This window comes from Bradyrhizobium sp. Kon10 (genome assembly GCF_055807395.1).
Genome location: NZ_JBVVOZ010000001.1, coordinates 282,917 through 337,713, shown reverse-complemented (window position 1 = coordinate 337,713; position 54,797 = coordinate 282,917). Strand labels below are relative to the sequence as shown.

The window sequence follows — 54,797 nt, the reverse complement described above, 5'->3', positions numbered from 1 at the left end:
TTCGCGCCCGAGATGATCTCGATCGTCAAGCGCAACAATTGCGGCAAGGCGCTCGACATCGCCCGCGTCGCGCGCGACATGCACGGCGGCAACGGCATCTCGATCGAGTACCATGTGATGCGGCACGTCCATAACCTCGAGACCGTCAACACCTACGAGGGCACCCACGACGTCCACGCCCTGATCCTGGGCCGAGCGATTACCGGCATCCAGGCGTTCTTCTGAGCCGGGTATTCCGTGGCCGTTGTTTTGCGCAGCTGTCATCGTCCGCGAAAGCGGACGATCCAGTATCCCAGAGACCTCGCCTTCTCCACCGGCGCCGCGGCGTACTGGATACCCGCCTTCGCGGGGTATGACGGCGAGGGTTGGGGCTGCAGTGCACAGGAAGTCCCATGGCCGACACCGACGACGTCCCGTTCAACCGTAACTTTCCGCTCAAGCCTGGAATCGTCGAGCAAGTCCGCCCCGGCGTGCGGCGTGTGCTCTGTAACAATCCGAGCCCGTTCACCTTTACCGGCACGGTCAGCTACATCGTGGGCGAGGGCAAGGTCGCCCTCATTGATCCCGGCCCGGACGATGCGGCACATGCGGCCGCTCTGCTCGAGGCCGTGCGCGGCGAGACCGTGACGCACATCCTTGTCACCCACACCCACCGTGACCATTCGCCGAACACGGCGCGGATCAAGCAGGCGACCGGTGCGCCGGTCTATGCAGAGGGTCCTCATCGCGCCTCGCGCCCGCGTTTCGAGAGCGAAAAGCACAACCCGGAATCCGGCGCCGATCGCGACTTCGCGCCCGATATCAGGATTGCCCATGGCGACGTGGTCGAGGGGAATGGCTGGCGGCTCGAGGCCGTGGCGACGCCCGGCCACACCGCCAATCACCTTGCGTTTGCCTGGCCCGAGCGGAAGTTCAACTTCGTCGGCGATCACGTGATGGGCTGGTCGACCTCGATCGTGGCGCCGCCCGACGGCTCGATGATCGACTACATGGACTCGCTCGACCGGCTCGCGGCGCGCGACGAGGATCTTTATTTGTCCGGCCACGGCCCGGAGATCCCGGACGGCCCGCGCTTCGTGCGCTTCCTGATCCGCCACCGCAAGGCGCGCGAGGCCTCGATCCTGCATCGCCTCGCCAAGGGCGAGACCGACATCCCGACCATGGTGCGCGCGATCTACATCGGCATCGATCCGAGGCTCACGACGGCTGCCGGCTACTCCGTGCTGGCACATCTGGAAGACCTCGTCGCCCGCGGTGTGGTGGCGACGGATGGTGATCCCGTGATCGGCGGGACGTATCGGATGGCGAGCTAGCTTCTGTCATTCCGGGGCGCGCGTTAGCGCGAGCCCGGAATCCAGTTATCCGCGGATGCTGCGGCCCGATGGATTCCGGGCTCGCCGCTTCGCGTCGCCCCGGAATGACGAGAGGGCTACTTCTTCACCGTCTTCGCCGGCGCCTTCGGTGGCGCGACCGGTGTCTTCTTCACCGGCTTCAACGCGTCGGCATCGGCGGCGGTGTTGAGATCGTCGATGAATTTGGTCACGCGCGCGGCGTTGCTGCCGAGATCGCTCTCGAAATAGCGCGAGGCCGAGCGGATATCGACGCGGGAATCGTCGCCATCCGGCACGACCCGGATCGAGATATCCTCGCGGAAACCCATGATCGGGGTGCGCGCCACCGCTTCGATGCGGCCGATGCGGCGCGGCGGCTGCGGCGCGCGCTCGTCGATAACCAGCCATTTGCGCTTGTTGACGAGCTGGAGCGCGATCGCATAGGCGCGGTCGACGGGAATTTCGAGCTCGATCGGCTCGATATCAGGATAGAACTGGCGCTGCTGCTCGGCCGAATAGAGGCCGGCATAGACGGCCGGATTGGCGCCGTCGCTGCTGCGCAGCCGCGCCAGCGCGTCGAAGCGCGGCGGGTCGATCGGATCGGTGGTGATGTCATGGATCGCCGGCAGCTTGCGATATTGCAGGCCGAGATAGGCCGGATAGGCCAGGATCACTCCGTCGATCAGAAAGGCGAGCAGGATGCGCGCCATGCCGCGCGAACCGTTCTGCCAGATCGCGGCAAAGCCGGCCAGACCGAACAGGATCGACAGCGCAGCGATCGCGAGGCCGCCGAAGAAGGTCGCGAGCGCCGGTTTCATCTCCAGGAAGCCGAAGCGGACGATGATGATCGACACCACCACCGCCACCACCGCGAACACGGCCAGATTGCGCGCCCAGCTCGCGAGGCTGGACACGGGCTCCGACTGATAGGGAGCGGAAAACCTGCGGGCCATCGGGAGAGCTCTGCCGGGGTTTTGGGAACGGTGCCAGCCGATCTGGCGCGACGTTGGGCCGTTGAGACCACGCCCCGGGGGCAAATTCAAGAGTTCCGCAGAAGGCTGCATCGTCATGGCCGGGCTTGACCCGGCCATCCACGCCTTTTTGCCGCGAAGACGTGGATGCCCGGGTCAAGCCCGGGCATGACGGTGGTGGTGGCCTTACGCCGCCGCGTTCGGAAAGCGGTACTCCTTGAACTGGTCGCGCAATGCGGTCTTCAGGATCTTGCCCGTCGCCGTATGCGGAATGCCCTCGACGAAGGCAACGTCGTCGGGCATCCACCATTTGGCGATCTTGCCATCCATGTATTTGAGGATGTCCTCGCGCGTGGCCTGCTGGCCCTGCTTGAGCTGCACGATCAAAAGCGGCCGCTCATCCCATTTGGGGTGGTACACACCGATCACGGCAGCCTCCGCCACGGCCGGATGGCCGACCGCCAGGTTTTCCAGGTCGATCGAGGAGATCCACTCGCCGCCCGATTTGATCACGTCCTTGGAGCGGTCGGTGATCCGCATATAGCCGGCCTCGTCGATGGTCGCGACGTCACCGGTGTCGAAGAAGCCCTCGTCGTCGAGGATGTTGGTATCGATCCGGTAATAGGCCTTGGCCACCGACGGGCCGGAGACCTTCAGGCGGCCGAAGGTCTTGCCGTCCCAGGGCAGCTCCTTTCCGGCATCGTCGGTGATCTTCATCTCGACGGCGAACGGCGCGTAGCCCTGCATCTGGAGCACGTCGAGGCGCGCTTCGCCGGTCGCATTCTGGAACGGCGGCTTCAGCGCCGCGACGCTGCCGATCGGGCTCATCTCGGTCATGCCCCAGGCGTGGCGAACGTTCGAGCCCATGTCGAGGAAGGCCTTGATCATCGAGCGCGGCATCGCCGAGCCGCCGCAGATCACCATCTTGAGGTCGGGCAGCTTCAGATTGTTGGCGGCCATGTGCTGGAGCAGCATCAGCCACACGGTTGGCACGCCGGCGGTGTGCGTCACTTTCTCGCTCGAGAGCAGTTCGTAGACCGAGGCGCCGTCGAGCTTGGCCCCGGGCATCACGAGCTTGGTGCCCTGCGACGGCGCGGAAAAAGCGATGCCCCAGCTATTGGCGTGGAATAGCGGGACCACAGGCAGCATCGTCTCGGAAGCGCTGGTGCCGAGCGCGTCGACGTTGTTGGCCATCAGCGCGTGCAGCACGTTGGAGCGATGCGAGTACAGCACGCCCTTGGGATCGCCCGTGGTGCCGGACGTGTAGCACATCGCGGCCGCCGTGTTCTCGTCAAAGTCCTTCCATTTGAATTGGCCGTCGGCCTCCGCGATCCAGTCCTCATAGGCCACGACATTCTTCAGCGTGGTCTCCGGCATATGGGCCTTATCGGTCAGGACAACGTAACGCTCGACGCTCGACAGCTTGTCGGCGATCTTCTCCAGCACGGGCACGAAGGTGATGTCGGTCATCACGATGCGGTCCTGCGCATGGTTGATGATCCAGGCGATCTGCTCGGGGAAAAGGCGGGGATTGACGGTATGGCAGATGGCGCCGATACCCATGACGCCATACCAGACTTCGAGGTGGCGCCAGGTGTTCCATGCGATCGTGGCGATACGATCACCGAGCTTGATGCCGTCGCGCTCCAGCATCTGCGAGACTTTGAGCGCGCGCTTATGGATTTCGGCATAGTTGGTGCGATGGATCGGCCCTTCGATCGAGCGCGTCACGACCTCCTGCTGGCCATGAATCCTGGCGGCGTGTTCGATGATCCGGTGGCAGAGCAGGGGCCAATCTTGCATCAAACCAAGCATTCAGACGTTCCTCCGAGGTGGGCTGGACTTTGTTATCGTTCTCAGCGCTGGGCCAAAGATTTAGCATGAGTTTTAGCCTGCCGGACTTTCGCCGCAAATGGTCTTGTCGCGGCTATATGTCCATCCGCCCGGCAATGGTTACCGCCGGGCTCGGGCTGTTGCTTGTATTGCCGCAGCCGGTGGACGCGCGAAAATATGCTGCACCGCTCGACATCTTTGGCTTCGGTGCACCACGGACGCGCCGAGCAGTTCATTCAGCCAAGGTCCCCCTGCCCAGGCCGCGGCCGGAGGAGGCCCCCAAAGCCTCGGACCAGGGCTCGCCGGAGGGTCCAACCGCCGAGGGTAAGGCAGCCCCCGACAAAGCCGCCGAACCCGCGCCAGCGCCCGAGAAGCAGGCGTCGGCCTGCCGGCTGGCGCTGACCGAGGACATCGCGATTGCACCCTCGATCCCCGACATTCGCGGCCCGGGCGCCTGCGGCGGTCAGGATCTGGTGCGGCTGGAAGCCATCGTGCTGCCGGACAAGCGCAAGGTCGCGGTCAAGCCAGCGGCGATCCTTCGCTGCACCATGGCATCAGCCGTCGCGGATTGGGTGCGTTCGGACATGGTGCCGGTGGCCGCAAGCCTCGGCACGACCATCAGCGACCTCGACAATTTCGATAGCTTCGAATGCCGCGGCCGCAACCGCGTCGCCGGCGCGATGCTGTCCGAGCACGGCAAGGCCAACGCGCTCGATGTTCGCGCGATCAAGCTTGCCAATGGGCAGTCGCTCGGCCTGACCGACCGCACCCTGTCACGCGACGTCCGCGAGCGGGTGCTGCATTCGGTCTGCTCGCGCTTTTCCACTGTGCTCGGCCCGGGCTCGGACTGGTATCACGAGGACCACATCCACCTCGACCTGGCGCAGCGCCGCAACGACTACCGGATCTGCCAGTGGAATGTCTGGGACCCTTTGCCCCAGGTCGCCCCCCTGCTCCCGGCCGAGCGCCCCGAGGAGGCGCCGCCCCGCGATGTCGCGGCCAGGTCAGAGGGCAGCAAGGATGGGGCCGACGATCAGGCGAACCCCACCGCGCCGGCGGCCAAGCCGGCCGCCGACTCTGGCAAGAGCAAGCCGGCAACAAAAAAGCGCCGGTAAAACCGGCGCTTTTCGAAACCTTCAGATCACAAGGATATCAGTAGTTGCCGGTCTGATAACCGCCGCCGCCCTGGAGCGCCAGGCGCGAATTGTAGGGCGAGTCGCCGTGCTTCGGCTCGAGCACCACGACGATGGTGCCGACCTTGACGCGGCTGTAGAGGTCGATCGCGTCCTCGTTGGTCAGGCGGATGCAGCCCGAGGAGATCGAGGCGCCGATATATTCAGGCTGGTTGGTGCCGTGAATGCGGAACAGCGTGTCCTTGCCGCCCGAATAAAGATACATCGCGCGCGAGCCCATCGGATTGTCCGGACCGGGGGCGACATAGGTCGGCACGCCCAGGCGGGAAATTTCGCCAGGAGTCGGATGCCAAGCCGGCCATTCGGTCATGCTGCCGACCTTGGCGATGCCGGACCAGGCCATGGCCTCTTCGCCGACGGTGATGCCGTAGCGGATCGCCTTGCCGCCATCCATCACGTAATAGAGGTAGTGATTGTCGGAATCGACCACGATCGAGCCCGGCGACTCCTTGCGGTGATAATCGACGATGGCGCGGCGGAACGGCTCTGCCACCGGCGTATTCTCGTACCGGATCTTGGCAAGGAGTTCCTTGTCCTTCGGCTTGAAATTCTGGGTGTTGGTCGCCTCGAAATGCGTTGCCTGCATGCAACCCGAGAGCATGAAGCCAGCAGCCAAAATTCCCAACGTAACTTTCAGCGACGACATGGTTTGGTTCCAATCAAAACAATACCGCGCGAGCCTCGGCATAGGTGCCCAAGGCCCTCGACTCCGTTGATCCCATTATCGTCGAAATCTGCCACAATTCCAGCGCTGAGGGGCTTTTGCCGCGCTGCGAGGCCCGACCTGTGGCTTTTCTGCCGCAAGTTTTACGGCCGTGGGCTTATTTTGCGGCAGAGAAGACCGAACTGTCGATTCTGTGCCACAGTTGCGCCATGCGGCGGCCACAAATGCAAACGCCCCGTTAATGTAGTTGTCATCATGAACTTGTCAGAATCGCGCTAAGGGGCTGCTGGTCGGCCACAGGCCTCCGTTGGAGTTGTTCATGTTTTCGGTGTTTGTTCCCTCTGAATCCTCCCTCAAGAAGGCTGTTGTCGAAGATCTCGCGGCGGTGCCGGAGCACGCGGTGTGGATTGATCTGGTCAACCCGACCGCGGCCGAGGACAAGGCCGTGGAGCGGCTTTCGGGGATCGCGATCCCGACCCGGGAGGATATGCAGGAGATCGAGATCTCCAGCCGCCTCTATATCGAGAACAGCGCGCGCTACATGACCGCGACGCTGATGTGCCACTCCGACACCGACATGCCCCGGACCACGGCGGTCACCTTCATTCTCGGCGACCATCGCCTGGTCACGGTGCGCTACGACCAGCCCAAGCCCTTCGCGCTGGTCGAAGCCAAGCTGGCCCGTTCCTGCACGCCGGGGATCACCGGCGAGATGGTGCTGATGGAGCTGCTGGACGCGGTGATCGATCGCTGCGCCGACATTCTGGAGCGCTGCGGCGCCGAGATCGACCAGGTCTCGCATGACATCTTCGAACCCGAGAGCGAGCGCCACGGCCACGCCAAGCAATATTCGCAGATCCTGATCTCGATCGGCCGCAAGGGCGATTTGACCTCCAAGGTCCGCGAGAGCCTGGTCTCGATCGGCCGCGTCGTCGCCTTCCTTTCGGCGGTGGTGGAGGGCGTGAAATGGTCGAAGGATATGCGCGAGCAGCTCAAGACCATGCAGCGCGACGTCGTCTCACTGACCGACCACGCCTCCTACCTCTCCAGCAAGATCACCTTCGTGCTCGACGCCATGCTTGGCGTCGTCAATCTCGAGCAGAACAACATCATCAAGTTGTTTTCGGTCATGGCTGTTGTCCTGATGCCACCGACCCTGATCGCCTCGATCTACGGCATGAACTTCAAGGCGATGCCGGAGCTCGAATGGGCGCACGGCTATCCGTTTGCGCTGGTCCTGATGCTGATCGCCGCGATCGTCCCGTACTGGATCTTCAAGTGGAAGAAATGGCTGTGATCTCGTCGCGCTCTCGGAAAATAGTGACCGAGACCTTACGCCGTTCGCAGCGAGGCGGCTGATGGTGTCGCAGAATAGAGCGGGATTGAGGCTGCGCGGTGATACCTGATCTCCGCCCCAATTCCTCCGGTAAAATTTGAGTGGTGGGCTGAACGTTTACGCGAAGCTTGTCTGCGATAAGGAGCAGGTAAGCCGCGAGGAACAGCCATGGTTGAAAAACACATAACGACGCCCCCCAACGTCATCGATCTGGCGAGCTATCGTCACATCCTGACGAGCGGCAAGGCGCCGGCGTTGTCGGCACGCATGTGCCGGCACTGTGGTGCTCCGCTGCTCGACGGTGAGAACGACGACGACTGCTCGACTGCCATCAACGCAGCCGCTCCGCGGCTGCGCGACCGGTCGCGTCGGATTCGACTGGATTGAGCAACGGAAGGTAAGGGCGATCCAGGTCTTGCGGCGGCGTCATCTGGATCGCCTTACTTCCGCAGCGTTGTTTCCAATTCCGTCATTGCGAGGAGCTCGCGACAAAATTGCGTAGCAATTTTGGGCTGATGCGACGAAGCAATCCAGACTGTCTCCACCGAGGCGGTCTGGATTGCTTCGCTTCGCTCGCAATGACGAGGTAGCCTACACGTGCTGGCCGCCGTTGATGTGGATTTCGGCGCCGTTGACGTAGGACGACGTCTCCGTGCACAGCACGTAGATGATCTTGGCGACCTCGTCGGGCGTACCGAGCCGGTGCAGCGGGATCTGCTGCTCCACGATCTTCTCGGTGCCGGGTGACAGGATCGAAGTATCGATCTCGCCGGGTGCGATGGCGTTGACGCGCACGCCGATGCGGCCGAAGTCCGACGCCATCTCGCGCGTCAGCGATGCGAGCGCCGCTTTGGAGGTCGCATAGGCGGCGCCCGCGAAGGGATGCACGCGCGATCCCGCGATCGAGGTGACGTTCACCACCGAGCCCTTGGCCGCCTTCAATTCCTCGATCAGCCCGCGCGCGATCATGATCGGCGCGAAGAAGTTGACGTGAAACACATGGGTCCAGGTGTCGAGATCGGTATCGATCGAGCCGAGCCTGGAGCCGCCCGCGCCCTTCGGCGAGATCGCGGCATTGTTGACCAGCGCATGCAACATGCCGCCTTCGAGCCGGTCGCGGATGTCGGAGATGGCGCGCGTCGTATCCGCGGGGCTGGCGAGGTCGACCTGGATGTGGTCTTCGGGACCTGCGTCCCACGGGCAATCCTCCGGAAAGGGATGCCGCGAGCAGGTGATGACGCGCCAGCCGGCCGAGGAGAAACGGATCACGGTGGCATGGCCGATGCCGCGGCTGGCTCCGGTCAGGAGCAGCGTACGGCGCGGCGCATTGGACGACTGCGGCATGGACATCTTTCAGGTCGGCCCAAAGATCGAGGCAAAGAGATAAGGATCGAGACAGTGCTCTAGGGGTACATCCGCGTCTTGGACCATGGCTGGCCGGCCGCGTCACGGCGAAATTCGATGCGGTCGTGCAATCGGAACGGCCGGTCGTGCCAGAATTCGATGCGCGTGGGCGTGATGCGCCAGCCGCTCCAGCCCGGCGGCCGCGGCACCTCGCCGATGACGTGCTTGGCCGCGACCTTGGCGATCGCCTGCTCGAAAGCGAACCGGCTCTCCAGCGGCTGCGACTGCTTGCTCGCCCAGGCGCCGATCTGGGCCTGCTTGGGACGGGTGGCGAAATAGGCGTCGGCCTCAGCCTCGGTCACCGGCGTCACGTTGCCGCGGATGCGGACCTGTCGGCGCAGCGACTTCCAGTGAAAAAGTAAAGCGGCCTTAGGATTTGCAGCGAGTTCGCGGCCCTTCTGGCTCGCGATGTGGCTGTAGAAGACGAAACCCTCGGTATCGAAGCCCTTCATCAGCACCATGCGGACATCCGGCAGGCCGTCCGGGTCGACGGTTGCGAGCGCCATCGCGTTCGGATCGTTCGGCTCGCTCTTGATGGCTTCGTTCAGCCAGGCCTCGAACAGCGCAAAAGGCTCGTCGGCGGCGGTGAAATCACCGGATGTTAAGGGTGTCTGGTGTTTCATCGAGGTCGTGTCGGTCATGTCTGGAGTCCGAGTTGCGTCCCGCGGCCCAAAACGCGCTGTTGTCCGCTACCGCCCTATATAGGGTATGGGGCCGCGTTGGCCTATCGGCGATGCGGCCGTCCGGCTTCGTCGTCACAATGATTCTGATTGGGCTTGGCACTGGCGGCTGCAGCTTCTCGCGCAACGAGACCAGCGCATACGCCAAGGCCGACGACAGCGACTTCACCGGCTCGATCGCGCGGCCGGCGAAGGAGCCCGCACCAACCGAGACCGATCTTGCCTTCGCCCGCAACGCCGCGTCCGACGTGCTGAGCAAGGGCGACAAGGATGCGAGCCAGCACTGGGAGAATCCGGAGACGGGCGCTCGCGGCTCGGTGACGCCGATCGCGCAATCCTACGCGGCCGAGGACGGTCGCAAGTGCCGCGATTTCCTGGCGAGCTACGTCAACGGCGCTACCGAAAGCTGGCTCCAGGGCGCCGGCTGCCAAAGCAGCCGTGGCCGTTGGGAGATTCATACGCTAAAGCCATGGCGAAGTTGAGCATGATCCGGAAAGCCGGGAACCGGTTTTCCGACAGGAATCATGCTTCCAATCGTATGGTTTTGGTCCATTCGAGTAGTTGCAAAAATGCCACGCGCCCCCACATGAAGCGCAGGTGGGGCGGGGAGCCCTTTGAACAACTCGATTTCGGTGAAGGAGACGTGACGGATGCGCGACCCCTATGAGGTCTTGGGGGTGCCGCGGGGCGCCAACGCTGCCGCGATCAAGAGCGCCTATCGCAAGCTTGCCAAGAAGCACCATCCCGACAACAACAAGAACGACCCGAAGGCGGCCGAGCGCTTTGCTGAGCTCAATACGGCCAACGAGATCCTTGGCGACGAGGACAAGCGCAAGCAGTTCGATCGGGGCGAGATCGATGCCGACGGCAAGCCGCGCTTCCAGGGCTTTCCGGGCGGCGGCGCCGGTCCGCGTGGCCGCGCCGGTCCCGGCGGGTTTGAAAGCTATACGTTCCGTAGCGGCGGCGCGGGCGCAAGCCCGGGCGCAGGCGGGTTCGAAGACATCCTCAACAGCATGTTCGGCGGCGGGATGCGCGGCGCGCGGCCCGGGGCCGGCGGCGCCCAGTTCGAGTTCGATACCGGCGGGATCGGACTCGATCTCGACGTCAATGTCGCCATGTCCGTCTCGCTGGAGGAATCGGTCCAGGGTGGCGAGAAGCGCGTCCGGCTGCCGAACGGCAAGGAACTCAACGTCAAGATTCCAGCCGGCGTCATCGAGGGTCAGCAGATCCGGTTGAGGGGGCAGGGCGAGAGCGCCCAGGGCCATCCGCCCGGCGACCTCCTGATCACCATCAACATCGCGCCGCATCCCTTCTTCAAGATCGAAGGTGCCGACCTGCGCATCGAGCTGCCGGTCACGCTCTACGAGGCGGTCCTCGGCGGCAAGGTCCGGGTGCCCACGCTCGGCAACGCGGTCGAATTGTCGGTCCCGAAAAACACCTCCAGCGGCCGGACCTTCCGACTCAAGGGCAAGGGCTTGCCGAAATCTGGTGGAACCGGGGATCTCTTCGTCTCCATCAGGATTATGTTACCGGACGGGAACGACGCCGAGCTTGAGGCATTGATGCAGAAGTGGCGGGACCAACACCCCTACAATCCACGTAGCGGGCTCGGTTAAGCGCGATCGACTGAAGGGGTTCTCCTAAAGGCTGAGAGCATCATCCTCGCAGATGATGCTCATCATACGTCCGAGGCGTGGTAGCGCTTCATGGGCTGAGTGTGCGTGTCGGCTGTCCGGCGGGACAGTCGATAAAAAGGTGCGGCCTCGAGAGGGGGACCAGCGCGGTACCAAAAACCCCAATCGAGGCCGCCCGCGTCGATCGGCGGATCGAACGCTGCTCATTTTCGCGTGATCATCCGGTGCGATAATGAGACGCGTCGATGTCTTGATTCCAAATTTTCAATGTCGGAATCGAGGCACGGGCCGCTTCAAGCACGCCCCAGCCAGGCTTGAGTTATCGCGCCGTTGTTTTAGCCGCCGTTTTTTTCTGTCTGGTCGTAGACCGCCTGGGCCACCTTGGTGAGCCGGTCCCGGTCGGCGCCGCCGCTGACGACATAGCCCACACCGCGATCGGCCCAGAACAGCGCCCCGTCCTTGTCCGTTTTGGCATAGCGCATCTGCGTCGCGCCGTTCTCGGTCTTGGCAGTGTAGATCGTGTAGCGCTCGCCCGAAGTGCCCTCATACATCAGGAAGGACGCAGGTCCGTTCGGCCCCGGCAGCAGCCGGCCGCCGACGAGCTTGAGTCCGCTCGCCTCCAGATTGGGCGCGAACACGGTCCAGCCGCAGCGCCTGCTTAGCCAAGCCTGGAGATGATCGCGCTCGTTGCCGGGGACCTCCACGGGATGGCGGACCTCGACGACGTAGAGCCGGTAGGCCTCGAGCGCGTCTTCCGTGAAGCTCTGGAACGTCGAGGGCGCGTTGGCGGCGCCATGCGCGACCCAGCCGACCGTGCCGCCGGCGACGAAGGCAACCAGCGCGGCCGCGACGGCGCCGTAGAACCATTGCCGCGGGCGGCGCTCCAGCCGTTCGAGCTCCAGCCGCGCCGGTACCGGCTCCTGGGCGACGGAATCATAGCGGGCGTGCAGCATCTCGGCCATGGCGCGCCAGGATAGCACCCGCTCGGCATCCTCGGGGTGGCCGGCGAGCCAGGCCTCGACGTCGGTGCGGCGCTCCGCCGGCAGCTCGCCGTCGACATAGGCGTGCAGCTCGTCTTCGGTAACGGGAATGTTTCGGTCGTTCATATCAGTGGTCTCTGGCTCTGCGGCCCAAAATGTCCTTGGTGAATCAACTTCGCTTGGCTCGTCGATGTGCTGCGAGGGGGCAAAAATCGTTGCATCAACCCTGCCATCATTTCACCCGCCTGAGCGCCGGGCGCTGACCCTCCAGCGAGGCTTTGACGTGGGCGCGGGCGCGCGCCAGGCGCGACATCACCGTGCCGATCGGCACACCCTGGATGTCGGCGACCTCGCGGTAGCTCATGCCCTCCAGCATCACCAGCAGCAGCACCGAGCGCTGCTCCTCGACGAGCGTCGAGAGCGCCCTTTCGATGTCGCGTCCTTCGGCCTCGGTCCCGCTGGCATCCGGGTTGTTCTCCGTCAGCTGCATGAATTGCGGTCGCCTTGCCAGCGAGCGCCGCCGGTTCTTGTTGAGGTTGGTCAGGATCGTGTAGAGCCAGCTCCTGACGTCGCCTCCGAGAAACAATCGCTCCGAACGCAACGCCCGAACCAACGTGTCCTGCACCAGGTCGTCGGCCGCATCCGCTTCGCGCGTCAGTGCGCGGGCGTAGCGGCGCAACGCCGGGATCATGGCTTCAACGCTCTGGCGAAACGCACTCATGCCGTTGACGTCCTTCACGTTCGGCGCGAGCGCCTCAACGATGATAACACCCGATTGGAACGGCTATTCCGGCGCTCGAAACACCCTTAACGCCGCGTATTAGGACTGTACCGCAGGGGAGGGCTGGTGTACCTCCAGACCTTAACCCAGTTCGACGGGACGTTACGAAATGGCGCAAAATTCAGGTCTGACGCAAGGACTGATGCAAGGCAAGCGCGGGGTCGTCCTCGGCGTTGCCAACAACCGCTCGATCGCCTGGGGCATCGCCAAGGCGTGCCATGCCGCCGGTGCCGAGCTCGCCTTCACCTATCAGGGCGACGCGCTGAAGAAGCGCGTCGAACCGCTTGCCGCCGAGATCGGCGGCCTCGTGCTCGGACATTGCGACGTCACCGATGCTGCCACCATCGACGCCGCCTTCGCGGTGCTGAAGGAGAAGTGGGGCAAGATCGACTTCCTGGTGCATGCGATCGCCTATGGCGAGCAGCTCGATGGCCGCTACGTCGACACGACGCAGGAGAACTTCAGCAAATCGATGCTGATCTCCTGCTACTCGTTCACAGCGGTGGCGCAGCGCGCCGAGAAGCTGATGACCGACGGCGGCTCGCTCATCACGCTGAGCTATTACGGCGCCGAGAAGTGGATGCCGCACTACAACGTCATGGGCGTGGCGAAAGCGGCGCTTGAGGCCAGCGTACGCTATCTCGCCGCCGACCTCGGCGAGAAGAACATCCGCGTCAACGCGATCTCGGCAGGCCCGATCAAAACGCTCGCAGCCTCCGGCATCGGCGACTTCCGCTATATCCTGAAGTGGAACGAGCACAACGCGCCGTTGCGGCGTAACGTGTCGACCGAAGATGTCGGCGGCAGCGCGCTCTATTTTCTTTCCGATCTCTCGCGCGGCGTCACCGGCGAGGTGCATCACGTCGATTCCGGCTATCACGTGCTGGGCATGAAGCGGCCGGACGCGCCGGACATTTCGCTGGGTGGCAAGGACTAACCTTCCCGCGATGCCCACGATCTACTTCCTTCGCCACGGCGAGACTGAATGGAATGCGCTCGGACGGCTCCAGGGCGCCAGGGACATTCCGCTGAATGCGCGGGGCCGCGAGCAGGCGGTGCATGCCGCGGCCGTGCTGGCGGACCTCTTCAAGCGCGACGGGAAGGACAAGACGGCGCTGCCTTATGTGTCGAGCCCGCTCGGCCGTGCGCGCATGACCATGGAACTCGTGCGCGGCGGTCTCGGATTGCCGCCTGACGACTATTCGCTCGATGATCGGCTGCGCGAGATCGGCTACGGTGTCTGGGAGGGACTGACGCTGGCCGAAAGCGAGGCAACCGACCCCGGCGTCTATGCAAACCGTCTGGCCGACAAATGGACCGTGGCGCCTGCGGGGGGCGAGACCTATGCGGCCGTGCAGTTGCGCATGCTCGATTGGTACGAGTCGGTTTTGACCGACACGGTCGCGGTCGCCCATGGTGGCACCTGCCGGGCGCTGATGGTTGCGCTCGGCATGGAAACACCGGCCAGCGCGGCTGAGCTCTATATCGAGCAGGGTGCGGTCTACGTCTTCCGCGACGGGCGGCTGGAGAGGTATAGTTAAGGCCTGCCGCGGCTGTCCCGCTCCGGCGCTGCGGGTTTGACCCCCGGCTCCTCGCGCGTTACCACACGCCGCAACCAGGCGAGCAGCGCATGTCCTTCAACACCTTCGGCCACATGTTCCGCGTCACCACTTTTGGCGAGAGCCACGGGGTGGCGATCGGCTGCGTGGTCGACGGCTGTCCGCCGATGATTCCGCTCACCGAGGCCGATATCCAGCAGGACCTCGATCGCCGCCGGCCGGGCCAGTCGCGCTTCACCACCCAGCGCCAGGAGCCGGACCAGGTGAAGATCCTGTCGGGCGTGATGGCGCATCCGCAGACCGGCGTGCAGGTGACCACGGGCACGCCGATCGGGCTCCTGATCGAGAACACCGACCAGCGCTCGAAGGACTATTCCGAGATCAAGGACAAGTTTCGCCCCGGCCACGCCGACTTCACCTATGAGGCCAAATACGGCCTGCGCGACTATCGCGGCGGCGGGCGCTCTTCGGCGCGAGAGACCGCGACGCGCGTAGCGGCCGGTGCGATCGCGCGCAAGGTGCTGCCCGACGTGAAGGTTCGCGGTGCGCTGGTGCAGATGGGCCCGCACAAGATCGATCGCGCGAAGTGGGACTGGGACGAGATCGCCAACAATCCGTTCTTCTGTCCCGACAAGGACAAGGCCGCGTTCTTCGAGACCTATCTCGATGGCATCCGCAAGAGCGGCTCCTCGATCGGCGCGGTGCTCGAGATCGTCGCCGATGGTGTGCCGGCGGGGCTTGGCGCGCCGATCTACGCCAAGCTCGATGCCGAGCTCGCTTCCGCCATGATGAGCATCAACGCGGTGAAGGGCGTCGAGATCGGCGCCGGCTTTGGCGCGGCCGAACTCACCGGCGAAGAGAACGCCGACGAGATGCGCACCGGCAATGACGGCACGCGCTTCCTGTCCAACCATGCCGGCGGCGTCCTGGGCGGCATCTCGACGGGACAGCCGGTGGTGGTGCGCTTCGCGGTGAAGCCGACCTCGTCAATCCTGCAGCCGCGCCTGACGGTCGATCGCAACGGCGCCGACACCGAGATCACGACCAGGGGCCGCCACGACCCTTGCGTCGGCATCCGCGCCGTCCCGGTCGGTGAAGCCATGATGGCTTGCGTGCTGGCCGATCACTTCCTGCGCGATCGCGGACAGGTGGGGCGTTGAGTTTTTCACCTTTCCCGGGAGAGGTGAAAGCATACTACGCCTAAACCTTTTGTCTCGCGGTACCAGCCCACCGCGCAGCTTGACGATCCCACAACTTCATCTGCAAATGCGGCGATGGAAACCTCCGAGCTCCAGCGCATCACCAATTGGCTCATCGACGGCGCCAGATCCTCGGCGAGCCCCGCCGAGATGATCGCCGACATCTGCGAACATCTGGTCGCAGCCGGCCTGCCGCTGTGGCGGTTCGGCATCTTCATCCGCACGCTGCATCCCGAGATCTTCGGCCGCAACTTCATCTGGCGGGAGGGCCAGGAGGTCGAGGTCGGCACGGTCGATTTCGAGATCCTGGACACGCCGGCGTTCGCCAAGAGCCCGCTCCGGATTGTGTTCGAGCAGGGAAGAGAGGTCCGGGGACGGATGGATGATCCCGATAGCCACCGCTTTCCGTTCCTCGACGACATGCGCGCCGAGGGCGTCACCGACTATCTCGCGATGCCGATGCTGTTTCTCGATGGATCGATCCACGCGACGAGCTGGACCACGCGGCATCCCGACGGGTTCAGCGACAGCGATATCGCAGCGATCCGCGCCATCGTGACGCCGCTCGCGCGCGTCAGTGAGATCATCACCCAGCGCCGCGCCGCCGAGATTCTGCTCGACACCTATGTCGGCAACCGCGCCGGCGCGCGCATCCTCGCGGGCCAGATCCGCCGCGGTCACAACGACACCATGCAGGCCGCGATCTGGCTGTCGGACCTGCGCGGCTTCACCGCCCTGTCGGACCGGCTGCCGGCCGAAACCGTGGTCGAAATCCTGAATCGCTATTTCGACTGCCAGGTGACCGCGATCCGGGACCATGGCGGCGAGGTCCTCAAGTTCATGGGCGATGGCCTGCTCGAGGTGTTCCCGATTGACGAATATGTCGGCGACGCCAGCCATGTCTGCGGGCGCGTGCTGTAAGCCGCGCGGAAATCCCGCGCCAGCGTCGAGGCGCTCGCGCACCCGGTCGGCGACATCGTCGAGCGCTTCCGCTTCGGCGTCGCGCTGCATGTCGGCCACATCCTCTACGGCAATATCGGCGGTGGCAACCGGCTCGACTTCACCTGCATCGGCCCCGCCGTCAATCTTGCGGCAAGGTTGGAGAAAGTCGCCGGCCGCCTCGGGCGCACCGTCGTGGCCTCGGAGGGCTTTGCCAATGTCTGCCGCGAAGGCTGGCGCGAGCTCGGCGAATTCCCGATCGCCGGATTTTCCAAGGCGCAGCGCGTGTACGGGCTCGCCGAGGAGACGCCGGTGGTGATGGCCTGACCATATCCTTGCATTAGAGCGAGCATCTTATTTCCGGGACGGGCAGATTTTCGGGCACTTGACAAATTATGAGTTTACACTCATATGCTGCTTATAGATGGAAAAATTGCCTGCCCCAGCGCGCCCGCTCTTTTGGGTCGGGTCAAGCCGGAAGGACTACCGGGATTTTCCGCCGGCCGTGCAAGATGCATTCGGCTTCGAACTGTTTCTGGCACAGCTCGGACAGCATCCCCCATCTGCGAAGCCGTTGAAGGGTCTGGGAAACGGTACGGTTGAACTTGTCGAGGATTTCGACGGGGACGCCTACCGGGCCGTGTACACCGTTCGCTTTGGTACCGCTGTCTACGTCCTGCATGCGTTCAAGAAGAAATCTAAGCGCGGGATCAAGACACCCCAGAGCGACATCGATCTCATCAAGCAACGGCTGAAAGCCGCTGAAGCCGATTATGCTGGGAGAACCAGATCGGAGCCGAAGAAATGAGCACGAAGAATATCGAAATCCATGAAGGCGGACCGAACGTTTTTGCCGATCTGGGGCTGCCCGACGCCGATAACCATTTCCTAAAGGCCCAGATTGTTGCCGAACTGTATCGGCTCACTACGGAGCGCAAACTCACTCAGCAAAAGGCGGGAGGCTTAATGGGCATCTCCCAGCCAGAAGTCTCGCGGCTGTTCAAAGGGCATTTCCGCGAATATTCTGTCGACCGTCTGATTGGTTTTCTGACGGCATTTGACCGTGACGTCGAAATCATCGCCCGGCCGCGTGACAAGCGTGCCAAGAAGGCTCGAAGGGGGCACATCACCTTCAGACCGGTCGCGGCGTAACGAGCGGCGACGACCCGCTTTTCTGATTCAGGCCCACGGAGGCGCTCCCCGGGTCTACGGGATTTATCACGAGATCATCATGGCGTGGCTCAAGGCCTAGTCCGAGACGGCGCGCACTATTCCTCCGGCTCGGTCGTGAACAGCAGGGGATAGCCCTTGGCGCGGCCGGCGTCGGTGGCGCGGGTGGCCTTGGTTTCGGCGACGTCCCTGGTGAACACGGCGACGACGCAAGCGCCCAGCTTGTGCGCGGTGATCATGACCTTGTAGGCCTGATCCTCGGTCATGCGGAATTCCGCCTTGAGGATCATCGTGACGAACTCCCGCGGCGTGAAATCGTCGTTGATCAGGATGACCTTGTGCAGCTTCGGCCGCTCGACCTTGGTCTTGGTCCGGGTTTTCGGCTTGGTAACAGTGTCGTTCATTCCGCCTCCTGAATGGCGGGTGTCTGTTGGTTCCAGCTGCCGCGTCAGCCCGCGGCCCTCTCACCATATTGCAGGACCTGGACCTTCTCCAAGGTGATCAGCCCGCTCGACATCATGCCATCCAGGATGGGCAGGAATGCGTTGATGTTATCTTCGCTGTCGACGATTTCGATCAGCAGCGGCAGATCCTCCGATAGCCGCAGGATCTTGGAGGTGTGCAGCCGGCTCGACTTGCCGAAGCCCATCGGGCCGCGCAGCACGGTGGCGCCGGCGAGGTGCTGCTCGCGCGCCTTCAGCACGATCGCCTCATAAAGCGGCTTGCCGTCGCAATGGTCGTTCTCGCCGATGAAGATCCGGAGCAAGACTGCCTGATTGGGAATTTGCATGGTCAGCTCCTTTTCAAACGGTTGGCGCGGCTCGCCATCATATGGCCGAGCCACACCGATACCAGCCAGCAGAGAACGGACGCCGCGACATAGGCCAACGCAGTGTACTTCATGCCGCCATGGACCAGGCGGAAGGTCTCAAGGCTGAAGGCCGAGAAGGTGGTGTAGCCGCCGCAGAACCCGGTCATGACGAACTGCCGGTGTTCGGGCCGCGCCAGCACCCGGCCCTCGGGGCCGGTCAGGGTCGCATAGAAGCCGATGATCAGCGATCCCGTGGCATTGATGAAGAGGGTCGCAAACGGAAAGCCGGGCCCTGTGTCGAGCGCCAGGGAGACCAGATAGCGCGTCAGCCCCCCGGTGATGCTGCCGGCGGAGACCCAGGCATAGAGCATCGCGCTACGCCAACGGTCGGTAGAGGAGGGGACACTCATGTGTGACTAGCCTCCAATCGTGTCTGCGAGGAGGAAACCGCAGCTGACGGCGAAAAGGCCCAACCCGACCGACGCCACGACATTGCCGAGCGCAGCGGCCTTTTCTCCGTTGCGCGCCAAGGTCAGGGTTTGCAGGCTGAACGAGGACACCGTGGTGTAGCAGCCGAGAAAGCCTGTCACTGCGAACAGCCATGGCGTGGGTGCAGCGAAGATCGAGGCGGGGTGGGTCGCCAGCGCGCCGAAGATGCCGATCAGGAAGGCGCCGCTGACGTTGATGGTCATGGTACCCCAGGGAAACGTCTCGCCCAGCCGCCGCGCGATCGCGCCGGAGACGAAATAGCGCGCGCAGCCGCCCAGGATGCTGCCGACCGCGACCGCGATCACTCCGCTCAGCACGACGAATGGTCCCTTCTCATCACTTCCGCTCCACGCCCAGTCCATTGCCGATCGCGAGCAATCCTACAAGCGCGATCAGCGCGAATCCAAGCCCTGCGAAGAACGTACCAGCCGGGCCGTAGGCGTCCCATAGCGCGCCGGCGATCACACTCGCAGCCAGCAATGCGAGGCCTGTGAACAGGTTGAAATAGCCGAACGCGGTCCCCCGTAAATTGGGCGGCGCGGCGTCGGCGACGAGCGCCGAGAGCAGCCCTTGGGTCAATCCCATATGCAATCCCCACAGCACGACACCGAGCGCGAGGCCCGCAAGGCTCGGCAGCAGCGCGAGCGCGAGATCGGCGCCTGCGAGAAAGACGAGGCCGAGCGCGAGCAGGCCGGTCCGGTTGATCCGGTCCGACAGCACCCCGGCCGGATAGGCGGAGATCGCGTAAGCGATGTTCATCAGCACCAGCACCGCCGGCACCCACATCGCATTGAGCCCGATGTTCTGGGCGCGCAGGATCAGGAAGGCCTCGCTGAAGCGCGCGAGCGTGAAGACGACGCCGACCGCCACGATGCGCCAGTAGACCGCGCCGAGCTGCCGCATCGCGGCGAGATTGAGCGGATTGTTCGCGGGCTCCCGGCTCGGGTCGGGCTCCGGCTCGCTCACCGCGAACGCGATCAGGCCGAAGGACAAAAATGCCGGCAGCACGGCCACCCAGAACACCGCGGCAAAATTGCCCGCGGTCCACCACATCAGGCCGATCGCCGCGAGCGGCCCGACGAAAGCGCCGACGGTATCGAGCGACTGCCGCAGCCCGAAGCTTGCGCCCCGCAGGCCGGCGGGCGCGATGTCGGCGATCAGCGCATCGCGCGGCGCGCCGCGGATACCTTTGCCGACGCGGTCGACGAAGCGCGCGGCAACCAGCCAGCCGACGCTGGGAGCGAGCGGGAATAGCGGCTTGGTGATGGCGGCCAGCCCATAGCCGAGCGCGGCGAGCAGCTTGCGCCGGCCGAGCCAGTCCGACAGCGCGCCGGAGAATATCTTTGTGATCGAGGCCGTCGCCTCCGCGATGCCCTCGATGAAGCCGACGGTGAGCGTAGAGGCGCCGAGCACCGTGACGAGATAGACCGGCAGCAGCGCATGGATCATCTCGGAGGAGACGTCCATCAGCAACGAGACGAAGCCCAGCACCCAGATCGCCCTGGGCAGCGCGGTCCGCGCAGCATTCGGTGTCGGGGTCACGTCCCAGCCTTCACGTCTTGACCTTCTCCTGGCCTTCATCAGGCAACAAAAAACCCGCCACGGGCGGGTTTGTCCATGCTCCCGCCAAAGGCAGAGGCTCATTGATGGCCTCACCTCGAGCAGGAGCCATCAGCCCACTACGATCATCGACCGCCGGGCGGTTGTCGGGGGACTCCATCCCCATCTCTCCGGTTAGGGTATCATGAAATCGCGCGGGATAATAGGGCGGGGCATTGCTCCCACGCTCGCTACCGTCGTTGCGTGTGTTCCGGTGGCACGACCATGGCGATGCTGCGGCATCCTTGCGCCGCAGGCGAAATTCCTGACTTGAATGTGAAGCACAAGCGATCTTCGCACTTTGCGGCAAGGCGTTTGCATGTCACCATCGCGTCATACGACGGGAGGCTGCGATGCGCTTGCTGTTCTCGATCGGGGCTGTGCTGGTGGCCGGCATGCTTGCCGGAGCGGACGTCGCTGGCTTGGCTGCACCAGGACCAAGACATCAACCGCAGCGACAGGCAGCCGACGGAGATGCGCAGTCGGTCGACGTCGAACTGATCCTCGCGGTCGACGTCTCCTATTCCATGGACATGGATGAGCTCGCGATCCAGCGCGAAGGCTACGCGCAGGCAATCCAGTCGAAAGAGTTCCTGCAAGCGTTGAAAGCTGGTCCCAACGGCAGGATCGCGGTGACCTATTTCGAATGGGCCGCCTCGACCGACCAGAAGATCATCATTCCCTGGCGATTGATCGAGGGACCGGAGAGTGCGGATGCGGTCGCCGGCGAGATCATGAAGACGCCGATCCGGCGCGCCTCGCGGACCTCGATCTCCGGCGCGATCGGATTCGCGATGCCGCTGTTCGACGAAGATCCCTATCACGGGCTTCGCCGCGTCATCGATATCTCCGGCGACGGCCCCAACAACAATGGCACCCCGGTCACCTTGGCGCGCGACGCTGCGCTCGAGAAGGGCATCGTCATCAACGGCCTGCCGATCATGGTCAAGGAGCCGTCCTACTCGACGATGGATATCGACAATCTCGACTACTACTACGAGGACTGCGTCGTCGGTGGTCCCGGCTCCTTCGTGATCGCGATCAAGGATCGCGAGAAGTTCAAGGAAGCGATCCGCACCAAGCTCCTCATGGAGGTCGCCGGCCGCACGCCCGAGCATCCGGTGGTGCGCGTTGCGGACAAGGAGCCACGGGTGAATTGCATGATCGGCGAGAAGATCTGGTCGGACCGCTGGGGGCGCTGAGGCGCATCCGAGGCCATTTGCCGCTCGCACGCCGCGGGTGAATTAACCGCGTGTTAACCAGGACGTGACCCAATCGGAAGTGTTTCCGAACGTTTCTGACGCTGTCTCACGGCGCTCGACCACGAGCGAGTTCGTCAAACTCGTCCACCGAGCAGATCCATGCCCATCGTCACGCCGAGCACCAGCCAGATTTCGCCCGCCAATGAGCGGCTCTATCACCAGAGCAGTCTGGTCGGTGACTGGAAGGGCAAGTGGGCTGGAAACAATCAGGATGTCGGCTTCAAGGTCGTGAACATTCGCGGCACCCGGGCCCAGATCGAATACACCCATAACGGACACACCGAGCGCGGCTTCGGCCAGGTCAGCGGTGCGACCGTCACCTTCGGCTCGGTCACGGTCGGCACCAAGGACGGCAAGAACCTGGTGCTCTTGTTCTCCGCAGGCGGTGGCAAGCAGACCGCAACCCTGCAGAAGCAGGCGCCGCCAGCCTCCGACAGCCGCCTCGTCGGAAGTTGGGGCGGCTATTCTGCCGACAATGGAAAGAGCGCAAGTTTTCGCGTGCTGGCCGTCGACGGCAAGGAGGCACAGGTCAGCGTCACTACCGACGGCATTACCCGCCAGGGCACCGGCATCGTCTACAACAACGTCATCATGTTCGGGCAAGCGCAGATCGCGACCAACGACGGGCAGAACGGCAACATCATCTACCAGGTCGGCACCAAGTCGTTCACGGTACCCGTGACGAAATATCCGCCGGCGGATTCGTCCTCGTCGGTGGACAGGACGGCCTAGCGGTTACGGCTGCTTCGCGTTCGACTGCGCCAGTGCCTGCAATTGCTGGTCGATGTCCCGCAACGCCTCGCAAGCGGCTGCATAGGCGTCGGTGCCGATCATCCGCCAGATATCGTCCGCCTGCTGCGTCAATTGCGGGATCGTCAGCGGCAGGAACGCAGCCTCCTGGAGCGCGCCCTTTTCGTTGATCAGATAGCGTCCGTTCAATGCGAACAGGACCTGCGCAGTGCAGGCGAGCGACCTATAGAGACATCCGACAACGTGGGTCCGCTCGTTACGTGCGGCTGCGAGCTCGGCATTCTCGATGCTGAACAGGACTTCCCACTGGAAGCGCCGGATCAGGGCGCGGCCCAGGTTCTGCGGGTAGGAAAGCGCAATTGATTTGAGCCGGGCGATCAAGCCATGTGGATCGTGCAGTGGCTGACAATATGCGATCTCGCCCATCCAGATTGCCGAGCAGAAGCCATGCGGATGGCCGGGCTGGTAGGCCATGACGACCGTACCGGACTGGCAGGCCGTCATGACGGGCTCGACGTTGTCGGCATGACGGTACAGCAGATCGACCTTTTGTCCCCCCACCGAGAGCCACGCTCCGCCGACGATCCAAGGTCCCCATTCGTCATATCTTGTCACGGTCGCCGCGCCGGGATCGTCCGCGATCTCTTTCACCAGGGTCCGGAGTCGATCCGTATCGATGAGGTCGCCACCGGAGCAATACAGCCCGATGTCGTAGTCGGAAGCAGGATGTGCGCTGCCACGCGCACGCGAGCCGCCGAGCACGATGGCCTCGACGCCCGGTACCCCGGCAAGCGCGGATGTCAGGCGTGTGAGCAGGGGATCATCTGGCATGTATCATTTGTGTGTGGCAATCCGGCGTGGCGGAGTTCAACGCGTAAGGACGAGGTAACCGGGAACTTCGGAAGCGATGATCTGCGTCGGTCTACTGGCATTCGCGATCTCTGCTGGGTATAATCCGGGCAGTTTTCGACGGAAGCCTGAATGTCCAGCCTTGCAGGTTCTTGCGGTCTCGCAGCTCTCTTTGCCGTACTTTGCCTCGGCGGAACGCCCGTTCATGCCCAAGTTGCGCCGCTGAGGTATTTTTTACCGGGCGCTGGCTTCGGCTTTGGTGGCAGTGCCGACCAGAGCTCCGATGCTTACGGCAATTTTCCGGGCTTCGACGCCAGCGGGCGCACCAATTTTGCGAACGGCTTGTTTGTCGGGAGCCAGCGCGGCAACCTCAATTGGAGCGGCCTCAGCCAGACCGGACCGGCCGGCAATTTCAGCGCGCTTTCCTATGATAGCTCGCAATTCGGTTACAACACCAAGACCGCGGGCGGCCTCCCCGTGACGTTCTTTGCTGGTTTCGACACGATGAAATACGGCGACGGCATTGGCAGTTCGGTTGCGCCGCTGACCTCGGGCGCGGCACCGGGATACGGTGCATTTGGGGGGGTCGAATTCAAGCCGACCTCCAACCTCAGCCTGTCGTTCGGAGCCGGCTTCACCCAGCGGGATTCGGGCCGCATGGACAGCGACATCAGATCGAACATGCTGCCCGGCGAGTCGCCGGCGCTCGGCGCGCTTCGCCGCTAGCGCGTGAACCGCGCCACCAGCTCGACATGGGGCGTGTGGCGGAACTGGTCGACCGGCACCACGGTCTCGATCCGATAACCGCCATCGATGAGCAGCCGCGCGTCGCGCGCGAAGGTCGCGACGTTGCAGGAAACTGCGACGACGACCGGCACCTTGCTTGCGGCAAGCTTGAGCGCCTGTGCCTGCGCGCCCTGACGCGGCGGGTCGAACACCACGGCGTCGAAATCGCGCAGCTCCGGCGCCACCAGGGGACGGCGGAACAGGTCGCGCGGCTCGCACCTGATCGGCTTCAGCCCCGGGGTACGTGCGGCTTTCGCCAGCGCGGCGACAGCGCCAGCGTCGCTGTCATAGGCTGCGACGCGCGATTTCTCCGCAAGCCGCAGCGCAAACGGACCGACGCCGCAGAAGAGGTCGGCGATCTCCTTGGCCTTGCCGATGCGCTCGGCGACGAGAGACGCAAGCGTCTGTTCGCCTGCGACGGTTGCTTGCAGGAATGAGCCCGGCGGCAGCGTCACTTCGGCGCGGCCCATCTGCAACGTCGGCGACAGGCGCTGCAGCACCAGCTCGCCGTGCCGCGTCAGCCGCGCGAGGCGGTGCTGCTCGGCGACGCGCGAGAGCGCCGTGACCAATGCCGTCGGCAACGGACCGGAGCCGCGCACATCGACATCGAGGCCGTTGGCGGTCGCGGTAACCTGGATGTCGAGTGGCTTGGTCACCGGCATCCGCGACGTCAGCGGCTCGGCGAGCGCCCAGGCAGCATCGATCGCCCCGTCGAGCGCGGGATCGAGAACGGGGCAGCGATGGATCGGGATGACGTCATGCGAGCTCGCCGCCGCAAAGCCGACCTTGAGCACGTCATGCGTGCCGAACCGGCCGTGCAACGTGACGCGCCTGCGGCCCACGCCATGGGCATCGATCAGCGGTGCCACCTCGCAATCGATTCCCGCTTGCGCCAGCGTCTCGACCACGATGCCGCGCTTCCAGGCCTGGTACGGCTCGGTCGCCCAGTGCTGGATCGCGCAGCCACCGCAGACGCCGAAATGCGGACAGAATGGTTCGACGCGCGAGGGGCTCGCGGCGTCGACCGCCAGCAGCTTGCGGCGGTCGGGATGGTTGCCCGCAACGTGCTCGACTTCGACGGTCTCGCCGCCCAGCGTGTAGGGCACATAGATCGTATCGCCCGCGTCGAGCGAAACGCCGTCGCCGCGATGACCGACGTGATCGATGTTCAGGCGCTCAACCACGGCGCGCGCCCAGGAAGAATTCGATGTTGCCGTCGCCGCCCGCGATCGAGGAGGGAAACACCTCGATGTCGGTGCAGCCGAGCGAAGCCGCGAACGCGGCGATGTCGTCGCAGATCTCCTGATGCACGGCGGCGTCGCGGACGATGCCCTTCTTGTTGTGTTTTCGCTCGGCCTCGAATTGCGGCTTGATCAGCGCAAGCAGGCTCATCGGAGCCGCCGCCAGCGACAATGCAACCGGCAGCACGGTCTTGAGCGAAATGAAGCTGACGTCGATGACGACGACGTCGGGTCGCGCCGGCAGGCGCTTGCCTTCGTAGGCGCGGATGTCGGTCTCCTCCATCGACACGATCTTGGCATGACCGCGCAACGAGGGATGCAACTGGCCGGTGCCGACGTCCACGGCGAACACCAGGCTCGCGCCATTGGCCAGCAGCACCTCGGTGAAGCCGCCGGTGGAAGCGCCGACGTCGAGGCAGACATGGTCCTCGATCTCGATCGGATAGCGCTCCAACGCGCCGGCAAGCTTGACGCCGCCGCGGGAGACGAAGGGATGCGCCGGCTCGGCCTGGATCACCGCGTCTGTCGCGATGGTCTCGGACGGTTTTGCCACGGGCTTGTCGTTCGCGGTGACGAGCCCGGCCTCGATGGCCGCGCGCGCCCGTGCCCGGCTCTCGAACAGGCCGCGCTCGACCAGCAGAATATCCGCACGCTTGCGGGGAGGGGACATCGGGCCTCCGGTTACGACTGAAGCGGTCACGCAGTGATAACTCGCGCCGCCGCCATCCGGACGCAAGCCTCGAACGCGGCGAGGTCGTGCCAGACGTCGACGGGCATCTCGGCCGGCGTCACCAGCGGACAGCCATGTAGCTCCAGCGCATGGATCATCATGAGATTGTCGACCAGGCCAAAATCCTCGACCGTCAGCCCCTGCGCATCGACCAGCCGCCCGTCCTCGGAGGTGACTGTCATGAAGCGGCCGACGCGGTCGGCATAGGTGGCAGGATCGTTCGAATAGGCCAGACAAAACTTGCCGCGGCCGGCCATGTAGCCGAGCTCGTAGACGGTGCCGGGGTCGGCGCCGGCCCCGCGGAACGGGGTGAGATTGGCGATGATCGCATCCGCCCGGTCCATCATCGCCTCGTTGCCGGCAAAGATCTGCCGCGAGGCATCGGGGGCGGCGAGAGGGGTGGCGTTGTCGAGCGGATAGAAACCGGCCAGACCATGCGCAGCGCAGATTGCGACCTTCTGCCGCCCGATCTCGATCGCATCCGGCAGGAACACGTCCGGGCCAGCCAGATAGATTTTCATGGGGGGATTGCTCAGGAGAGATTAGGCGAGCTGCAAACCGTCGCGAAAACTGCGCGCCCTCCCCCGCCTGCGGGGGAGGGTTGGGGAGAGGGGGCCTCCTCAATCGGGAACCCCCAAGGGGAAAGAACCCTCACCCGGATCGCTTCGCGATCCGACCTCTCCCGCAAGCGGGAGAGGTGAAGAAAGCAGCGATCAAGCCAGCTTGACCGTCTCGGTCTTGACGTCCTTGCCGAGCGCCTCGAACACCTTGGCGACGATGCCCTTGGCGTCGAGACCGGCGCGGGCATACATCGCGGCCGGGGTGTCGTGGTCCTGGAACACGTCGGGCAGCACCATGGAGCGGAACCGCACCATGCCGCTGTCGAGCACGCCCTGGTCGGTCAGGAACTGCGCGACATGCGAGCCGAAACCGCCGACCGCGCCTTCCTCGATCGTGATCAGGATCTCGTGGTCATGGGCAAGCTTGAGCACCAGCTCGGTGTCGAGCGGCTTCATGAAGCGCGCATCCGCGATCGTGGTGGAGAGGCCGTGAGCTGCGAGCTCGTCGGCCGCCTTCTCGCATTCGGCCAGACGCGTGCCGAAGGAGAGCAGGGCGATCTTGCTGCCTTCGCGGATCACGCGGCCCTTGCCGATTTCGAGGGGAACGCCGATTTCGGGCATCTCGATGCCGCGGCCTTCGCCACGCGGATAGCGCAGCGCGCTCGGGCGGTCGTTGATGGCGACCTGGGTTGCGACCATGTGCACCATGTCGGCTTCGTCGGCGGCCGCCATGATCACCATGTTCGGCAGGCAGCCGAGATAGGCGTTGTCGAACGAGCCGGCATGGGTCGCGCCGTCGGCGCCGACGAGGCCGGCGCGGTCGATGGCGAAGCGCACCGGCAGGCACTGGATCGCGACGTCATGCACGATCTGGTCGTAGCCGCGCTGGAGGAAGGTCGAGTAGATCGCGCAGAACGGCTTGTAGCCTTCGGTCGCAAGACCGGCGGCAAAGGTCACCGCGTGCTGCTCGGCGATGCCGACGTCGAAGGTGCGGTCCGGGAACGCCTTGTTGAAGATGTCGACGCCCGTGCCCGACGGCATCGCCGCGGTGATGGCGACGATCTTGTCGTCCTTCTCGGCTTCCTTGACGAGGCTTTGGCCGAACACGTTCTGGTAGGCCGGTGCGTTCGGCTTGGCCTTGGCCTGGGTGCCGGTCGCGACGTCGAACTTGACGACGGCGTGGTACTTGTCGGCGGAGGCTTCCGCCGGACCGTAGCCCTTGCCCTTCTGGGTCACGACGTGGACCAGGATCGGGCCGGTCTCCATGTCGCGGACGTTCTTCAGCACGGGCAGCAGATGATCGAGGTTATGGCCGTCGATCGGGCCAACGTAATAGAAGCCGAGCTCCTCGAACAGCGTGCCGCCGTCCATCATGAAGCCGCGGGAATATTCCTCGACGCGGTTGGCGCGGTTGGCGAGGATCTTCGGCAGGCGCTTGTTGATCTGCTTGGCCGCCTCGCGCAGCGTGCGATAGGTCTTGCCTGAATAGAGCCGCGACAGATAGGCGCTCATGGCGCCAACCGGCGGCGCGATCGACATGTCGTTGTCGTTGAGGATCACGATCAGGCGCGAATTCATCGCGCCCGCATTGTTCATGGCCTCATAGGCCATGCCCGCGGACATCGCGCCGTCACCGATCACGGCGATAACGTTGTTCTTGCCGCCGGCGAGGTCGCGCGCGACCGCCATGCCGAGGCCGGCGGAGATCGAGGTCGAGGAATGCGCGGCGCCGAACGGATCGTAGTCGCTCTCGCTGCGCTTGGTGAAGCCCGAAAGGCCGCCGCCGGTGCGCAGCGTGCGGATGCGGTCGCGGCGGCCGGTCAGGATCTTGTGCGGATAGGCCTGATGGCCGACGTCCCAGATCAGCCGGTCGCGTGGCGTGTCGAAGACATAATGGATCGCGGTCGTGAGTTCGACCACCCCGAGACCGGCGCCGAAGTGACCGCCGGTCACCGAGACGGCATCGATGGTCTCCTGACGCAGCTCGTCGGCGACCTGGCGAACCTGCTCGACCTTGAGCTTGCGCAGGTCGTCCGGCGTCCGGATAGTGTCGAGAAGCGGCGTTTTACTGTATGCGTTCACGGCGATTTCCAATTTGTCAGCGCCGGAAGATCGTTCCGGTGCGCGATGGGTTTGCACAATATCGGCGCAGCGCGAGTCCCCAAACCATCGGAGCCACCTGCAGGGGCAAAGGCCCTTCTTCAAGCTTAGGTGAGCTTAAGTGCGCTCCGGTTCAGTCTCTGTGATCCCTGTCACTTAGATCGGCTTCGTCCGTCCAAGCCAATTCATCAGCAATTTGAAGCACTTGTCGTCGGTAATCGATGCCCACGCAAGGCTAACAAAAAGCCACACTCCGCGCAGCTTTACACCAAAGCTGAGGCCAAAGCCAACCCACCGGACCGACTACGGCCATGCACGTGCAACCGGCGGGCCAATTTAGTTAATCCCGGTGCGTGAGCGGAAGTTCCAACTTGCCCGGTTCCTCGCGAGCTTTTTTGGCGAGAACGAGGCCGTTTCGGCGAGAATGCGCAAGGCTCCTCGCGGACCCTCGTCAATAGACGTTCCGGTGGGCGGAACCAGGGCAAACCAGCACGACGAAATCGCAGATGGCGATCGCCCGAAACGCGCCGCTCTAAGCGGGCCTTACTGCACGTCGAGCGGCGCGGTGCCGGTGGCTTGGCCGCTGGCATCGGTGGTGATCTTGTCGACGCGCGCCTCGGCTTGGCGCAGCAATTCCTCGCAGCGGCGCTTCAGGGCTTCGCCGCGCTCGTAGATCGTGACGGATTCCTCGAGCGGCACCTTGCCGTCCTCGAGCCGCTTCACGATCATCTCGAGTTCCTCGATCGCGCGTTCGAAGGTGAGCGTGGAGACGTCGACTTGAGTATTTTCGGCCATATCCGTTTCCGATTGCCCGATTCGCTGCTCTTGCAAAGCAACAGAGTTTTGCGGGCGCAATGTGGCGGGTGCGTTTAAGCGCCCATCAGGGCGCCGACATGCGCCGTAACAGATTCTTTCAATCCTTGCAGGTCATAGCCGCCCTCGAGCACCGACACAATTCGGCCCTCCGCGGACTTGTCGGCGAGGTCCATCAGCTTGCGGGTGACCCATGTGTAGTCTTCGGCGCGCAGATTCAGCGAGGCGAGGGGGTCGCGGTAATGCGCGTCAAAGCCCGCGGAGATGATGAGGAGCTCCGGGCTGAACTTTGTGAGTTGTGGCAGGATCAAATTCTCGAACGCGTTGCGGAACTCCGGTCCGCCATCCTCGGAGGCGAGCGGCGCATTGACGATCGTGTCGTGATCGCCGCGCTCGTCCTTGGCGCCGGTGCCCGGAAACAGCGGCATTTGATGCGTCGAGCAGTACATCACGGTCGGGTCCGACCAGAAAATATCCTGCGTGCCGTTGCCGTGATGCACGTCGAAATCGACGATGGCTGCACGCTTGATACCGTATTTGCGCTGCGCATGGCGCGCGGCGATCGCGACATTGTCGAAGAAGCAGAATCCCATCGGCTTGCCGATCTCGGCGTGATGGCCGGGCGGACGCACCGCGACGAAGGCGTTGCGGTACTCGCCCGCCATCACGGCTTCGGTCGCGGCGACCGCGCCGCCGACGCCGCGCATCACCGCTTCCCAGGTGCCCGGCGACATCGAGGTATCGCCGTCGACATAAACCTGGCCGCTGGTCGGCGCGATGTGGCGCAGCTCCGTGACGTAATCCTCGTTGTGGCAGAGCGTGACGAGATCGAGATCGCCCTCCGGTGCCTGGTCGCGCACCAGATACTGGAAACGCTCAACCGACAGCGCCTCCTCCACCGCACGCAGGCGGTCGGGCCTTTCAGGGTGGCCCGGCGGCGTGAGGTGGTCGAGGCAGGCCTTGTGGGAGAGGAGGAGCGTGCTCATCAGGTCGGTCTCACTAGGAACGGACTCTCGACGTCGCTTGGCGCATCCGGCGCCAAAACGCAACGCAAAACCCAATCTAGGCGTTTGTCCGGCAATGGCAAAGGCTGGTTCCGGGCCAGCCCGTTTGCGCCAGATCAATTCACGCGCAGGATGCGGGTCGGCGGCAACGGGCCGATCGGCCCGTGCGCCCTGAAGAAGGCAAACAGCGCGTCGGCGTCGTAACCGCCATATTGCGGCGATGCGCCTTGTTTTGCGACCGTAAAGCCGTCGCCTCCGACGGCGAGATAGTCGTTGAGGGTCACGCGATAGCCGCGCGCTGGTTCGATCGGGCTGCCGTTGAGCGTCATCTTCTCGGCGATGACGCGCTCGCCGAACGGCTTCGATGCGTCCCAGCTGTAGCTGAATCCGTTCGACACCTGGAGAATCCGTGGCCGCTTCGGATCGAGCCATTGCTGCTCCAGCATCTCCTTGAGCTGGCTGCCGGTGAGCGTCATGGTGACGAGGCGATTGCGGAACGGCTGGCTCGCGAACAGGTCGCCGTAGGACACCGCGCCGTTCTCCCTCGGGATGATATCGGTCCGGATGCCGCCGGGATTGGTGAGCGCGATGACAGCGCTGCCATCCTTGGCGTCTTTCGTGACGGCAAGCTGCGCGTCCGCGATGACATCGCCGAGCGCGCTTTCGCCGGCCTCGTTCGGCACCCGCGACAGCGCCTGCGTCACCGATCCTGCCGGCCGGTTGGCGATTGGCGCCGAAAGCCTGTCATAGGCGTCGATCAGCGCGGTCTGTTCGGGATCCTTGGCCAGCGAGGCGTTGGCGACGATCACGTTCTCGGCCTTGGCGCTGATCACATCGCGGCTGGCCGGATCGAGCTTGAGATCGATCGCGGTGACCAGCGTGCCGTATTTGTCGCCACTCGTCACCAGCCGTCCGTCGATGTTGCAGACATAGGCGCGATGGGTGTGCCCGCTGACCACGACGTCGACGGCGCGGTCGAACTTTTTGACGATGTCGACGATCGGCCCGGAAATGCCAGGACACTGATTGTAGTCGCCGGCGGGCTCGCCGCCTTCGTGGATCAGCACCACGATCGCTTCGACGCCTTGCGCCTTCAACTGTGGCACGAGCGCGTTGACCGTCTCCGCCTCGTCGCGGAATTCGAGGCCGGCGATGCCCGCGGGCGACACGATGCCGCCGGTGCCTTTCAAGGTCAGTCCGATGAACGCGACGGGGATGCCGTCGAACTTCCTGATTTCGTAGGGCGGCAGCACGCTCTTGCCGGTCGCGGTCTCAACGGTGGAGGCGGCGAGATAGTGGAATTTGGCGCCCGTGAAAGGATGCGGACCCTGGCAGCCGTCGACCGGATGGCAGCCGCCGTTCTGCATCCTCAGCAACTCGGCCTTGCCCTCGTCGAACTCGTGATTGCCGACCGAGGTGATCGCAAGCCCCATCATCGAGAGCGACTCGATCGAGGGCTCGTCGTGGAACATCGCCGATAGGAACGGGCTGGCGCCGATCAGGTCGCCGGCGGCGACGAAGATCGTGTTCTTGCGGCCGTCGCGCAGTTGCTTGACCAAGGTCGCCATGTATTCGGCGCCGCCGGCCGCCACCATCACCTTCCTGGCCTTGTCCTCGGGATCATCGATGCGGATGCCGCCCGGCGGCGGCCGGAGATTGCCGTGGAAGTCGTTGATCGCGAGAATGCGCAGCTCGACCGGCGCGGCCGTTTGCGCGGAGGCAGGCAGGGCGGCGAGAGCGAGGACGGCAAAGGTGATTTTAAGGGCGTAGCGCATGGAACAAGATTACTCGTTCCACGCGAAGATTTCACGAAGCTTGTTTGCGAGCTGCTCGCCGATCCTTCCTTCTCCCCTTGTGGGAGAAGGTGGCGCGAAGCGCCGGATGAGGGGTTCTATCCGCGAGGATACCTGTGAGTGTGAGGAACGATACCCCGCACCCGTCTCGCCGCTTTCGCGGCAAGCCACCCTCTCCCGCAGGAGAGGGTGGAAGCTTCACCGCTTCTTCCTATTCGCGAAGGCATTGAATGCGGCGACCGCCTCGTCCGATTTCAGCCGCTCGCCGAACAGATGGCCTTCCTGGTCGATGCGACGGCTGAGCTCTTCCGGCGGGGCGCGCAGCAATTTGCGCGAGATGGCCACGGCCTCGGCCGGCAGCCGGCAGATCTCGCGCGCCACCTTGCGGGCCTCGACCTCGGTATGTCCCGACGAGACCACGGTGTTGACGAAGCCTGCGGCATGGGCCTCCGCCGCGCTGAAAGTCCGTCCCATCACCAGCATGGCGAAGGCGCGCTGGTAGCCCATGGTGCGCGGCATCAGCAGGCTCGCGGCGCCGACTGGAACGAGCCCCAGATTGATGTAGGGCGCGGAGAAGGTCGCGGCGGTGGAGGCGAGCACGTAGTCGCAGTGGAATAGCATCACGGTGCCCATGCCGATCGACGCGCCGTCCACTGCTGCGATGATCGGCTTGACGTTGAGCGCCAGCGAATAGAGGAATTTGGCGGCGTCCGACAGCGTCTCGGGCCGCGACGTGTCGGCCTTCAGGAAGTCGTCGATATCGTCGCCGGCCGTGAACACGCCGGAGCCGCCGGTGACGATCATGCAGCGGATCTCGGGATTGTTCTGCGCGGTGTCGATCGCGCGGCTCATCTCGCGATACATGTCCTGCGTGATCGCGTTCTTCTTGCCCGGGCGGCGCAGGGTGATCACGCGGGTTGCGCGCTCCTCCGTCACGATGATGTTGCCGTTCGGCATGAGGGGCCACTCCGATCGCCGCGGCGCCTGTCATCCGCGAGTCTTGCAATGCTCAGCCTACATCATCCCGCAGGCGTGCCAATCCTGCGGCTCAACCTTTTCGACGCGATCCCGGCGAGCGGGTGCAAGACGCCCGTCGGACGGCTGCCTTCGTCCGGGGAACCGTGGCGCGAGAGGCGCGCTGCATTTGTGCTGTTGCGCGCTGCAACAAACGGCTACAACGTTTCATTTGAAAAACCGGTGGTTGTGCGGCACGATGGCTAGTCTCGTTCCATTTGGTCGATTGCCCGATTGATGATTGCCGCGACAGGCGTTGACGAATCCTCGCTGCACTATCGCGGCTGGCGCGTGGTGCTGGCCTGTTTTCTGATGGCCTTCTTCATGTTCGGCTTCGGCCTTTACGGCCAGGGCGTCTATCTGGCAGAGCTCCAGCGCGCGCATGGCTGGCCGGGCACGCTGGTGTCCGCCGCTAGCACCTTCTCGTTTCTGCTGACCTCCGTTCTCGTCATCTTCACCGACGATCTGCTCGCCCGCATCGGACTGCGGGCGCTGATCCTGTGCGGCCTCTCGGCGCTTGGCGCCTCGACGGCGCTGCTGGGACTCATGCAGACGCCATGGCAGCTCTATCTCGCCTATGCGCTGATGGCGGTCGGCTGGACCGGCATGGGCACGGTGGTGATCGCGACCGTGCTGAATGCCTGGTTCGAGCGGCGCCGGGGGCTCGCGCTCAGCCTTGCCTTCAACGGCGCCACCTGCGGCGGCATCGTTCTCGTTCCGCTGCTCCTGGCGCTGTCCGATCGTATCGGCTTCCGCTCCGCCATGCTGGCAGCCACCATCGTGATGGTCGTGCTGGTGCTGCCGGTCGTCGTGATCTTCACGGGATGGCCGGCCGAGATGCCGCCGGCATCGGGCAGGCATGCCCTGGGCGGCGACACGGCCGCGCCTGCGGATCACTCGCGCAGGGCGCTGCTCGCCAACGCGACGTTCTGGACCATGGTGTTGCCGATCGCGATCGCGCTGTTGGCGCAGATGGGGTTCATCATCCACCAGGTGACGTTCCTCGAGCCGATGATCGGCCGCTACGCCGCGGGCCTTGCCGTCACCGTCATGGCGGCCATGGCAGTGGTCGGGCGACTGTCGCTCGGCCTGTTCGTTGACCGGCTCGATCCACGGCTTGCCTGTGCAGCGTCGATGACAAGCCAGGCGGCGGCGCTGTTCGTGCTGCTGCAAAGCGAGAGCCCGACCGTGTTGTTGCTGTGCTGCGCCGTCTACGGCTTCTCGATCGGCAACATGATCACCTTTCCGCCCCTCATCATCCAGCGCGAGATCGGCAGCGCCGCCTTCGCGGCCGCGATGGGACTGGGAACCTCGGTCAGCGGCATCGTCAGCGCGTTCGGTCCCGGCCTCGTCGGCCTCGTGCGCAGCCTGACCGGAGATTACACGACGGCCTTCGCGATGTGCGTGGTGCTTGATCTGGTGGCGGCCGGCGTCGTGCTGTGGCGGCCGGGTAAAAGAGCGAAGCTCGCAGCCTCGTAGCGCAAGCGCCTCCCCACTATGATCTGAGAGCGAGATCAAACATTCCGTGTCGTCCCGGCGAAGGCCGGGACCCATACCGCGCGATCTATCGAGGGAGTATGGATCGCAGTATCACGGGATGACCGCCTAACCGCCAATCTTCGCCAAACTGCTTGCTGGGGTTATGGGTCCCGGCCTTCGCCGGGACGACACTGAACATGTGGCGCGCACATGCCAACTTACCCCAGCAGCACCGCATCCGCCGCCGCGACCGAGTCCGCGCTCTCCGTCACGGTGCGCTCCAGCGCGCCCGCCTGCACCGTGATGTTCTCGGCGAAGAAGCGCGCGAGTGAAACGTAGCGCGCGGCGTCCGCATTGCCGTCGGCTTTCGCGGCGAGCGCTTCGGAGGCCAGCATGCAGCCGCCGAGCGTGGCGCCGAACTGCTGCAAATACGGCGTCGCACCGGCGAGCGCCTCGTTCGGCGCCGACGCAACCCGCTCCAGCAGCCATTTGCTGCTGCGGCTCAACGCCTCCAGCGCCTCGCGCAGTTTTGCACCGGTCGTGCCGAAAGCGGGATCGTTGGAGGCTTCGACCTGCTTGACCGTCGCTGCCAGTTCCGACAGCAGCGCCCAGACCGAGGCGCCGCCATTGGCTGCGAGCTTGCGCGTGACCAGGTCGATCGCCTGGATGCCGTTGGTGCCTTCGTAGATCGCGGTGATGCGCGCATCGCGATAATGCTGCGCGGCCCCGGTCTCCTCGATGAATCCCATGCCGCCGTGGACCTGCACACCGAGATAGGCGACCTCGTTGCCGATATCGGTGGAATAGGCCTTTGCCATCGGCGTCAGCAGCGCCGCGCGCGCGGCCGCGTCAGCCCGCACCTTCGGGTCCTTGGCGCGCGTCGAGACGTCGAGCGCAACCGCGGTCGCATAGCAGATGGTGCGCGCGGCCGCAGTCTGCGCCCGCATCCGCATCAGCATGCGCTTGACGTCGGGATGGACGAAGATCGGGTCCGAGCCGTCGCCCTTGCTGCCGACGGCGCGGCCCTGCTTGCGCTCCTGCGCGTAGGCGAGAGCCTGCTGATAGGCGCGGTCGGCGACACCGACGCCTTCGAGACCGACGCCGAGGCGGGCCTGGTTCATCATTGTGAACATGCAGCGCATGCCCTGGTTCTCTTCGCCGATCAGAAAGCCGATCGCACCGCCATGGTCGCCCATGGTCATGGTGCAAGTGGGCGACGCATGCATGCCGAGCTTGTGCTCGACGCCGCTTGCAAAGATGTCGTTGCGCGCGCCGAGCGAGCCGTCTTCATTGACCATGAACTTGGGAACGAGGAATAGCGAGATCCCCTTGGTGCCGGCCGGCGCATCCGGCAGCCGCGCCAGCACGAAATGCACGATGTTGTCGGTCATGTCGTGCTCGCCATAGGTGATGAAGATCTTCGTCCCCTTGATGCGATAGGTGCCGTCGGCCTGCCGTTCGGCGCGGGTGCGCAGCGCGCCGACGTCCGAGCCGGCCTGCGCTTCGGTCAGCTGCATCGTGCCGGTCCATTCGCCGCTGACGAGCTTCTCGAGATAGATTTTCTTCAACTCCTCGCTGCCATGCGCATCCAGCGCCTCGATCGCGGAGGCCGTCAGCAGCGGGCAAAGACCGAAAGCGACGTTCGAAGCGCTCCAGATTTCGGTGCAGAGCGCGTTGATTGCAATCGGCAGGCCCTGGCCGCCGAACGCTTCGGGCCCGGACACCGCGTTCCAGCCGCCGTCGGTCCAGCGCTTGTAGGCATCGGGCCAGCCGGGTGCGGTCGTGACCTTGCCGTCGTCGAGCTTGATGCCGTGCTCGTCGCCGACCCGGTTGAGCGGCGCCAGCACGTCGGTTGCGAACTTGCCGGCCTCATCCAGCACGGCAGTGACGATGTCGGCGTCGAAATCGCCGTAATGACCGGCCTCCATGGCAGCCTTCAGGCCGGCGCCATGGTTGAGCGATAGCAGCATGTCAGAGATCGGCGCGCGGTAGGTCATGGCTCACTCCCGGGAACGTCATTGGCGCCGTATTCCCATGAAACGCCGGAGGTCTCAACTGCCGGGGCGGCTCCAGCCGGAACAGGGCCATGGACGGGCTATATGGACGGGCCACATGAAGCCTGGCGGAGCCGGCCTCGGGCCCGAGGTATTTTGCCCCTCCGGGCGGTTGAAATGCCGCGCCGCTCCCTATAGACCGGCAGCACTTGAAGGAATCTGCGGTAGTCCGTTCTTCCGCCGGTCCTCGTCAGTTGGGGCGTAGCCAAGCGGTAAGGCAGCGGATTTTGATTCCGCCATTCGGAGGTTCGATCCCTCCCGCCCCAGCCAGATCTTCCGCTGCCCTGAAATACCTCACGAAACCGGCCTGGCTGGGGAGCTGCGCTCGGTTGCCAGTTTCCTGGAATGTCCGCATCTTTTTCTGAGCCTCAAGCCGACGAGCCGGGCAGTGGCTCGTCGGCTGGCTGCTCAGCTTGAGGGTCAGCCGTTCCGCGGCGTCTTGCTCTCGTTCGACGCCAGCAACCGGTCAAGCTCGGCACCTCGCGGGCCCATCTTCGGAAGAGGCTGCGTCTTCAGGCAGACCGGTCATCGCTGGTCCAGCTGGGAGATGTCCGAGATGGTCAACTTGAGAGTGCGGCTTTGCCCAGCTCGGTCGATGGTCAATTCGACCTGCTTGCCGATCCCTTCATCCTCGAGCACAGAAGTCAGTTCCTCCATGCTGTGAATCGGCTTGCCGTTTGCTTCTGTAATGATGTCCCTGACGACTCCGTCCTCGCTTGCGCCCTCGAGTCCCGCTTGCGCAGCGGGAGAGCCGGGCAACGTTCGCAGGATAATGACCCCGTCGATTCCGAGGCTTGTTGCCTCATCCTGCTTGGCAGCGACGATACCGATGCCCGGCAAGGGCACGTGACCATCGCGGATCAGCTGGGCCGCAACGCGGTTGACGATGTCGACGGGAATCGCGAATCCGATTCCCGCGGAGGCACCCGAGCCCGAGAGGATGGCGCTGTTCACCCCGATAAGCCGTCCGGCGCTGTCGAGCAGCGGTCCGCCCGAATTCCCGGGATTGATGGGCGCGTCGGTCTGAATCATCCCTTTGACCTCACGCGCCGTCACCGACGGCAGTCTGCGGCCGAGTGCGCTCACGATTCCGGAGGTCAACGTCTGATCGAGACCATAGGGATTGCCGATTGCGAATGTGCTCTGGCCGACCTGTAGATCAGCCGAGCGGCCAACAGCAATGGGATGCAGCGCCGACCTTGGTCGCTCCAATTGAAGAACGGCGAGGTCGTAATTTGGAGCGGCGCCCACCACTCGTGCCGCAACAAATTCACCGGAGGTCAGTCTAACTCCAATCTGGGCCGTGCCATTGATCACGTGGTTGTTCGTGACGACGTGACCGGCCAGATCCCATATAATTCCCGAGCCTGATTGCGTCACGCTTTCCTGTTCGTCGGAAAAGACGGATGTGCTGCGCGCGCTGCGAGCGAATACATGCACGACCGACGGCGAGGCGTCCTTGAACAGACGAACAGTCGCTTGTTCGCTCGAACCAAGATCGGCGCGGGGAGCGACAGGGCGGGGATCAGAGGCGGAAAGCCACAGCGCCGAAAGATAGGGCTCTATCAGCCAGATCGTTGCCAAACACAGCAGCCAGACCGTTATGACGCGCAGGAAACGAATGGGCACCCTCCTGCCTCCTTTGCCGCGGTTCTAATTTCAGGTTATCCCGATGGTTCCTAACGACGTTTCTCGACGGCGCCGGCAAGTGCGTTGCCGGCAAGTGCGTTTCTTGAACTTGCTCTTTAGGAACGAGCGCCTCTGGCCATTGTTGCCCGCCGAAGGAGCAGCCGATGCGCAGCCTGAATCTCGGTCAGATCTTGGTTATTGCAGCATTGATCGCCATGCTGGTTCTCGCCGGGATCGGCATAGCATCGGTTTGGGATGCGACCAACGGCGTCGACGATGCCGCAATGGACGACAATGGCTGGATTGCTCTGGGCCTCGGCGCCTTCGTTTCGGTTGTCCTGGGTTGCGGGTTGATGGCGCTGATGTTCTTCAGCAGTCGTCGCGGCTACGATGAGGCCGCCGATCCATTCCGCAAAAGGCGCCCGAAGGCCTGACTGAAATTCGGGGCGTCCTGACCAGGGACGGTCAGCCCGCGCTGCAAGACAACTGAAATGAACCTCCGGAGCCGCTCTGCGACCGAGACTTCGGTCTTCCGAAATTGCCGCTGTTCGGCGCGAGCCTCGCCACTTCCTTATCCTTCGTACTGATCCGGCCCCATCGCCCATGACGCCTGATCGTGGCCGAATGCGTAATTGCGGTTGCTCACCGCCGGATTGCGATTAACCATCGGCCGCATGAACATCGGATGCGTCGCGCTGCGCACCTCGTGCTCGACCGTGAACAGCGGCTCGCCGCTGCCGAGGCCGACGATGTCGCAAAAGCGGTACTGATACTGATTGTCCTCGCGGGAGATCAAATTGCGCGCCAGCAGCTTGCGATACGGGCCGGAGAAATCGATGATGTACATCTGCACATGGTGGCCGTCATAGTCGCCCTGGGGCCGATCGCTCTCGCGGAACAACAGGTGCTGCTGACGGCCGGTCTTCACCGCTGCAACCTTGCCGTCGCCGTTCCACAACTCAGCGGGCATGCCCATGATCTCCGGATAGAACGCGCAGATCGCCGCTGCGGTCCCGACCGGCACCTCGAATTCGACATAGGGGATGCCGAGCGTGATGCGCCCGAAGCGCGCCGCGTCCGGCTCGTAGCAGCGCAGGCGGTTGCCCCAGGGACAGGTCGCCTCGACATAGCCGTTGTGCTCCGCGAATCCGAACGCCGTGCCCTCGAGCTTTTTGGCAACCGATGCCAATCGTTGCAGTAGCCCCTCACGGCCTTCGATCACGAGCCCGACATGGCCGCGCAGCACCTGCGGCCTGCCGCTCGGCAGGTGAAACTGGCTGCGCCCGGCGTTGATCCACATGTTGGTGTCGGACACCATCAGATAAGGGTCGCGTGTGAGCCCGAGCCCCGCGACGTAAAACAGCGTGGCGAGGCGCTGGTCCGGCACCTGGACGTTGACGTGCTCAAGATGAATCGCGTTGCCGAGGTCTTCAGCGGACCGGTCGAATTGTTGAGGCATGGATGCGGCTCTCGGGTAGGATGATGGACCATGTCATAGTAGCGCAGAATTCCGCCAGCCGAACTGTTGGCCGATCACATCTTGAAGGCAGGGCATGATGCCCCTTGCCACCTTGTCGCGGCAACCAGTCTCTGTAATCTGACAGAAACACCAAGGGAAAGAGACCGATGGGGGGAGTTCTGGAGGGCGTGCGCGTCCTCGATTTCGGGCGCTACATCGCCGGGCCGTATTGCGCGACGTTGCTGGCCGAATTCGGCGCCGAGGTGATTCGCGTGGAAAAGCGCGACGGCAGCGAGGATCGCTTCGTGGCGCCGGTCGGCGAGGGCGGCGAAGGCGCGCTGTTCCTCCAGATCAACCGCAACAAGAAGTGCATCACGCTCGATCCGATGAAGCCGGAGGGGCAGGAGGTGATGCGCGCACTGATCGCGACCGCCGACGTCGTCGTCGCCAATCTACCGCCGCAGACCCTTCGCGCGATGAAGCTCGACTACGATTCGTTGAAGGCGATCAAGCCCGACATCATCCTGACCACGGCAACCGCCTTCGGCGGGCCGGGTCCGTGGTCCGACCGCGTCGGCTTCGACGGCGTCGGCCAGGTCATGTCGGGTTCGGTGTACATGACCGGCACCGGCGATCCGCCGTACCGGGCCGCGGTCAACTGGGTCGACTTCGGAACGGCGCTGCACTGCGCATTCGGGACTCTCGCCGCGCTGATCGAGCGCGGCAAATCCGGGCGCGGGCAGATCGTCGAGGGCGCGCTGCTCGCAACTGCTTTATCCTTCACCAATGCAACGCTGATCGAGCAGGCGGTCATCAACGTCAATCGCGTTCCGACCGGCAATCTCGGCCAGACCGCAGCGCCAGCCGACATCGACCGCACCAGGGACGGCTGGGTGCTGTGCCAGGTGACGGGACATCCGCTGTTCAAGCGCTGGGCCAGGCTGATGGGCGAGGAGGAGCAGTGGCTGAACGATCCGCGCTTTGCCGACGACATCAGCCGCGGCAACAACGGCCCGATCATCAGCGAGCGGATGGCGCGCTGGTGCGCCGAGCGCACCACGCAGGAGGCCGTCGACGCGCTCGGTCAGGCGATGATTCCGACCGGGCCGGTTCTGAGCCCGCAACAGGCGCTCGATCATCCGCACATCCGCGCCGCCGGCTTCCTGCAGGACGTCGATTATCCGGGCCTGCCGAAACAGGCCCCGGTCGCGCGCGCCGCCGTCCGGTTGTCGGAGACGCCGGGTGAAATCGCGTCACGCCCGCCGATGCTCGGCGAGCACACTGATCTCGTGCTCGCTGAACTCGGCTATGACGGGGCTGCGATTGCGGCGCTTCGGCAAGGCGGGATCGTCTAGCGCCGCCCCGCGCCTGCGGAGCAGCACATCCTCGAAGCACTGCTGAAGATGATCGATGTCATGTCCCCGGTGAACAGTCCGTTTCGCAAGGACGGGCGTGGAACACCAATGAGGGCCCGCCGTTGCTATTCTCAGGCCGGAGAGGGAGGATCGACATGAGCGACGAACGCTTTGCCAGACTGCTAGGCCACGCCGCCATCGACGTGTGGGGCGATATGCCGCGCGACGTTCAGGAGGCACTGTTCGAGACGGCCATGAAAGGGCATGCGGCGGATCGGGAGGCCTTGGCGCGGCTGCTGCACGACCGCCATCCGCGCACCGCGCATCCGGCCAAGCCGGCGTAAGGGAGCCGCCCGCCGTGACGTGTCAACCGTGCGATGTCCCGCAAGCTGCGCAAGCATTCGATGGTGAAGGGCGATGAGGGACAGCAACTCAGATGTCGCCCGGATCACGGATGCCGTCCACCTCTGCGTCGACATGCAAAACATCTTTGCGCCGGGCGGTCTGTGGGCGACGCCCTGGATGGAAAGGGTGTTGCCGACGATTGCCTCGATCGCTGCGCGCTATCAGGCCAGGACGATCTTCACGCGCTTCATCACGCCGCGGGATCCGGAAGATCGCCCCGGGCAGTGGCAGAGCTATTTCAGGCGCTGGCAGCAGGCGACCCGGCAGCATCTGCCGACATCCGCGCTCGACCTCGTGCCGGCGCTCGCGCGCTACGTTCCTCCGGCCCGCATCGTCGACAAGCCGGTCTATTCCGCCTTCAGCAATTCCGGCCTGGCGAGCCTGCTGATCAACAACAACATCGGCACGGTGGTGATGACAGGGGCGGAGACCGATGTCTGCGTGCTCTCGACGGTGATGAGCGCCATTGATCTCGGCTTCAGGGTCGTCCTCGTCGAGGACGCGGTTTGCAGCTCCTCCGACGTCGGGCACGACGCGCTCATGACGATGTACCGCACCCGCTTCCACGGCCAGGTCGATCTTGTCACCGCGGAAGAACTTGTGGAATTCTGGCAGGAGGAGGGATAAACGTCACGTCGGTTGACGGCCGGCCGCGTGTCCGCGCGCGATTGCCGGCAACCTTCATTTTGTGCCAGACTAGCGGGGAACGTGCGTTCGCACGCCATCCCAGAGCATGACGACCCGACGATGCGAATCGCAAGTGAGCTCGCTCGCGTGCGGTCGACGGTTGTTGACTACCAGAAACGGATTCACGTGCGGCATTCCAAAAAAACGCGGCCAGCCAAAACCTTGGTCAAAAAGACCTTGGCGAAACAGACTTCGGCAAAAAAGACCTTGGCAAAAAACAACTCTGCAAGAAAGGGTTTGCCAAGGACGCCTTCGCCAAAGAAGGGCAAGGGCTCGCATCGCGCCACGATCTCGTCGTCCTCGCCGCTCGGCATGATGGCGCTTCATCTGCTTGCGCAATGGAAGCAGTCCGGCCGCGGCGGGCTCGTGTTCCTCGCCGAAAATGAAAACAGAGCGGAGCGGCTCGGCAGCGTCATTCACGCGCTCGACCCGTCCTGCGAGGTCCTGGTGTTTCCGCGCCTGAACACCCTGCCGTTCGATCAGCTGGAACCGTCGCGTGAAATCGCGGGGCGTCGCGCCGCGGTCCTGAGACGTCTGGGGAAATCGAAAAAGCCGATCTTCCTGGTCTCGACGGCGGAAGCCGTGATGGAGCGGCTGCCGTCGCCGGCGAGCCTGGCGCGCCTCAATGTCAGCTTGAAGGTCGGCGCTGCGTTCTCGGAAGCCGACCTTCGCGTGCGTCTCGAGGCGCTGGGTTATGATCCCGATGACGAACCGGATTATCCGGGCGGCGTCCTGTTTCACGGCCAGACATTCGAGATATTTCCGGCGGGTGCGCTTGGCCCGTTCCGGGTGGAGCATTCGCGCCGCGCCATCACCCGGATCGTGGCGTTCGACCCGAAAGAGCACGACATCATCTTCGAGACCAAAGAGCTCATCGTCGATCCCATGTCGGAGCGGCTCGGCTTCGCGGCCAAGGGCGGCAAGCGTGCGACGCTGTTCGACTATTGCGGACGCGCGAAGTGGCTCGCCGACGCAGGGGTCCCGTCGCACGCCGATGGTTGGCTGAGCACGATCGAGGACGCCGCGGGCCGTGTCGAGCGGGAGCGCGAATATCTCGGAGCACGCGACTGGAAGCAGGCCAGCAAGGGCATGAAGGTGTTGCCGCGCAACGCTCCCTTCCAGGCAATTCCGGAATTTTCCAAGCTGACATCCTCGCGGAAAGCCTTTCGCGCGTTCGTCGAGCAGACCCGGCGCGATGGTTCGCGCCTGGTCTTCGTCGCGGCGCAGGAGGAGGACCTGCGCGCAATGGAGCGGATGGGCGGCGTCAAGGCGGAGCGTCTTCCGGACTGGGACGCGGTGACGAGCGGCCGCAACCGCGAAGTCGCCATGCTGGCGGATCTCGACGCGGGCTTCGTCGTGCCGGGGAAGACCGCTCTCGTGGTCGTGACGGCGTCCGACGTGCTCGGCAGCAGGGCCCATCATCCGCAGCCGATGGTTCGCGCCTGGAGCACGGCGTTCGACCATGCCGATGTGCCGCAGCAGGGCACGGTGATCGTTCATCTCCAGCGTGGCCTCGCCGTGCTCGATGGACTGCAAACCGTCAACACCGGCGGCGGTGCGTTGCGCGAGATGGTCAGGCTGGTGTTCGCGGGCGACAATGCGGCTCTGGTGCCGCCGCCTGATCTGGCCCTGATGTGGCCTTACGCGACAGAGCGCGGCAGGCTCGCGCTCGACAAGGCGGATGGAAGCTCTTGGTGGGCCCGCCGCACCGAGGCCGAGCGGGAAATCCAGATCGCCGGCAAGGTGCTAGCCAAGCACATCAGCCAGCGCCGCCGCCGGCGGACCGCGAAGCTGGAGCCGCCGGGATCGGTGTACGAGAAATTCGTTGCGCGCTTTCCCTATTTCACGACCGCCGATCAGGCCAAGGCGATCCGGGACGTCCTCGACGACCTCGCATCCGGTCACCCGATGGACCGCGTGGTCTGCGGCGACGTCGGATTCGGCAAGACCGAGGTGGCGCTGCGGGCAGCGGCGGCCGTGGCGTTGTCGGGAAAGCAGGTGGCGATCGCGGTGCCGACGACCGTGCTGGCGCGGCAGCACCTCGCGACCTTCCGCAGGCGCTTCGCCCCGTTCGACATCGAAGTGGGGATCCTGTCGCAAGCCGCGTCAGGCGCAGAGATGCGGGAGACAAGGGAGGGCTTGCGAAGCGGCCGGATGAAGGTCGTGGTCGGAACCCAGGCTCTCACCTCAAAGGATGTGAAGTTCGCCGATCTCGGCCTCGTCATCATCGACGAGGAGCAGCATTTTGGCGCGGCCGAAAAGGCAAAGCTCTCCAGCCTCGCCAAGAATGTCCATACGCTTTTGATGAGCGCCACGCCCATTCCGCGAACCCTCGCCACAGGTCTCGCCGGCTTCAGGGATTTGAGCATCATCGCATCGCCGCCGGCCTATCGGCTTCCGGTCGCAACCAAAATCGCGCCCTTGTCCGATGCCGCCATCGCCTCGGCGTTGCTGCGCGAGCAGCGGCGCCACGGGCAGAGCTTCCTGATCTGCCCACGCATCCAGGATCTCGATGGCATGCTGGCGCGCGTGCAGGCGGTGGCGCCCGATCTCCGCATCGTCGCTCTGCACGGCAGATTGCCGGCCGGCGAGATTGACGACCGCATGATGAACTTCGTCGAAGGCCGCGCCGATGTTCTGCTCGCGACCAATATCGTCGAGAGCGGTCTCGATATCCCGCGTGCCAATACCATCGTGGTCTGCTGGCCTGAAAAATTCGGGCTCGCCCAGCTTCATCAGCTGCGCGGGCGCGTGGGTCGTGGCGGCATACGCGCGTTCGCGTATCTGCTCACCGAGTCGGCTTCCGACCAATCCGAGAAGCGGCTCGCCGTGCTCGAGGAATTCAACCGGCCGGGCGCGGGTTTTGCCATCAGCGAGCGCGATCTGGATCTCAGGGGCGCCGGCGACCTGTTTTCGGAGCAGCAATCCGGCCACGTCCAGGTGTTCGGGCCCGTGCTGTACAGCCATCTGCTGAAAATGGCGTCGGAGAAGGTCGACGGAAGGGCCGAGGTCTGGGTGCCAGACCTCAATCTGCCGATCGCCGACATGCTTCCGGAGAGTTACGTGCAATCCGAGCCGGTGCGGCTCGAGCTCTATGCCCGCGCCGCACGGTGCCGGAGCGAGGACGAGCTTGACGATCTGGAGGAGGAAACCTCCCGCCGCTTCGGGCAACTGCCGCCGGGAGCGCGCGACTTCTTCGCCGTGGCGAGGCTCAGGCTGGATTGCAAGCGCAGAGGCATCATCCGCCTGGACGTCGGGCCCGAAGCCGTCGCCGCGACGTTCCTGCCGGGGCGCCTGCGGAAATCCAAGGGGAGATCTACCGGGAAATCCAGCGGCCGATCGCTGCAACGCCATGGCGATCGCGTCGTCTATCACGGCCCGATGCGGGAGTCGCCGTTCGACAGGGTCGAGGAATTGTTCGATATCCTCGACGACGCCTGATGATCCCGGCGCCGCGTTCTAGTTCGCCGACAGCGCCGTCCTGGCGATTTCGGCCATCCAGCGGGAGGCGACCGGCAAGATCGCGTCGTTGAAATCGTAACGCGGGCCGTGCAGCTCGGCGCCGTCGCGCAAGGGTCCATTGCCGATCCAGACAAAGGCGCCGGGCCGCTGCTGGAGATAGGACGCAAAATCCTCGCCGGCCATGCTGGGCGCGAGGTCGCGCCGCACCGTCGCCTGCACCTTGGCCGCGGCCATGCGCGCGAGGCCGGCTTCCTCCGGCGTGTTGATCACGACGCCGACGCCCATGACGATGTCGGGCGTCACCTTGACGCCGAAGCTCGTCGCGATGCCGGCGCAGATATTGCTTATCCGCGCGAGAATGATGTCCTTCACGGAATTGCGGTGATATCGGAGCGTGCCGCGGATCGTCACGCGCCCGGCGACCTGGTTCGGTGCGGTGCCCGCCCTCGATCGTGCAGAGCGACAGCACCGCGGTGTCGAGCGGATCGACGCTGCGCGACACGATTGCCTGCATGGCGACGATCAGGTGCCCCGCCGCCATCACCGGATCGCGCGTCAGATGCGGCATGCCGGCATGTCCGGCATGGCCCTCGATGGTGATGGTGACGCGGCCGCCGGAGGCCATGACCACGCCGTCATGGACCGCGATGGTGCCGGCCTCGAGGCCCGGCCAGTTGTGGAAGCCGAACACGCGATCCATCGGGAAGCGGTCGAACAGCCCGGCCGCGACCATCGCGCGCGAGCCGCCGTAACCTTCTTCCGCCGGCTGGAAGATGAAATCGACCGTCCCGCTCCAGCTCTTATCCGCCGCCAGCAGCGCCGCCGCGCCGAGCAGCGAGGCGGTGTGCCCGTCATGGCCGCAGGCATGCATCACGCCGGGATTTTGCGAGGCATAGGGCAGGCCGGTGTCTTCGGTGATCGGCAGCGCATCCATGTCGGCGCGCAGGCCGACGCGACCTTGTGCAGATCCGCGCGTCAATGTCGCGACGACGCCATGCCCGCCGATGCCGGCCTCGAAGCCGATGCCGAGCTCGGTGAGCTTGTCCTGCACGAAGGCCGCCGTGGCCTTCTCCTGGAGGGACAGCTCGGGATGCGCATGCAGGTGCTGGCGCCACGCGGTCAGTGTCTGGTGCAGCTCGGGTGTCAAGGTGCTGATCTCTTGTGTCTGCTTTTGGCACCATAGCGGATTATCCGCTCCGTACACCCGGCGCAGACGAATGCCTCGCGTGCAGCAACGCTGCTCGCCATGGTGTCAGGCGCGTGCCAGCCCCGCGAGCAGAGAGCTCCCTCTCCCGCTTGCGGGAGAGGGTTGGGGAGAGGGTCTCTCCGCAGAGAGACTCCCGGCGAGGAAAAAACCCTCACCCGGCGCTTCGCGCCGACCTCTCCCGCAAGCGGGAGAGGTAAGCAGGAAGCCGAGTTCTACACCGCCAGCTTCGCCAGCCCGTTCCAGTCGAAGCTGATGCCATGGCCCGGCCGCGCCGGCGCCAGGGCCTTGCCGTCCTCCAGCACCAACGGATGCTCGATGTACTTGTCCAGCCCGAAGCCGTGGGCCTCCAGATACGACCGGTTCGGGCAGGCCGCGAGCAAATGCACGGTGATGTCATGCGCGCCGTGGCTGGTCACGGGCAGGTTGAAGGCCTCCGCCAGCCGCGCGATCTTCATGAACGCGCTCACGCCGCCGCAATTGGTGACGTCGGGCTCGGGATAGGACACGGCTCCCGCCGCGATGTAGTTCTTGAACTCCCACAGCGAACGCAGATTCTCGCCCGCCGCGATCGGCACGCAGCCCTCCCGCATGATGCGTGCGTGTCCCGCGACGTCGTCGGGAATGATCGGCTCCTCCAGCCAGGTGAGATCGTAGGGTTGCAGCGCGCGGGCGGCGCGGATCGCGTCCTCGACCGTCCACTTCATGTTGGCGTCCGCCATCAGCGGAAAGCCGTCGCCGAGATGCGCTCGCATCGCGGAGACCTTCGCGACGTCGGACTTGAGGTCGGGACGGCCGACCTTCATCTTGATGGCACGAAAGCCCTTGGCGAGATTGCCGTCGGTCTGTGTCAGCAGCGCTTCGACCGAGAGGTCGAGATCGATGCCGCCGGCGTAGCAGAGCACGCGCGCGTCGAACCCGCCGAGCAATTGATACAGCGGCAGCTTCGCGCGCCGCGCCTTCAGATCCCACAGCGCGATGTCGAGCGCCGATAATGCCAGCACCGCCGGTCCGCCGCGCCCGCCATAATGCAGGCCCCACCAGACGTGATGCCAGATGGCTTCGGTGTCGTCGGCCTCGCGGCCTTCGACCAGCGGCGGAATCTCGCGCTTGAGAATGTCGGCGACAGCCCCGCCATTGCGCCCGACCGTGTAGGTGTAGCCCACACCTTCAGCGCCGTCGGCATCGCGGATGCGGCAGGTGATCAGCTCGAACGCCGACATGTCGCCATGCGTGCTGTCGGAAAGCGTGACGGGGAGGGGGATCCGGTAGAGTGCGGACTCGATTGTTGCGATGCGGGGCATGTTTTCTCCCTGTGTTTTTTCTTTTGGTTCGTAGTTTGTAGGGTGGGTTAGCCCTGCAGATACGCGAAGCGCATCTGCTCGGCGTAACCCACCACTTTCTTTCCGCGGCGACGAAAGCGGTGGGTTACGCCTGCGGCTAACCCACCCTATGCAATTAGCTCACCGCATCGTCGCAAGCTGCACGGCCAGCGCACAGGCGCGATCATATTCGTCCAGATTGATCCATTCGTCGATCGTGTGCGCCTCGTTCTGGCCTGCGCCGAAGGTCACGGTCGGAACGCCGTGCCGCACCATCCAGTTGGCATCGAGCCCGCCATTGGCGGCGCGCACGTTCGGTATTCCGCCGACCGCAGACACAGCTTCGATGGCGCGTTTCACGACGGGCAGGTTTTCCTTCATGCGGAACGGATAATAGTCGGTCTCGGCCTTGAACTTGATCTTGCCGGACTTGCCCTGCGCGTTGGTGACTTTCTTCGCGGCCTTCTCGAACGCCGCCTTGTAGGCCTTGGTGATCTCCTTGAAGAATTTGCCGTCATGGCTGCGGCACTCGCCGCGCACATGGACGTAGTCGGTGACGACGTTGGTGGCGTCGCCCGCCGGGCGGCCCTCGCCGCCGGTGACGGGGCCGACATTGCTGGTGCCCTGCTGCTTGCCTTTCACCACCTTGCCGAACCAGCCGCCGGCCTTCACCTCGGCAAGGGCCAGCGCCATGATCATGGTCGAGGAGATGCCGCGCTCCGGCGCGACGCCCGCATGCGAGGCACGGCCGAAAATCTCGACGGTCCAGCGATCCGCACCGACGGCGCCGATCACGACGTTGGAGGCGGAGCCGCCGTCATAGTTGAAGGCCATCACCGGTGCGCCGAGCTCGTCGAGCTTGACGTGGCGCGCGCCATAAAGCCCGCTCTCCTCGCGCACGCAGAACAACAGCGTGATCGGCGGATGATCGAGCTTCTGCTTGGCAAGCTCTGCGGCGAGCGTCACCAGCACGCCGCAGCCGCAGCGATTGTCGCCGCCGAGCGCGGTCCTGGCCTCGTTGACGATTCTGCGACCCGCCTTCTTCGGCTTGGCGCCCGCACAGAGCGGCACGGTGTCCATGTGGGTCATGAACATGATCCGCGGCTGGTTGTGCAGCGCGCCGCGGCCGGGCAGGTCGACGATCAGGTTGCCGGTTTCGGTTGGCACCGGAATGCGCGTATTGGCATCGTCGAGCCGGATCGCCTTGGCCGGCACGCCGCTCTCCTTCAGCGCGGTCGTGAGCTCACGCCCGATCGCCGCCTCCTGTCCGGTGACGCCCTCGACGGCGAGAAAGCGCATGAGGCGGTCGGTGGCGGCTTTGGTGTCGACAGGCATGAAACGGTCCCTTGATGTACGATTGACGCGACAAGATTGAGAGAAGGCGCAACGAGCCTTAGCTCTTTGACACAGGTTGCAGCTGCCAAAGTGTCGTGTAGTTCATGATCGGCCGCTCGAACGTTCCGCCCATGGCGACAAACGGTTTGCCCGAATCCAGCATCGGCTGGAATCGATCGAGCTGCTTCGCCGCGTGCAGATCGGTCCACAGGCTTACATTCGAAAGTGACGAGGTCGCCTCGTCCGCGCCGACATAAAACGCAATCAGACCCGGCATCGACTCGATGCCGGGGCGAAGTGCCTTTTCGGTCTCGTTCATCATTTGCTGCATTTCGCCAAACCTCGCAGGCGGGCATCGAAGAATAGAGACCCTTACGATTGGGGGCATGGAGAGCTCCTCTCTTTGCATCGCCCGAACCCCGGGTCTATTCTATCTTCGGCTGTGGCGAGGTATAGACCAAAAACACAAACACCCCGCCCAGCAGCGCCGCTGCCATGAACAGCAGCACGGCCGGCAGCCCCGCGAACGCCGCCACCGCGCCGGTGATCGACTGCATCAAGGCCGTGCCGAGGAAGAAGGCGAGGTTGACCGCGGCAAGGGCCTTGCCCGCAATCTGCGCGTCGACCAATTGCCGGGACATGCCGAACAGCAGCGGTTGCGCCGAGCTCGCCAGTCCAATCAGCACGAACAGCACCAAATCGTATTGCGGCGGCATCACCGCCACGCCGAACAGCAGCGACACCGCACCATCCGGCGCGCCGAGCGCCATCAACGCGACCAGCAGCGCCGCCATCATGTGCGCGCCGGCCACCAGCTCGCGCCGGCGGCCAACCTTGCGGTCGATCATGCCGATGCACAGCGGTCCTGCGATCATCGCCAGCGTGTAGGCGCCGAGCTGGTTGCCGGCCTCGACTCGCGACAATCCCTTGACCTGCATCAGCCACGGCCCGCCCCACAGGCCGCGCAACACCAGCGAGGTCGCCAGCGACACCAGGGCCAGCGCGATCAGGCCACGCAAAGGCCGCGACAGGCCGAGCCGGAGCACGTCGATCATCTGCGAGAACGGCGAGGCGGTGTCCTTGTGCTCGGCCGGCTGGTTCGGCACCAGCAGGAACACGGCGAGCGCGACCACGATGCCGCCGAGGCCTGCGATCCAGAACCCGGCGCGCCAGCCGAAATGATCGACCACGAAGGCGAGCGGGCTCGACGACAGCAGCATGCCGATGTTGCCGATCGACAGGATCGCGCCCGACCACAGCCCGAATCGCGCGGCCGACAATTGCTTGGCCGCGAGCGTCATTGGGCACATCAGCATGCCGGAGGTCGCGACACCCAGCAGCAATTGCCCGAAGGCAAAGCTCTCAGGTCCCGTCGCAAAGCCCGAGGCGATTGCACCGACCACCGTTCCCGCAAGCAGGCCGAGCGACACCGGCCGCACGCCAAAGCGATCCATCGCGGCTCCGACCGGAATCTGCGATGCCGCAAAGGCGAAATGATACACCGAGGTGAGGCTTGCGAGTGCCTGCGGCTCGATGCGGAAATCCGTCGCCATCAGGTCGAGGCTGATCGCCGGTATGGTGCGCAGCAATGTCGACAGCATGTGCCCGCACGCGAGCGCCACCAGCGCAAAGATCAGCGCGCGGGTCGCGTGTCCCGCGTCATCGGTGCTGGCGGTCATGAGCGTTCCGTCCCGGGAAGGTTTTGGGTGGGGTACAGGATCGGGAGGGCGGTGCCAATGGGGGGAGAAAGCAGGCCTCTTATTCCGGATTGTGCTCTTCCGGACAATCGTTGGACGGGCAGGGCAAAGCGAAACCATCTCTCTCTCGCGACGATGATGGGTTTCGCGAAGAGCTCAACGCATCCTACGACCCGCGGGTGGCATCCTGGCAGCTTTCATTCAACAAGCTTGACCAACGCCTCCGGAGCATCGACGAAGGCGAACGCGTTGAGGAATTGCCGCCTCCACAGGAGGTTGCGGTCGACCTCCGAAAGCGCCGCCGCGTCGCACACCTTTTTCCAGAGCCTCTTGATGGCCTTGATCTGTCCCGCAATAAGGTCGATCGCCTCGCTGATGTTGAGCAGGAAGAGCGGCGCGGCCTGAAGGCAGACCGAAATCTGGCTCGTGCGTCGTTCGCCCGTGATGAACATCGCCTGCGTTGCCTCTCCGCCGGTCCTGGCTTGCGGACAAATGTCGTAAGCTGGGGTCAGCGAGAGTTCCCTTCCATTCCAGAACGCCGAGTGGTTTCGCGCATGGTCGTCCGTGTTGCCACAGAGGATGTTGAATACCATCCTTCCGAACAGTTCACGAAGAGTCGCCTTTGGTGAAGTGAACCTGTGACGGACGATCGTCGCGAGGTCCTCATAGCTCGCGTAGCGCGCCATCATTTCCTCGAGTTCGAGCAGCGTCAGCGCAGATACCACGGCGCGGCGCTGCCACCCGTCACCGGTCCTTTGCCGGTCGAAACGTTCGATCAGCAGGACGTCCTTTCTGGCGGCGCGGTCGAGGCTGACGGGAGCCACATCAAGGCCGGCTTTCGCGGCGAGCCGCATGGCCACGAACTCTGCTTTCACGACGTTGTAGAGGTCATTCTGCGACGAGAACTTGGCAACGTATTTTCGATTATCCGCGATGATCGTCGTTTTCGGTCGGGCACCGCCGATCGAGCTTCCATGCAGGAGGGCGCGATCCAGTTCCGGCGTGAGCGGCACGCCTTGTTCGACGAGCGTGGTCGCGGCGTGAAGTTCTGCAAGCGTTGCTGCGGAAGCCTCTCGCGGTACATAGCTCTCCGCTGACTGCTGAAAATCCAAGGCACCGATGCGGTCCGAGCCGGACTCGAGCAGATAGGTCAACTCATCGATATCTCCGGTATCGACCTCCTTGCCGCTCTTTCCGAATGTCCGATTGATGATAACACGGCGGCCCCACGCGTCGGGTGCAGCGTCGCGAATGCAGTTCGGCATCATCAACCCGGGCGTCAGCGGGAGCACTCCGCTCCGCAGCGGAAGCTCCGGGTCATAGAGCGAGATCGCGTTGTTTCGCGCGAGATAGCTTCGCCCGTAGTGGAAGAGGATCTGGTTGCTCTCGGCAAACAGTCGCCCCGCCACGACCGGCGCGGTGGCGTCCGGCAGCCAGACCCATACGAAGGCCTCGGCTGGCCTCTCAGAAATCGTCATCGGGCTTCTCGCGCGACGTGCGGACGGATTTCGGCAAGAGTGCCATCATGGCGGAATTGGAGGCCAGGGCGCTGGCCAGGGCGCGTTCGTCAGCGTCGAACAGCGGTACGCCGGCGATGGCCGCCGCTTCAAATACGGCGCCGAGTGTGCAGCCGAGATCGCCGTTCTCGATGCGACGCAACAGTCCACGCGAAAGGCCTGCCCTGCCGGCAAGTTCTTCGGACGTCATCTTCCGCTCGATACGGGCCTTGTGGATGAGCTGGCCCAACAGCGCAGCCGCATCTTTGGCGTATCTGGAATAAGGCCGCGCTTTCTTGGGCATGTATGGTCCATTAATGGACCCAGAGGCCCAATGTGAGCTGTATATAGCTCGACATCGAGGGGGATGTCAACAGATTGATCCACAAATGACTCATGAGGAGCCATATGGTTCATTAATAGAGCATGGTAGAAATTCAACTGGTTAGTCCCTTCCGCGGGTCCAACTTCATCTCTTGCAGCAGTTTCCGCGTCTCCCCCAACAATGCTTGGACCCGCCTCCGTTCGGCAACCGCCACAGCGGCAAACAGCCCATGCTTCCGCGCGTTTCCGTTTCCCCGCGGTGCTCCCGATCTTGCCGCGCCGCCGTGCATGCGGCAGCGCGCCTTTCCGTGCACCGCCGGCGCGCGGCAGGTGCTGCCGTCGCGCGTGGTGGCGCCGCAGCGCGGGCTCGACAGCATCGCGTTCGTGTTGCGGATGTGGTCGTCGCTCATGCGGTGGCACGCTGTTTGACATCGCGGGCCGAGGCCAGTCCTGCGTCCATCATTGCGTCCGCAGCTTTTGGCCCCGAGGCGATCATGTTCGTATGCGTGACGTTCCCCACGATGGCTTTCCCGCCATCCTGCACTGACAAGTTCTGCACGGTGATCGCATAGGCGCCGTTGCTGCGATGGCGGGTCAGGGCCTCGATCTGGGCCGCGAACGTGCGGGCCAGCCGGGTCAGTGCGCGTGTGAGGCTCTCCTGCTGCGGCACGTCGTCGGTGCAGGCGAGGCGACAGGCACTGCGCATGCTCGCCACGTGGACCGACACCATCTGCGCCGCCAGCATGGCCTCGAGGGAATCCCGCGGCGCGATGCTCTTCACCATCGAGATCATGAAGGCGAGATTGGCTTCATCGGGCTTTTGCCCGATCACGCTGGCCTTGACCAATTGCTTGAGCAGGCCATCCATCGCGTCGCGGTCGACCGCGCCGAGGGCATCGGCCAGCAGCCGCTCGCCGGCATGCGGGTCCGGGTGGTCGATCCTGATCCGCCTCCGGGAGATTTTGACCCGCGGGGTTGGGGCGACGCGCCCGTGATCGATTGTCGCGAGCGCTGCTGTGCTGTTATGCGTTGGGGATGTCGTCATGGCGATGGGTCCTTTGCGGGTGCAGGCGTGTGGGCGCGGTGCCTGCAAGGGCGACCGCGGCGCGCGGGTTACGATTTTGCGATGTCGATGAGTGGCTTACGCATAGTCGCGTCGCCGCGCCCATGGCTGCGTGCGGTCTGACGTTCACGATTGCTGCGATGATGCCATCCTGCCAGTGTTTTGCCCGACGAGTCAAACGGCCTTGCGGGGGCGCAAGTCCTTGATCTCACTCACGCGGGCTACTGTGCATGGGGTTGTTTTCGCGCTTTTTTATTTTGCGGCAGTCAATGCGGCCGACATATTTGCGAAAGCCGGCCGAGCAGCGGACGCTGCCCTTCGTTGATCTTCTCGCGTGCTTCATCGAGCGAA

At 64.3% G+C, this 54,797-nt stretch carries 55 protein-coding genes, 1 tRNA gene, 2 pseudogenes and 1 riboswitch (2 of these 59 running past the window's edge); of the genes and pseudogenes, 23 read left to right on the top strand and 35 right to left on the bottom strand.

Going from position 1 to position 54,797, the window contains the following annotated elements; translation table 11 throughout:
• Both AC0L2O_RS01600 and AC0L2O_RS01595 read left to right on the top strand, forming a co-directional pair.
• Positions 1–225, top strand: partial view of an acyl-CoA dehydrogenase gene (locus AC0L2O_RS01600; protein WP_473368456.1) — the 3' portion only. It extends 990 nt beyond the left edge of the window; 225 of the gene's 1,215 nt are visible here — the last part of the coding sequence; its start codon lies off the left edge, out of view; the stop codon is at positions 223–225.
• Positions 226–392: 167 nt separating this feature from the next.
• The gene (locus AC0L2O_RS01595) at positions 393–1,313 is read left to right on the top strand and encodes an MBL fold metallo-hydrolase (RefSeq protein ID WP_473368455.1); all 921 of its coding nucleotides are present in this window, start codon (positions 393–395) and stop codon (positions 1,311–1,313) included.
• Positions 1,314–1,429: 116 nt separating this feature from the next.
• Here AC0L2O_RS01595 and AC0L2O_RS01590 read toward each other — a convergent pair whose 3' ends face one another.
• Positions 1,430–2,284: a DUF1499 domain-containing protein gene (locus tag AC0L2O_RS01590; protein WP_473368454.1), complete on the bottom strand. Its 855-nt coding sequence runs from the start codon at positions 2,282–2,284 to the stop codon at positions 1,430–1,432.
• A 204-nt stretch (positions 2,285–2,488) separates the two neighbouring features.
• On the bottom strand, positions 2,489–4,117 hold the full coding sequence (locus AC0L2O_RS01585; RefSeq protein ID WP_409189872.1) for a fatty-acid--CoA ligase: 1,629 nt from the start codon (positions 4,115–4,117) through the stop codon (positions 2,489–2,491).
• A gap of 65 nt (positions 4,118–4,182) precedes the next feature.
• On the opposite strand from AC0L2O_RS01585, the gene AC0L2O_RS01580 reads away from it, so the two are divergent.
• Positions 4,183–5,250, top strand: a complete 1,068-nt coding sequence (locus AC0L2O_RS01580; protein WP_473368453.1) for an extensin family protein — start codon at positions 4,183–4,185, stop codon at positions 5,248–5,250.
• Between the two features lie 37 nt (positions 5,251–5,287).
• On the opposite strand, the gene AC0L2O_RS01575 is transcribed toward AC0L2O_RS01580, so the two are convergent.
• Entirely contained in the window at positions 5,288–5,974 is a 687-nt protein-coding gene (locus AC0L2O_RS01575; RefSeq protein ID WP_369725752.1) for a L,D-transpeptidase, read from the bottom strand.
• A 337-nt stretch (positions 5,975–6,311) separates the two neighbouring features.
• On the opposite strand from AC0L2O_RS01575, the gene AC0L2O_RS01570 reads away from it, so the two are divergent.
• Positions 6,312–7,289 carry a magnesium transporter CorA family protein gene (locus AC0L2O_RS01570; protein WP_473368452.1) on the top strand — a complete coding sequence of 326 codons (978 nt, stop codon included), beginning with the start codon at positions 6,312–6,314 and terminating at the stop codon, positions 7,287–7,289.
• A 207-nt stretch (positions 7,290–7,496) separates the two neighbouring features.
• Positions 7,497–7,715, top strand: a complete 219-nt coding sequence (locus AC0L2O_RS01565) for a hypothetical protein (RefSeq protein WP_473368451.1) — start codon at positions 7,497–7,499, stop codon at positions 7,713–7,715.
• Positions 7,716–7,919: 204 nt separating this feature from the next.
• On the opposite strand, the gene AC0L2O_RS01560 is transcribed toward AC0L2O_RS01565, so the two are convergent.
• Both AC0L2O_RS01560 and pdxH read right to left on the bottom strand, forming a co-directional pair.
• Positions 7,920–8,672, bottom strand: coding sequence for an SDR family NAD(P)-dependent oxidoreductase (locus tag AC0L2O_RS01560; RefSeq protein ID WP_369725749.1), 753 nt, complete (start codon positions 8,670–8,672; stop codon positions 7,920–7,922).
• 59 nt (positions 8,673–8,731) lie between these two features.
• On the bottom strand, positions 8,732–9,373 hold the full coding sequence (gene pdxH, locus AC0L2O_RS01555; protein WP_409189871.1) for a pyridoxamine 5'-phosphate oxidase: 642 nt from the start codon (positions 9,371–9,373) through the stop codon (positions 8,732–8,734).
• A 92-nt stretch (positions 9,374–9,465) separates the two neighbouring features.
• Between pdxH and AC0L2O_RS01550 the strand changes: the two genes are divergently transcribed.
• The gene (locus AC0L2O_RS01550) at positions 9,466–9,894 is read left to right on the top strand and encodes an RT0821/Lpp0805 family surface protein (RefSeq protein WP_369725747.1); all 429 of its coding nucleotides are present in this window, start codon (positions 9,466–9,468) and stop codon (positions 9,892–9,894) included.
• A 168-nt stretch (positions 9,895–10,062) separates the two neighbouring features.
• Positions 10,063–11,028: a DnaJ C-terminal domain-containing protein gene (locus tag AC0L2O_RS01545; protein ID WP_473368450.1), complete on the top strand. Its 966-nt coding sequence runs from the start codon at positions 10,063–10,065 to the stop codon at positions 11,026–11,028.
• A gap of 353 nt (positions 11,029–11,381) precedes the next feature.
• Here the strand turns inward: AC0L2O_RS01545 and AC0L2O_RS01540 are convergent, their stop codons facing one another.
• Positions 11,382–12,152 (bottom strand): anti-sigma factor family protein, encoded by a 771-nt coding sequence (locus AC0L2O_RS01540; protein WP_473368449.1) that lies wholly within the window; start codon positions 12,150–12,152, stop codon positions 11,382–11,384.
• A gap of 106 nt (positions 12,153–12,258) precedes the next feature.
• Entirely contained in the window at positions 12,259–12,747 is a 489-nt protein-coding gene (locus AC0L2O_RS01535) for a sigma-70 family RNA polymerase sigma factor (RefSeq protein ID WP_473368448.1), read from the bottom strand.
• Positions 12,748–12,916: 169 nt separating this feature from the next.
• Between AC0L2O_RS01535 and fabI the strand changes: the two genes are divergently transcribed.
• The 6 genes and pseudogenes from fabI (at position 12,917) to AC0L2O_RS01505 (ending at position 17,656) form a co-directional block, all read left to right on the top strand.
• Complete coding sequence (gene fabI / locus AC0L2O_RS01530) at positions 12,917–13,744, top strand: enoyl-ACP reductase FabI (RefSeq protein WP_473368447.1); 828 nt, start codon at positions 12,917–12,919, stop codon at positions 13,742–13,744.
• A 10-nt stretch (positions 13,745–13,754) separates the two neighbouring features.
• A complete protein-coding gene (locus AC0L2O_RS01525) occupies positions 13,755–14,348 on the top strand; it encodes a histidine phosphatase family protein (protein ID WP_473368446.1) in 594 nt (197 codons plus the stop codon).
• A gap of 89 nt (positions 14,349–14,437) precedes the next feature.
• Positions 14,438–15,526, top strand: coding sequence for a chorismate synthase (aroC, locus tag AC0L2O_RS01520; protein ID WP_473368445.1), 1,089 nt, complete (start codon positions 14,438–14,440; stop codon positions 15,524–15,526).
• 114 nt (positions 15,527–15,640) lie between these two features.
• A pseudogene (locus AC0L2O_RS01515) lies at positions 15,641–16,831 on the top strand (adenylate/guanylate cyclase domain-containing protein).
• Between the two features lie 97 nt (positions 16,832–16,928).
• Positions 16,929–17,312, top strand: a complete 384-nt coding sequence (locus AC0L2O_RS01510; RefSeq protein ID WP_473368444.1) for a type II toxin-antitoxin system RelE/ParE family toxin — start codon at positions 16,929–16,931, stop codon at positions 17,310–17,312.
• Positions 17,309–17,656 (top strand): helix-turn-helix domain-containing protein, encoded by a 348-nt coding sequence (locus AC0L2O_RS01505; protein WP_473368443.1) that lies wholly within the window; start codon positions 17,309–17,311, stop codon positions 17,654–17,656. The genes AC0L2O_RS01510 and AC0L2O_RS01505 overlap by 4 nt, the downstream gene beginning before the upstream one ends.
• A 116-nt stretch (positions 17,657–17,772) precedes the next feature.
• On the opposite strand, the gene clpS is transcribed toward AC0L2O_RS01505, so the two are convergent.
• From clpS to AC0L2O_RS01480, 5 genes are read right to left on the bottom strand one after another with little or no spacing between them, the layout of a single operon-like run.
• Positions 17,773–18,078, bottom strand: coding sequence for an ATP-dependent Clp protease adapter ClpS (gene clpS, locus AC0L2O_RS01500; RefSeq protein ID WP_014497217.1), 306 nt, complete (start codon positions 18,076–18,078; stop codon positions 17,773–17,775).
• Positions 18,079–18,122: 44 nt separating this feature from the next.
• Positions 18,123–18,464, bottom strand: a complete 342-nt coding sequence (locus tag AC0L2O_RS01495) for a DUF190 domain-containing protein (protein ID WP_409189865.1) — start codon at positions 18,462–18,464, stop codon at positions 18,123–18,125.
• A 2-nt stretch (positions 18,465–18,466) separates the two neighbouring features.
• A complete protein-coding gene (gene crcB / locus AC0L2O_RS01490; RefSeq protein WP_473368442.1) occupies positions 18,467–18,895 on the bottom strand; it encodes a fluoride efflux transporter CrcB in 429 nt (142 codons plus the stop codon).
• A 6-nt stretch (positions 18,896–18,901) separates the two neighbouring features.
• On the bottom strand, positions 18,902–19,336 hold the full coding sequence (gene crcB / locus AC0L2O_RS01485) for a fluoride efflux transporter CrcB (protein WP_473368441.1): 435 nt from the start codon (positions 19,334–19,336) through the stop codon (positions 18,902–18,904).
• Positions 19,311–20,555 (bottom strand): MFS transporter, encoded by a 1,245-nt coding sequence (locus tag AC0L2O_RS01480; protein ID WP_473368440.1) that lies wholly within the window; start codon positions 20,553–20,555, stop codon positions 19,311–19,313. The genes crcB (AC0L2O_RS01485) and AC0L2O_RS01480 overlap by 26 nt, the downstream gene beginning before the upstream one ends.
• 74 nt (positions 20,556–20,629) lie before the next feature.
• A riboswitch (Fluoride riboswitch) is annotated at positions 20,630–20,707 on the bottom strand.
• A 219-nt stretch (positions 20,708–20,926) separates the two neighbouring features.
• Here AC0L2O_RS01480 and AC0L2O_RS01475 point away from each other — a divergent pair.
• Positions 20,927–21,775 (top strand): DUF1194 domain-containing protein, encoded by an 849-nt coding sequence (locus tag AC0L2O_RS01475; protein WP_409189861.1) that lies wholly within the window; start codon positions 20,927–20,929, stop codon positions 21,773–21,775.
• Between the two features lie 159 nt (positions 21,776–21,934).
• Complete coding sequence (locus AC0L2O_RS01470; RefSeq protein ID WP_369725733.1) at positions 21,935–22,567, top strand: hypothetical protein; 633 nt, start codon at positions 21,935–21,937, stop codon at positions 22,565–22,567.
• A 3-nt stretch (positions 22,568–22,570) separates the two neighbouring features.
• Here the strand turns inward: AC0L2O_RS01470 and AC0L2O_RS01465 are convergent, their stop codons facing one another.
• Positions 22,571–23,416: a nucleotidyltransferase domain-containing protein gene (locus AC0L2O_RS01465; protein WP_473368439.1), complete on the bottom strand. Its 846-nt coding sequence runs from the start codon at positions 23,414–23,416 to the stop codon at positions 22,571–22,573.
• Between the two features lie 150 nt (positions 23,417–23,566).
• Between AC0L2O_RS01465 and AC0L2O_RS01460 the strand changes: the two genes are divergently transcribed.
• Entirely contained in the window at positions 23,567–24,160 is a 594-nt protein-coding gene (locus tag AC0L2O_RS01460; RefSeq protein ID WP_473368438.1) for a hypothetical protein, read from the top strand.
• Here the strand turns inward: AC0L2O_RS01460 and AC0L2O_RS01455 are convergent.
• From AC0L2O_RS01455 to AC0L2O_RS01420, 8 genes are all read right to left on the bottom strand, one after another.
• Positions 24,157–25,404, bottom strand: a complete 1,248-nt coding sequence (locus tag AC0L2O_RS01455) for a class I SAM-dependent RNA methyltransferase (RefSeq protein WP_473368437.1) — start codon at positions 25,402–25,404, stop codon at positions 24,157–24,159. The genes AC0L2O_RS01460 and AC0L2O_RS01455 overlap by 4 nt on opposite strands.
• Positions 25,397–26,131 carry a TlyA family RNA methyltransferase gene (locus tag AC0L2O_RS01450; protein ID WP_473368436.1) on the bottom strand — a complete coding sequence of 245 codons (735 nt, stop codon included), beginning with the start codon at positions 26,129–26,131 and terminating at the stop codon, positions 25,397–25,399. The genes AC0L2O_RS01455 and AC0L2O_RS01450 overlap by 8 nt, the downstream gene beginning before the upstream one ends.
• Positions 26,132–26,157: 26 nt before the next feature.
• Complete coding sequence (locus AC0L2O_RS01445) at positions 26,158–26,712, bottom strand: nucleoside 2-deoxyribosyltransferase (RefSeq protein ID WP_369725729.1); 555 nt, start codon at positions 26,710–26,712, stop codon at positions 26,158–26,160.
• Positions 26,713–26,904: 192 nt separating this feature from the next.
• Positions 26,905–28,833, bottom strand: a complete 1,929-nt coding sequence (gene dxs / locus AC0L2O_RS01440) for a 1-deoxy-D-xylulose-5-phosphate synthase (protein WP_473368435.1) — start codon at positions 28,831–28,833, stop codon at positions 26,905–26,907.
• 561 nt (positions 28,834–29,394) lie between these two features.
• Positions 29,395–29,646 carry an exodeoxyribonuclease VII small subunit gene (locus AC0L2O_RS01435; RefSeq protein ID WP_473368434.1) on the bottom strand — a complete coding sequence of 84 codons (252 nt, stop codon included), beginning with the start codon at positions 29,644–29,646 and terminating at the stop codon, positions 29,395–29,397.
• A 74-nt stretch (positions 29,647–29,720) separates the two neighbouring features.
• Positions 29,721–30,650 carry a histone deacetylase family protein gene (locus tag AC0L2O_RS01430; protein WP_409189854.1) on the bottom strand — a complete coding sequence of 310 codons (930 nt, stop codon included), beginning with the start codon at positions 30,648–30,650 and terminating at the stop codon, positions 29,721–29,723.
• A gap of 134 nt (positions 30,651–30,784) precedes the next feature.
• Positions 30,785–32,443 (bottom strand): bifunctional metallophosphatase/5'-nucleotidase, encoded by a 1,659-nt coding sequence (locus AC0L2O_RS01425; protein ID WP_473368433.1) that lies wholly within the window; start codon positions 32,441–32,443, stop codon positions 30,785–30,787.
• Between the two features lie 216 nt (positions 32,444–32,659).
• Positions 32,660–33,418: an enoyl-CoA hydratase-related protein gene (locus AC0L2O_RS01420; protein ID WP_409189852.1), complete on the bottom strand. Its 759-nt coding sequence runs from the start codon at positions 33,416–33,418 to the stop codon at positions 32,660–32,662.
• 294 nt (positions 33,419–33,712) lie between these two features.
• On the opposite strand from AC0L2O_RS01420, the gene AC0L2O_RS01415 reads away from it, so the two are divergent.
• Positions 33,713–34,954 (top strand): MFS transporter, encoded by a 1,242-nt coding sequence (locus tag AC0L2O_RS01415; RefSeq protein WP_473368432.1) that lies wholly within the window; start codon positions 33,713–33,715, stop codon positions 34,952–34,954.
• Positions 34,955–35,172: 218 nt separating this feature from the next.
• Here AC0L2O_RS01415 and AC0L2O_RS01410 read toward each other — a convergent pair whose 3' ends face one another.
• Positions 35,173–36,951, bottom strand: coding sequence for an acyl-CoA dehydrogenase (locus AC0L2O_RS01410; protein ID WP_473368431.1), 1,779 nt, complete (start codon positions 36,949–36,951; stop codon positions 35,173–35,175).
• A gap of 252 nt (positions 36,952–37,203) precedes the next feature.
• Between AC0L2O_RS01410 and AC0L2O_RS01405 the strand changes: the two genes are divergently transcribed.
• Positions 37,204–37,278 (top strand) — tRNA-Gln (locus AC0L2O_RS01405).
• A gap of 255 nt (positions 37,279–37,533) precedes the next feature.
• Here AC0L2O_RS01405 and AC0L2O_RS01400 read toward each other — a convergent pair.
• On the bottom strand, positions 37,534–38,637 hold the full coding sequence (locus tag AC0L2O_RS01400; protein ID WP_473368430.1) for a S1C family serine protease: 1,104 nt from the start codon (positions 38,635–38,637) through the stop codon (positions 37,534–37,536).
• A gap of 164 nt (positions 38,638–38,801) precedes the next feature.
• Here AC0L2O_RS01400 and AC0L2O_RS01395 point away from each other — a divergent pair, with 164 nt between their 5' ends.
• Positions 38,802–39,071, top strand: a complete 270-nt coding sequence (locus AC0L2O_RS01395) for a hypothetical protein (protein ID WP_473368429.1) — start codon at positions 38,802–38,804, stop codon at positions 39,069–39,071.
• Between the two features lie 137 nt (positions 39,072–39,208).
• Here the strand turns inward: AC0L2O_RS01395 and AC0L2O_RS01390 are convergent, their stop codons facing one another.
• Entirely contained in the window at positions 39,209–40,096 is an 888-nt protein-coding gene (locus tag AC0L2O_RS01390) for a VOC family protein (protein WP_473368428.1), read from the bottom strand.
• 167 nt (positions 40,097–40,263) lie between these two features.
• On the opposite strand from AC0L2O_RS01390, the gene AC0L2O_RS01385 reads away from it, so the two are divergent.
• From AC0L2O_RS01385 to AC0L2O_RS01375, 3 genes are all read left to right on the top strand, one after another.
• Positions 40,264–41,451 (top strand): CaiB/BaiF CoA transferase family protein, encoded by a 1,188-nt coding sequence (locus AC0L2O_RS01385; protein ID WP_473368427.1) that lies wholly within the window; start codon positions 40,264–40,266, stop codon positions 41,449–41,451.
• Between the two features lie 155 nt (positions 41,452–41,606).
• Positions 41,607–41,795, top strand: coding sequence for a hypothetical protein (locus tag AC0L2O_RS01380; RefSeq protein ID WP_369725608.1), 189 nt, complete (start codon positions 41,607–41,609; stop codon positions 41,793–41,795).
• Between the two features lie 73 nt (positions 41,796–41,868).
• Entirely contained in the window at positions 41,869–42,483 is a 615-nt protein-coding gene (locus tag AC0L2O_RS01375; RefSeq protein WP_473368426.1) for a cysteine hydrolase family protein, read from the top strand.
• Positions 42,484–42,665: 182 nt separating this feature from the next.
• Here AC0L2O_RS01375 and AC0L2O_RS01370 read toward each other — a convergent pair whose 3' ends face one another.
• A complete protein-coding gene (locus tag AC0L2O_RS01370) occupies positions 42,666–42,857 on the bottom strand; it encodes a hypothetical protein (protein ID WP_369725606.1) in 192 nt (63 codons plus the stop codon).
• On the opposite strand from AC0L2O_RS01370, the gene AC0L2O_RS01365 reads away from it, so the two are divergent.
• Positions 42,856–45,984: a DEAD/DEAH box helicase gene (locus tag AC0L2O_RS01365; protein ID WP_473368425.1), complete on the top strand. Its 3,129-nt coding sequence runs from the start codon at positions 42,856–42,858 to the stop codon at positions 45,982–45,984. The genes AC0L2O_RS01370 and AC0L2O_RS01365 overlap by 2 nt on opposite strands.
• An 18-nt stretch (positions 45,985–46,002) precedes the next feature.
• On the opposite strand, the pseudogene AC0L2O_RS01360 reads toward AC0L2O_RS01365, so the two are convergent.
• The 10 genes and pseudogenes from AC0L2O_RS01360 to AC0L2O_RS01315 form a co-directional block, all read right to left on the bottom strand.
• A pseudogene (locus AC0L2O_RS01360) lies at positions 46,003–47,152 on the bottom strand (amidohydrolase).
• Positions 47,153–47,424: 272 nt separating this feature from the next.
• Positions 47,425–48,513 carry a mandelate racemase/muconate lactonizing enzyme family protein gene (locus AC0L2O_RS01355; RefSeq protein ID WP_473368424.1) on the bottom strand — a complete coding sequence of 363 codons (1,089 nt, stop codon included), beginning with the start codon at positions 48,511–48,513 and terminating at the stop codon, positions 47,425–47,427.
• A 159-nt stretch (positions 48,514–48,672) separates the two neighbouring features.
• Positions 48,673–49,866 carry a M20/M25/M40 family metallo-hydrolase gene (locus AC0L2O_RS01350; RefSeq protein WP_473368423.1) on the bottom strand — a complete coding sequence of 398 codons (1,194 nt, stop codon included), beginning with the start codon at positions 49,864–49,866 and terminating at the stop codon, positions 48,673–48,675.
• Positions 49,867–49,924: 58 nt separating this feature from the next.
• A complete protein-coding gene (locus AC0L2O_RS01345; protein ID WP_473368422.1) occupies positions 49,925–50,188 on the bottom strand; it encodes a hypothetical protein in 264 nt (87 codons plus the stop codon).
• Positions 50,189–50,291: 103 nt separating this feature from the next.
• On the bottom strand, positions 50,292–51,545 hold the full coding sequence (locus AC0L2O_RS01340) for an MFS transporter (RefSeq protein ID WP_473368421.1): 1,254 nt from the start codon (positions 51,543–51,545) through the stop codon (positions 50,292–50,294).
• Between the two features lie 215 nt (positions 51,546–51,760).
• Positions 51,761–53,041: a type II toxin-antitoxin system HipA family toxin gene (locus tag AC0L2O_RS01335; protein WP_473368420.1), complete on the bottom strand. Its 1,281-nt coding sequence runs from the start codon at positions 53,039–53,041 to the stop codon at positions 51,761–51,763.
• Complete coding sequence (locus AC0L2O_RS01330) at positions 53,028–53,309, bottom strand: helix-turn-helix transcriptional regulator (protein ID WP_473368419.1); 282 nt, start codon at positions 53,307–53,309, stop codon at positions 53,028–53,030. Before AC0L2O_RS01330 ends, AC0L2O_RS01335 begins: the two co-directional genes overlap by 14 nt.
• A 187-nt stretch (positions 53,310–53,496) precedes the next feature.
• Positions 53,497–53,760: an HGGxSTG domain-containing protein gene (locus tag AC0L2O_RS01325; RefSeq protein WP_473368664.1), complete on the bottom strand. Its 264-nt coding sequence runs from the start codon at positions 53,758–53,760 to the stop codon at positions 53,497–53,499.
• A gap of 29 nt (positions 53,761–53,789) precedes the next feature.
• Complete coding sequence (locus AC0L2O_RS01320; RefSeq protein ID WP_369726486.1) at positions 53,790–54,428, bottom strand: hypothetical protein; 639 nt, start codon at positions 54,426–54,428, stop codon at positions 53,790–53,792.
• 284 nt (positions 54,429–54,712) lie between these two features.
• Positions 54,713–54,797, bottom strand: the 3' end of a protein-coding gene (locus tag AC0L2O_RS01315; RefSeq protein ID WP_473368418.1) for an NUDIX hydrolase. 380 nt of this gene lie beyond the right edge of the window; 85 of the gene's 465 nt are visible here — the last part of the coding sequence; its start codon lies beyond the right edge, outside the window; its stop codon occupies positions 54,713–54,715.

Bases quoted from the DNA above. Each gene is read 5' to 3' on its own strand.
- AC0L2O_RS01575 (WP_369725752.1), bottom strand. From the start codon at position 5,974: ATGTCGTCGCTGAAAGTTACGTTGGGAATTTTGGCTGCTGGCTTCATG.
- AC0L2O_RS01385 (WP_473368427.1), top strand. From the start codon at position 40,264: ATGGGGGGAGTTCTGGAGGGCGTGCGCGTCCTCGATTTCGGGCGCTAC.
- AC0L2O_RS01475 (WP_409189861.1), top strand. From the start codon at position 20,927: ATGCGCTTGCTGTTCTCGATCGGGGCTGTGCTGGTGGCCGGCATGCTT.
- AC0L2O_RS01540 (WP_473368449.1), bottom strand. From the start codon at position 12,152: ATGAACGACCGAAACATTCCCGTTACCGAAGACGAGCTGCACGCCTAT.
- AC0L2O_RS01445 (WP_369725729.1), bottom strand. From the start codon at position 26,712: ATGAAAATCTATCTGGCTGGCCCGGACGTGTTCCTGCCGGATGCGATC.
- AC0L2O_RS01580 (WP_473368453.1), top strand. From the start codon at position 4,183: ATGAGTTTTAGCCTGCCGGACTTTCGCCGCAAATGGTCTTGTCGCGGC.
- AC0L2O_RS01450 (WP_473368436.1), bottom strand. From the start codon at position 26,131: ATGTCCCCTCCCCGCAAGCGTGCGGATATTCTGCTGGTCGAGCGCGGC.
- AC0L2O_RS01460 (WP_473368438.1), top strand. From the start codon at position 23,567: ATGTCCAGCCTTGCAGGTTCTTGCGGTCTCGCAGCTCTCTTTGCCGTA.
- AC0L2O_RS01325 (WP_473368664.1), bottom strand. From the start codon at position 53,760: ATGCTGTCGAGCCCGCGCTGCGGCGCCACCACGCGCGACGGCAGCACC.
- AC0L2O_RS01465 (WP_473368439.1), bottom strand. From the start codon at position 23,416: ATGCCAGATGATCCCCTGCTCACACGCCTGACATCCGCGCTTGCCGGG.
- crcB (WP_473368441.1), bottom strand. From the start codon at position 19,336: ATGGACTGGGCGTGGAGCGGAAGTGATGAGAAGGGACCATTCGTCGTG.
- fabI (WP_473368447.1), top strand. From the start codon at position 12,917: ATGGCGCAAAATTCAGGTCTGACGCAAGGACTGATGCAAGGCAAGCGC.
- AC0L2O_RS01510 (WP_473368444.1), top strand. From the start codon at position 16,929: ATGGAAAAATTGCCTGCCCCAGCGCGCCCGCTCTTTTGGGTCGGGTCA.
- AC0L2O_RS01380 (WP_369725608.1), top strand. From the start codon at position 41,607: ATGAGCGACGAACGCTTTGCCAGACTGCTAGGCCACGCCGCCATCGAC.
- AC0L2O_RS01480 (WP_473368440.1), bottom strand. From the start codon at position 20,555: ATGAAGGCCAGGAGAAGGTCAAGACGTGAAGGCTGGGACGTGACCCCG.
- AC0L2O_RS01350 (WP_473368423.1), bottom strand. From the start codon at position 49,866: ATGCCTGTCGACACCAAAGCCGCCACCGACCGCCTCATGCGCTTTCTC.
- AC0L2O_RS01340 (WP_473368421.1), bottom strand. From the start codon at position 51,545: ATGACCGCCAGCACCGATGACGCGGGACACGCGACCCGCGCGCTGATC.
- crcB (WP_473368442.1), bottom strand. From the start codon at position 18,895: ATGAGTGTCCCCTCCTCTACCGACCGTTGGCGTAGCGCGATGCTCTAT.
- AC0L2O_RS01375 (WP_473368426.1), top strand. From the start codon at position 41,869: ATGAGGGACAGCAACTCAGATGTCGCCCGGATCACGGATGCCGTCCAC.
- AC0L2O_RS01355 (WP_473368424.1), bottom strand. From the start codon at position 48,513: ATGCCCCGCATCGCAACAATCGAGTCCGCACTCTACCGGATCCCCCTC.
- AC0L2O_RS01570 (WP_473368452.1), top strand. From the start codon at position 6,312: ATGTTTTCGGTGTTTGTTCCCTCTGAATCCTCCCTCAAGAAGGCTGTT.
- AC0L2O_RS01435 (WP_473368434.1), bottom strand. From the start codon at position 29,646: ATGGCCGAAAATACTCAAGTCGACGTCTCCACGCTCACCTTCGAACGC.
- pdxH (WP_409189871.1), bottom strand. From the start codon at position 9,373: ATGACCGACACGACCTCGATGAAACACCAGACACCCTTAACATCCGGT.
- AC0L2O_RS01550 (WP_369725747.1), top strand. From the start codon at position 9,466: ATGCGGCCGTCCGGCTTCGTCGTCACAATGATTCTGATTGGGCTTGGC.
- AC0L2O_RS01545 (WP_473368450.1), top strand. From the start codon at position 10,063: ATGCGCGACCCCTATGAGGTCTTGGGGGTGCCGCGGGGCGCCAACGCT.
- AC0L2O_RS01370 (WP_369725606.1), bottom strand. From the start codon at position 42,857: ATGCCGAGCGGCGAGGACGACGAGATCGTGGCGCGATGCGAGCCCTTG.
- AC0L2O_RS01425 (WP_473368433.1), bottom strand. From the start codon at position 32,443: ATGCGCTACGCCCTTAAAATCACCTTTGCCGTCCTCGCTCTCGCCGCC.
- AC0L2O_RS01595 (WP_473368455.1), top strand. From the start codon at position 393: ATGGCCGACACCGACGACGTCCCGTTCAACCGTAACTTTCCGCTCAAG.
- AC0L2O_RS01505 (WP_473368443.1), top strand. From the start codon at position 17,309: ATGAGCACGAAGAATATCGAAATCCATGAAGGCGGACCGAACGTTTTT.
- AC0L2O_RS01535 (WP_473368448.1), bottom strand. From the start codon at position 12,747: ATGAGTGCGTTTCGCCAGAGCGTTGAAGCCATGATCCCGGCGTTGCGC.
- AC0L2O_RS01525 (WP_473368446.1), top strand. From the start codon at position 13,755: ATGCCCACGATCTACTTCCTTCGCCACGGCGAGACTGAATGGAATGCG.
- AC0L2O_RS01590 (WP_473368454.1), bottom strand. From the start codon at position 2,284: ATGGCCCGCAGGTTTTCCGCTCCCTATCAGTCGGAGCCCGTGTCCAGC.
- AC0L2O_RS01420 (WP_409189852.1), bottom strand. From the start codon at position 33,418: ATGCCGAACGGCAACATCATCGTGACGGAGGAGCGCGCAACCCGCGTG.
- AC0L2O_RS01585 (WP_409189872.1), bottom strand. From the start codon at position 4,117: ATGCTTGGTTTGATGCAAGATTGGCCCCTGCTCTGCCACCGGATCATC.
- AC0L2O_RS01430 (WP_409189854.1), bottom strand. From the start codon at position 30,650: ATGAGCACGCTCCTCCTCTCCCACAAGGCCTGCCTCGACCACCTCACG.
- AC0L2O_RS01320 (WP_369726486.1), bottom strand. From the start codon at position 54,428: ATGACGACATCCCCAACGCATAACAGCACAGCAGCGCTCGCGACAATC.
- AC0L2O_RS01565 (WP_473368451.1), top strand. From the start codon at position 7,497: ATGGTTGAAAAACACATAACGACGCCCCCCAACGTCATCGATCTGGCG.
- AC0L2O_RS01335 (WP_473368420.1), bottom strand. From the start codon at position 53,041: ATGACGATTTCTGAGAGGCCAGCCGAGGCCTTCGTATGGGTCTGGCTG.
- AC0L2O_RS01390 (WP_473368428.1), bottom strand. From the start codon at position 40,096: ATGCCTCAACAATTCGACCGGTCCGCTGAAGACCTCGGCAACGCGATT.
- AC0L2O_RS01395 (WP_473368429.1), top strand. From the start codon at position 38,802: ATGCGCAGCCTGAATCTCGGTCAGATCTTGGTTATTGCAGCATTGATC.
- AC0L2O_RS01560 (WP_369725749.1), bottom strand. From the start codon at position 8,672: ATGCCGCAGTCGTCCAATGCGCCGCGCCGTACGCTGCTCCTGACCGGA.
- AC0L2O_RS01495 (WP_409189865.1), bottom strand. From the start codon at position 18,464: ATGCAAATTCCCAATCAGGCAGTCTTGCTCCGGATCTTCATCGGCGAG.
- AC0L2O_RS01345 (WP_473368422.1), bottom strand. From the start codon at position 50,188: ATGATGAACGAGACCGAAAAGGCACTTCGCCCCGGCATCGAGTCGATG.
- AC0L2O_RS01415 (WP_473368432.1), top strand. From the start codon at position 33,713: ATGATTGCCGCGACAGGCGTTGACGAATCCTCGCTGCACTATCGCGGC.
- aroC (WP_473368445.1), top strand. From the start codon at position 14,438: ATGTCCTTCAACACCTTCGGCCACATGTTCCGCGTCACCACTTTTGGC.
- clpS (WP_014497217.1), bottom strand. From the start codon at position 18,078: ATGAACGACACTGTTACCAAGCCGAAAACCCGGACCAAGACCAAGGTC.
- AC0L2O_RS01470 (WP_369725733.1), top strand. From the start codon at position 21,935: ATGCCCATCGTCACGCCGAGCACCAGCCAGATTTCGCCCGCCAATGAG.
- AC0L2O_RS01410 (WP_473368431.1), bottom strand. From the start codon at position 36,951: ATGACCTACCGCGCGCCGATCTCTGACATGCTGCTATCGCTCAACCAT.
- AC0L2O_RS01365 (WP_473368425.1), top strand. From the start codon at position 42,856: ATGATGGCGCTTCATCTGCTTGCGCAATGGAAGCAGTCCGGCCGCGGC.